Source organism: Kitasatospora sp. NPDC018619 (genome assembly GCF_044391605.1).
Classification (GTDB): domain Bacteria; phylum Actinomycetota; class Actinomycetes; order Streptomycetales; family Streptomycetaceae; genus Kitasatospora.
In genome coordinates this window covers 357,587-407,102 of record NZ_JBISAI010000005.1, presented here as the reverse complement: position 1 = coordinate 407,102, position 49,516 = coordinate 357,587, and the positions used below count along the sequence as shown (strand labels likewise).

The following is a 49,516-nucleotide window of genomic DNA, read 5'->3' as shown; positions in this document are numbered from 1 at the left end:
ACACCCGACAGGTCGTCGGTGAAGGACGCACCCCGGTAGTCGGCCTGACCGGTGTTGGTGACGGTCACGGTGTAGGTGACCGTGTCGCCCGGCTTTGCCGCCGCCTGCGAGGCGGTCTTCCTGACGGCCAGGTTGCCGACCGGAGTCCTGGTGTCGCACCCTTCGGTGCAGTCCGTCCCCGGTGGCCCCGTGACGGCGTTGACGAGCACACCGTCCCCGGTGGGCGGCGTGTTGACCGTCACCGAGTAGGTGACGGTCACCGTGGCACCCTTGGCGACGTCACCGGTCCAGGTCAGCCGCTTGGCCGCGGGGTCGTACACGGCCCCGTTGCTGGCGTCGTTGTTGTACGTCGCGTCGTCCACCACACCCGACAGGTCGTCGGTGAAGGACGCACCCCGGTAGTCGGCCTGACCGGTGTTGGTGACGGTCACGGTGTAGGTGACCGTGTCGCCCGGCTTCGCCGCCGCAGGCGAGGACGTCTTCTTCAGGGCCAGAGCCGCGACCGGCACCCGCGTCGAGCACTCGGGAGCCGAGCCGTCCTCACAGTTGGTACCCGCCGACACGACCTTGTTCCTGAGGACCTTGTCCCCGGTGGGCGGCCTGTTGACCGTCACCGAGTAGGTGATCACGACGCTCGCGCCCGGGGCGATGCTCCCCGTCCAGGTGAGCTTCTTGCTCGCGGGGTCGTAGACGGCGCCGCTGCTCGCGTCGTTGTTGTACGTCGCGTCGTCCACCACACCCGTCAGGTCGTCGGTGACCGTCACCGAGCTCGCGGTGCCCGCGCCGCTGTTCCTCGCGGTGATGGTGTAGGTGACCTTGTCGCCCGGCTTGGCGCTGGTCCTGTCGACGGTCTTGGTGACCCCGACCTGCTTGAGCAGGTTCGGCGCGACCGAGCAGCTGGCCAGGTCGGTGATCGGCCAGCTGCCGCCGCTCTCGGACTTCAGGGTGCCGACCTGGTTGTCCTGGACGTTGCCGCCTGGCAGCTGGGTCGAGGCCCCGCTCCTGGGATCCACCCGGTAGAGGGCGCCGCCGTAGTAGCCCAGGTAGATGGACCCCTTGACGTACGCCATGCCGTAGTTGTCGAAGCCGTTGCCGCTGCCGGCGCCGACCACCTCGACGGCCCGCTGGGCGGTGCCGGTGGCCGGGTCCAGGCGGTAGATGTAGGTCCGGCCGCCGTAGACCAGCCCGTAGTAGGCGCCGCCGTCGCTGTCGACGAACATGTCGGGGACCATCGTCCCGCCGGCGAACACCGCGTCGTTCGCCGGTACCGAGGTGAGGTTGACCCCGCGGGTCCAGACCTGTGTCGCGCCGGTGGCGAGGTTCATCCGGAACAGCTTCGACGTACCGCCGTTGGCCGCCCCGTAGAGCATGCCGTTGTTCGGGTCCGCCGCCAGGCCGCCCCAGTTCTGGCCCGCGGGCAGGCTGCGGCCCTGGCCCCCGGCGATCGCGTCGGTGACGGTGGTGGTGCCGGTGACCTGCTTGTAGAGCGTCAGGTTCGAGCTGGTGTAGTTGGAGTAGAACGCCGCTGTCCTGCCGGTGTCCGGGTCCCTGCCGACGGCCATGTTGGTCGACCAGTAGTCGGGCAGCCCGGTCCCGTTCCGCCGGGCGACCACGGTGTTCGACACGGTCGGATTCCCCGAGGCGTCGTTCACCAACTGCATGCTGGAACGGAAATTGCTGTAATACAAATGATCGCAGTCGATCGACGACGGCCTCGGTTCGGACAGAACGTCAAAGGTTGCCGCCGCTGCGGGAGAAGCCCCGCCCAACAGCACTCCGGGAACCATCAGGGACACCGTCAGTACGTGCGCCAGGCAGGCCGTGAGTCTCCTCGCCAGCCGACGGCCACATCGGTGAGCCGTCATCTCACCTTCCGATCACACAGGGCCCGGCCGGGCCCGCTGCCCAACCGGTGATCAGGCCAGAAGTACAGGAACCGGGTGGCCGTGCGTGGCGCGAGCAGAGCAGGGACCTCGTGTCGCAGCGTCAATCCATCAAAAGGCGCACTCCGCCTCCGAGGCGTTCCCCCCGGGTGCCGTCTCGGCGGTCACGAAACGGGCGAGCGGGAGCCCGGACTTCCCACCTTGACCGACTATGACCGGAACTGCTCGACAGCAGAACGCCAACCACCGCTGACCCAACGCCAGGTCAAGTCCTGCTCTCCGGCGTTGAAAGCCGCCGCCGGGGTCCACCGTGCGTGCCGGGCGGGCCCCCGGGCCTGGTTCCGGGTCTTTCGGAGCCTCGAAATCGGACCGAAAGGGGGTTGAAAACCGGCCCTCGTAGCGTACGGGACGTCCTCACCGAGAACGTCCACCGCCCGAGTAGCGACCGAAAGGCCCACGCCATGCTCTCCACCGCCCACCGCCCCGTGAAGTTCCTCGCCGCCGCCGCCCTGGGCGTGCTGCTGGCGACGGGCGCGGCGCAGGCCGGCACCGCGGCCACGGCGAAGGCCTCGCTGGCCGACAGCACCTGGACGCTGGTCGGCCCGGCCACCGTGGCCGCCACGGCCACCGGCGGCGACGACAGCACCTGGACCTGATCGGGCCGGGCACCGACGGACGGCCCCGCCGACAGACGCCGGACGCCGCACCGCCCCAGCCGCACCGCCCAGGCGCACCGCCCCAGCCGCACCACCCCCGACGACGACCCAGCCACCCCCAGACGACATCGAGGAACCACGGTGGACTTCAGCCTCTTCTACTTCGCCAACGACAGCGCCGACAGCGGCGACGCCGGCCGGTACGAGCTGCTGACCGAGGGCGCCCGTTTCGCCGACGCCAACGACTTCACCGCCGTGTGGACCCCGGAGCGCCACTTCCACCAGTTCGGCGGCCTCTACCCGAACCCGGCCGTCACCGGCGCGGCCCTCGCCACCATCACCGAGCGGGTCGCCATCCGGGCCGGCAGCGTGGTGGCGCCGCTGCACCACCCGCTGCGGATCGCCGAGGACTGGTCGGTGATCGACAACCTCTCCGGCGGCCGGGTCGGCCTCTCCTTCGCCTCGGGCTGGCACCCGACCGACTTCGTGCTGCGCCCCGAGGCGCACGCCGACCGCCGGGAGCTGCTCACCGAGACCCTGCAGACGGTCCGCGGGCTGTGGCGCGGCGAGTCGATGACGCTCAGGGACGGCAAGGGCCAGGACGTCACCGTCAAGGTCTTCCCGCCGGCCGTGCAGTCCGAGGTGCCGTGCTGGATCACCAGCGCCGGGAGCATCGAGACCTTCCGCGCCGCGGGCGAGCTGGGCACCGGTGTGCTGACGCACCTGCTGGGCCAGGACGTCGACGACCTCGCCGTGAAGATCGCCGCGTACCGCGAGTCGCTGCGCGAGCACCACGGCGACGCCTGGCCGGGCCACGTCGTGCTGATGCTGCACACCTTCGTCGGTGAGGACACCGAGCAGGTGCGCGAGCTGGTCCGGGAGCCGCTCTGCGCCTACCTCAAGACCTCGTTCCACCTGATCTCGCACACCATCGCGGGCAAGGGCGTCCGCTTCGACCCGGCGACGATGGCCGACTCCGACGTGGACTACCTGGTCGAGCGCGGCTTCGAGCGCTTCTTCGACGCCCAGGGCATGTTCGGCACCGTCGAGCGGGGCCTGCGGGTGGTCGAGCGCCTGGAGGAGCTGGGGATCGACGAGGTGGGCTGCCTGATCGACTTCGGGGTGCACCCGAAGAAGGTCCTGGAGAGCCTGGAGCACCTCAACCAGGTCCGCATCCGCTCCGCCGAGCGGTCTGCCGAGCCGTCCTCGGAGCGGTCCGCCGCGGCCTGAGCCCCCGGTCGGCGAGGAGTACGGGCGGCCGCCAGCAGGCGGCCGCCGATCCGTGTCAGGTGCGCCCGGAGGCGCACCAGGAAGGTCGGGAGCCGTCGTGGCCACCTATGAAGGTTTTCTCGGGACGTTTCTGGGCCATGTGGCCCGCACGCCCGAACAGCCCGCAGTGATCCACAGCCGCCACTCGCTGGCCGGCGACGTCGAGGAGGTCGGCATGTACGCCGAACTCGACGCCTCCGCCCGCCGGTTGGCCGTCTGGTTGCAGCAGCGCTGCGCACCGGGCGACCGCGCGCTGCTGCTCTACCCGCAGGGCCTGTCGTTCGTCCGCGCCTTCCTCGGCTGCCTGTACGCCGGCGTCGCCCCGGTGGTCGCCCCGCCGGCCGGCGGTGACCGCCGCCAGCAGGAGCGCACCGCCGCGGTGGCCCGGGACGCCGGGACGAGGGTCGCGCTCACCGAGGCCGCCGAGCTGGAGACGCTGGCCGGCTGGCTGGCCGAGTCCGGCCTCGGCGAGGTGGCCGCGGCCGCCACCGACGACGACGCCACCTTCGCGGGCGTCGACCCGCGGGAGTGGGCCCGGCCGGTCCTGGACGCCTCCAGCACGGCCTTCCTCCAGTACACCTCCGGCTCCACCAGCACCCCGCGCGGCGTGATCGTCTCGCACGGCAACCTGGAGCACAACGCCCGGGTGCTGACCGACTCCTTCGGGTTCACGCCCGCGATGCCGACGTGCAGCTGGCTGCCGATGTTCCACGACATGGGCCTGATCCTGACCCTGCTGACCCCGCTCTACCTGGGCTCCACCACGGTGCTGCTCGCGCCGGCCGACTTCCTGCGCCGCCCGCAGCGCTGGCTGGAGCTGATCAGCCGGCACCGGGCCGCGATCACCGCCGCGCCCAACTTCGCCTTCGACCTCTGCGTCCGCCGGGTCACCGACGAGCAGATCGCCGAACTCGACCTCTCCGGCTGGTTGGTGGCCGTCAGCGGTGCCGAGCCGATCGACCCGGCCACGCTGGCCCGCTTCACCGAGCGCTTCGCCCCGGCCGGCTTCCGCGCCGAGACCTTCGCCCCCGGGTACGGCCTGGCCGAGACCACGCTGGGCGTCTCCGGCACCCCGCTCGACGAGGCCCCGGTGGTCCGCACCGTGGACGCCGAGGCGCTCTCCCGCCACCTGCTCCTCCCGGCCCGGGGCGACGGCCCGTCGGTCGACGTGGTCTCCAGTGGCCTGGTCAACGACTTCGACGTCCGGATCGTCGACCCGCAGACCCTGCGGCAGCTGCCGGACGGCGAGATCGGCGAGGTCTGGGTCAGCGGCACCAGCGTCACCCAGGGGTACTGGCGCAAGCCCGAGGAGACCGACCGGATCTTCCAGGCCGTCACCGCCGACGGAGAGGGCCCGTTCCTGCGCACCGGCGACCTGGGCGCGCTCGACGGCCGCCGGATCTACGTCACCGGCCGGCTCAAGGAGATGCTGATCATCCACGGCCGCAACCTCTACCCCCACGACATCGAGCGCGAACTGCGCGCCGTGGACGAGCTGTTCGCCTTCCGGCAGACCACCGCCTTCTCGGTGCGGGCCCGCCAGGAGGAGGTCGTGGTGGTGCAGGAGCTGCGCGCCCCCGACCTCGACGAGCCCGCCCTGCGGGACCTCGCGGACCGGGTGAAGGCGGCCCTGGGCGAGGCGCTCGGGGTCCGGGTCGGCAACGTGGTCTTCGTCCGGACCGGCCAGATCTGCCGCACCACCAGCGGCAAGCTCCAGCGCAACCGCACCCGCGCGCTGTTCGAGGCGAACGCCCTCGACGTGCTGTACGAGTCGCTGCTGCCCGACGTCCGCGCCCGGTTCCGCGCCGCCGACGCCGTGCCCGCCACCGCCGCCGTGCCCGCCACCACCACGGGCGCCGGCGTGGACGCGTCCCCCACCGTGCCCGCCGCGGCCGCGGCCGTCGGGACCTGGTGAGGTGCCGACCGTGCTGCGCTACGCCCCCCACCTGGTCACCGAGCGGTTCGAGGAGCTGCTCGGCGACCCCAACGACACCGCCCGCACCTTCTCGCTGGCCCGCTGCGTCGAGCTCGACGAGCGGGAGGAGTTCCCCGCCGAGATCTGCCGCGAGCTGGACGCCGCCGGGGTTCCCGGCTACTACGTGCCCGCCCGCCACGGCGGTGAACTCCGGTCCTTCGAGGAGCTGTTCCAGGTCTTCCGGGTGGTCGCCCGCCGCGACCTGACCGCCGCGATCGCCCACCACAAGACCTTCCTCGGCGCCGTCTCGGCCTGGGTGGCCGGCGAGCCCGGGCAGGCCGACCGGCTCGCGGCCGACGTCCTGGCCGGCGGGGTGGTCTCCTGGGCCCTCACCGAAGCCGCGCACGGCAGCGACCTGCTGGCCGGCGAGGTGAGGGCCGAGCCCACCCCCGGCGGCTACCGGCTCACCGGTGAGAAGTGGCTGATCAACAACGCCACCCGGGCGGACCAGGTCTGCGTCCTGGCCGCGACCGACCCGCAGGGCGGGGCCCGCGGCTTCACCCTGCTGCTGGCCGACAAGCGGACCCTCGCCGAGGGCGACTACCACTGCCTGCCCGCCGTCCGCACCCACGGCGTGCGCGGCGCGGACATCAGCGGCATCGGCTTCGACGGCGCCGAACTGCCCGCCTCCGCGGTGGTCGGCACCCCGGGCGCCGGGCTGGAGATCGTCCTCAAGGGCTTCCAGCTCACCCGCACGCTCTGCGCCGCGCTGACCCTCGGCGCCGTCGACCGCGGCCTGCGGACCGCCCTGGGCTTCGCCCTGGAGCACCGGCTGTACGGCCGCCCGGTGGCCGAACTCCCGCAGAGCCGACGGATGCTGACCGAGTCCTACGCCGACCAGCTGGTCGGCGAGGCGGTCGGGCTCTTCGCCTCCCGGTCCATCCACGCCCTGCCGGGCGAGCTCGGCACCACCTCCGCCGTCGCCAAGTACCTGGTGCCGACGATCGGCGACGAGGTGCTCACCCGGCTCGGCCAGCTCCTCGGCGCCCGCGCCTACCTGCGGAACAGCTTCGCCCACGGGGTGTACCAGAAGGTCGAGCGGGACCACCGGATCGTCGGGATCTTCGACGGCAGCACGGTGGTCAACCTCAACGCGCTGGTCACCCAGTTCGCCTTCCTCGCCCGGGGCTACCGGGACCGCGCGGTGGACGCCGAGGGCCTGCGGACCGCGGCCGATCTCACCGCCGCCGTCCCGGAGTTCGACCCGCAGCGGCTCCAGCTCGTGCCGCGTTCCGGGGCGAGCGCGGTCAACGCGCTGCCCGGCGCGGCCGACCGGATCGCGGAGCTCGCCGCCGCCGGCCGGGTGGGCGAGCGGCTCGCCGCACTGGTGGCCGAGGTGCGCGCGTTCGCGGACGAGGTGCACCGGCGGATGGAGCTCCACCGGCCGTCCGCCCGCGCCACCCCGGCCGACGCCTTCGACCTGGCCGAGCGCTACACGGTGCTCCACGCCGCCGCGGCCTGCCTGCACCTCTGGCTGGCCAACCGTGAGACGGCCGCCGCGGCGACCGCCCCGGACGCCGGCCCGGACACCGCCGCAGGTACCGCCGCGGCGACCCGTACGGACACCACCGCGGCCCCCGACCCCGCCGCCGGACTGTGGCGCGGCGCCCTGTGGTTGGAGGCCTGCCTGACCCGATTGCTCGACCGGCTGCGCCCCGCCGGCGCGACGGACCGCGGCGCCGTGCTGGACGAGCTGTTCCCCGCCCTGCACGCGCAGTACCGCGGCGGCCTGCTCTTCTCCCCCCTGTCCTGCCGGCTCGCCGAGGAGACCGCCGTATGACCGCCACCCAGGACCACGCGGCCGCCCCCGGTCCGACCGCCGCCCAGGACCACGCGGCCGCCCCCGGCAGCCCGGCGCCCGCCCCCGGCAGCCCGGTCGACGTGGACGCGCTGGAGCTCCGCCTCGGCGACCCGCTCGACCCGCGCAACCCGGTCGGCCACGCCGCCGTGCTCGCCGCCGACGAGGCGGGCCACCCGCTGCGCGCGGGCGAGGCCCTGCTCGACGACTACGGGTTCAACGCCGAGTTCGTGCCGCGCCGCCTCGGCGGCCGGTTCACCACCGTCGACCGCCTCGCCCAGCAGGCCCGCGCGCTCGCCCGCCGCGACTGCACCATGGGCCTGGCCTACGGCATCACCAACTACATCTCCGGCGCGCCGATCTGGACGGACGGCAGCCCGGAGCAGCAGCGCTGGGCGGCGGACACCCTGCTCGACGGCCGCCGCATCTCGGCCGGCTACACCGAGCTGCCGCACGGCAACGACTTCACCCGCAACGAGCTCACCGCCCGCCGGGTCGGCGACCACTACCTGGTCAGCGGCCGCAAGGAGCTGATCAACAACATCTCCCGGGCCGACGGCCTGCTGCTCTTCGCCCGGACGGACGAGGCCCCCGGCAGCCGCAGCCACACCCACCTGCTGATCGACCTCGCGGCCATCCCGCAGGACCGCTTCCGCTACCTGCCGCGGTTCACCACCGCGGGCGTCCGGGGCTGCCGGCTCGCCGGCATCGAGTTCCGGGACTGCCCGGTGCCCGCCTCCGCCGTCGTCGGCGAGGCCGGCGGCGCGATGGAGGCCGTGCTGCGGGCCTTCCAGACCACCCGGGGGATGCTCCCCGGGATGGCCGTCGGCATCCTCGACAGCCAGCTCCGGACGGTCGCCGGCTTCGCCCGCGGGCGGGTCCTGTACGGCCGGGAGGTCGCCGAACTGCCGCACGCCCGCTCGGTGCTGACCGGCGCCTTCACCGACCTGCTGATCGGCGACGCACTCGCCACCATCGCGGCCAGGTCGCTGCACCTGCTCCCGGACGAGACCAGCGTCTCCACCGCCGCCGCCAAGTACCTGGTGCCCAAGCTGCTCCGCGAGGCCGACTACCGGCTCTCCGTCCTGCTGGGGGCCCGCTCGTACCTGCGCGAGGGCCCGCACGCCGTCTTCCAGAAGAACAGCCGCGACCTCCAACTGCTCACCTTCGGGCACGCCAACGCCACCGTCTGCCAGGCGACGCTCGTCCCGCAGCTGCCCAGGCTCGCCCAGCGCAGCTGGGCGGCCGAGACCGCGGTGCCGGCGCCGGCCCGGCTGTTCCGCTTCACCGAAGCCCTGCCCGAGCTGGACTACCACCGCCTCCAGCTCACCTCCCGCGGCGCCGACAGCCTCAGCGCCGTGCTCGGCACCCCGGTGGACGCCCCCGGCCCGGCCCGCCTGGCCGCCCTCTTCCTGGACGAACTGCGGGAGCTGAAGGAGCGGGTGGGCGCGCTCGGCGCGCTGGACCGCACCGTGGTGGCGGGCCGTCGCGGCTTCCTGCTCGCCGACCGCTACGCCGTCGTCCTGGCCGCCGCGTCCTGCCTGGGCATCTGGCAGCAGGCGGACGCGGCCGCCGACCCGTTCCTCGCCGACCCGGCCTGGCTCACCGCCGCGCTTCACCGGCTGGCGGTGCGGCTCGGCCGCACCGGGCAGGCCCCCGACGAGGGCGCCCACGACCGGCTGCTCGCCGAGCTCCTGGCCCGGGTCGACACCTCCCGGAGCCTGGACCTGGCGGGCCGGACCCTGCACGGGCACCGCCCCGACCGCGCCCGCTGAGCCCGGTCCGCCACACCCCCTTCCGACAGCCGCCCCCGAACCACCCCACCCCTCGGACCACCAAGGAGCACCCCATGGCCACCACCGAGACCGCCCTCTCCCCGCAGGAGCTCGGCGACTGGCTCACCGAGCGCGTCGCCTTCTACCTGGAGTGCCCGGCGGAGGACGTCGACCGCACCCGCCGCCTGGTCGAGATGGGCCTGGACTCGATCTACGCCCTGACCCTCTGCGGCGACATCGAGGACCACTTCGGCATCGCCGTCGAGCCGACCCTCGCCTGGGACCACCCGACCGTCGAGGCGCTGACCGCCTTCCTCGGCGCGGAGCTGGGATCCGTCTGATGGCCGCCGCCCAGCCGCTCTCCGTCGGACAGGAGGCCCTGTGGTTCCTGTACCGGCTGGCCCCGGACAGCGCGGCCTACTCGATCCTCTCCGCCGTCCGGGTCCGCACCCCGCTGGACGACGCGCTGCTCGACCGGGCGGTCCGCGCGGTCGCCGGGCGGCACGCCGTCCTCCGCTCCCGCTACCGGGAGGTGGACGGCAGGCCGCACCGGGCCGACCTCGGCGCGGACGCCGTCCGGCTGGAGGTGCGCGAGGTCGGCCCGGTCTCCGACGAGCGGCTGTACGCGCTGGTCCGCGAGGTGTACGAGGCCCCCTTCCGGCTCTCCTCGGAGCCACCGCTGCGGGTCGCCCTGCTGCGGCTCGGACCGGCCGACGCCGTCCTCGTCCTGGTCGTCCACCACATCGCCGGCGACGCCACCTCGCAGTGGCTGGTCCTGCGCGAACTCCTGGACGCCCACCAGTCGGCCGCGCTGACCGGCGAGACCGGCCTGGCCCCGCTCCCGCTCGGCTACGAGGACCACGTCGCGGCCGAGCGGGCCCTGATCGCCTCGCCGCGCGGCGCGCGGATGGCCGCGTACTGGCGCGCGGTCCGCGCCGGGGCCACCGCCGCCGAGCTGCCCACCGACCGGCCCCGGCCGCCGGTGCAGTCCTTCCGCGGGTCGGCCTGCGCCGTCCCGCTGCCGGATGGCGCCGGGGCGCGGGTCCGGGCCGCGGCGGAGGAGCTGGGCGTCACCCCGTTCGCCTTCCTGCTGGGCGTCTTCCAGGTCCTGGTGCACCGCTACGCCGGGTACGGCGAGGCGCTGATCGGCTGCGCGGCCAGCAACCGCACCCCGCGCACCCTGGGGCTGGTCGGCTACCTGGTCAACCCGCTGCCGCTGCGCTCCTCGATCCACCGGAGCACCACGTTCCGGCAGGCCGTGCTGGCCGCCCAGAGCCAGGTGCTGCACGGCATGGCCAACGTCGGCTACCCGACCGTCCTGGCCGGCCGGGGCGAGGGCGCGCAGGAGGCCCCGGAGGCCAAGGGGCCGCCGGCGCACCTGGCCTTCACCCTGATCGCCGCCGACCGGCTCGAACCCCGGCTGCCCTACCCGGCGGCCGGCCGCACCGAGGGGCCGGAGTACGAGTACCGGGGCCTGCGGCTCGCCGTGCTCGACCTCCCGCACATGGAGGGGCAGTTCGACCTCAACGCGGACGTCCGGCTGACCGGGGACGCCCTCACCGCGTTCTTCCGCTACGACACCGCGCTCTTCGAGCGCGGAACCGTCGAGCGGATCGCCGCCGGCTACGCCCGGCTGCTCGCGGCCGCCCTCGCCGACGTCGACGCGCCCGTCGCCCGGGCTTCGCTGGCCGACCAGGACGAGCTGCTCCGGATGCTCGCCATGGGCGCCGGAACGCCGGCCTGACGGACCGCCGGACATCCCCGGAGGTCCATATAGAAGAGATATAGCGGGCGCGCCCAGGATCAGGGAGCCAGCTGTGAACAAGCGCACTTCCGCGAAGGGGAGACCGTGGCAGAGAAGGTGTTCAAGGGAATTCTCTCCACTATCGGCGATTCGCCACTGGTGGAGCTGGAGAACCTGATCCCTGGTTACCACTCGCGGATTTTCGCGAAGATGGAGCGGTTCAACCCGGGCGGCAGCATCAAGGACCGCTCGGCGGCGAGCATGCTGCTCGGCCGGATCCGCAGCGGCGAACTCGAGCCGGGCCGCTCGGTGGTGGTCGAGTCCAGCTCGGGCAACCTGGCGATCGGGATCGCGCAGATCTGCCGGTACTACGGGCTGCACTTCATCTGCGTGGTGGACGCCAAGACCACCGAGCACAACCTCGCCATCCTGCGGGCGTACGGAGCCACCGTCGAGGTCGTCCGGGATCCCGACCCGGCCACCGGCGAGTACCTGCCGGAGCGCATCCGGCTGGTCCGCCGGCTGGTGGACTCCATCCCCCACGCGTACTCGCCCGACCAGTACGCCAACCCGCTCAACCCCCGCGCGCACGAGCGCACCATGCGGGAGATCGCCGAGGCGCTGGACGGCCGGGTGGACTACCTCTTCGCCGCCACCAGCACCACCGGCACCCTGAGCGGCTGCGCCGCCTACGCCCGGGACAACGGCCTCGGCACCACGACCGTCGCCGTGGACGCGGTCGGCAGCGTGCTCTTCGGCCACGAGCCGGCCCGCCGGCTGATCCCGGGCCACGGCGCCTCGATCCGCCCCGAGCTGCTGGACCCGGGCGCGGCGGACCGCGTCGTCCACGTCACCGACCTGGACTGCGTGGTCGGCTGCCGCCGCCTGACCCTGCGCGAGGCGATCCTGGCCGGCGGCTCCTCCGGGGCCACCGCCAGCGCCCTGGAGAAGGTCTCGGGCGACATCCGGCCCGGGTCCAACGTCGTACTCATCTTCGCGGACGGCGGTGACCGCTACACGGACACCATCTATTCCGACGCCTGGGTGAGCAAGAACTTCGGAGAGGTCTCCCACCTGTGGAAGGCCGACGCTGACAGAGAGCTCATTCCGTGCTGATCATTCGCCACAGCGACGTCCGGGACATCCTGGACGGCCGCGAGCAGGACGTGCTGGACGCGGTCGCGAACGCCTACCGCCTGCACGACGAGGGGAGTTCGGCCCTGCCGCACTCCGTCTTCCTGCGCTTCCCCGACGCCCCCCGCGACCGGATCATCGGCCTGCCCGCCTACCTGGGCGGGCCGGACGAGATCGCCGGGATGAAGTGGATCTCCTCCTTCCCCGGCAACCTGGAGCGCGGCCTGGACCGCGCCAGCGCCGTCATCGTGCTCAACGAGATGGCCACCGGCCGTCCGGACGCGCTGGTCGAGGCCTCGCTGGTCTCCGCCAAGCGCACCGCGGCCGGCGCCGCCCTGGCCGCCCGGCTGCTGGTCACCGAGCCGGCGCCCACCGGCGTCACGCTGGTCGGCACCGGCGTGATCAACCTGGAGGTGCTGCGCTACCTGCGCACCACCCTGCCCTCGATCACCGACGTCACGCTGTACGACCGCAGCGCCGAGCGGGCGGCCGGCTGCGCCGAGCGCTGCGCCGCGCTGGTGCCCGGCACCGTCACGGTGGCCCCGGCCCTGGACGAGGCGCTCGCCGCCCACCGCCTGGTGGCCTTCGCCACCACCGCGGCCGAGCCGCACACCGACCTGGCCGCCTGCGCCCCCGGCACCACGGTGCTGAACGTCTCGCTGCGCGACATCACCGCCGGGGCGATCCTCGCCGCCCGCAACGTGGTGGACGACGTCGACCACGTGCTGCGCGAGCAGACCTCCCCGCACCTCGCCGAACAGGCCTGCGGCCACCGGGAGTTCATCGGCGCCACGCTCGGCGGCCTGCTCAACGGCACGGCCGTGCACCGGCCCGACCCGGACCGGGTCACCGTCTTCTCCCCGTTCGGCCTCGGCGTCCTCGACCTCGCGGTGGCCGGCCTGGTGCGCGAGCACGCGGCCGCCGCGGGCCTGGGCGTGGAGGTCGACGGCTTCCTCCCCGAGGCGCGGCCGGTCCCGGCCGGGGTGTGAACCCCGCCTCGCTGTCCCACCCCTCCGTAGCACGCACCGAGACAAGGAGTCCGTACAGATGAGCGACATCCAGGCTGACGAGCCCGGCTACCGCGTGGTCCGCAACGACGAGGAGCAGTACTCGGTCTGGTGGGCCGACCGCGACCTCCCGGCCGGCTGGCACGCCGAGGGCACCGAGGGCACCAAGGACGAGTGCCTCGCCCGGATCACCGAGGTGTGGACCGACATGCGCCCGCTGAGCCTGCGCCGGCGGATGGAGGCGGCCGCCGCGGCCGTCTGACCCGCCCGCCGGGCCCCCCGACCGCGCCGGCCCGCCTCCCCCGACGGGCCGGCGCGCCCACCCCGCACGCCCGGCGCCCCACCGCCGGCGCCCGATCCGCACCACCGGGGCGCGTCCCGCCCTCCCGCCACCGACAGTTGCCGCTCACCAGAGGACATTGAGAGATGACCACGCACCAGCGCCCGGGTGACCCGGCCGACGACCGGACCGCGACCCTGGCCGGGCTGGTTGCCCGGCAGGCGGCGCTGACCCCGGACGCGCCGGCCGTCAGCACCGCCGACCGCACCTGGACCTACGCCGAGCTGAACGCCCGCGCCAACCGGCTCGCGCACCACCTGGCCGGCCTCGGCATCGGCCCCGAGGCGCTGGTCGGCGTCCGGCTGGAGCGCGGCCTCGACCTGGTGGCGGCGCTGCTGGCGGTCTGGAAGACCGGTGCCGGCTACCTGCCGCTCGACCCCTCCCACCCGGCCGACCGGGTGCGCTGGATCCTCTCCGACACCTCGGCCGCCCTCGTCCTGACCACCTCCGCGCTGGCCGACCGGGCCGGAGACACCCCCGAACTCCTGCTGGACGGGCAGGACTTCGGGCACCACCCGGCCACCGACCCGAAGACCCCCGCCGACCCGGCCGGCACCGCCTACGCGATCTACACCTCCGGCTCCACCGGCCGCCCCAAGGGCGTCCTGGTCACCCACGAGGGCATCGCCAACCGCGTCCTGTGGACCGTCCGCCGGCACGGGCTCGGCCCGGCCGACCGCGTCCTGCAGAAGACCACCATCGGCTTCGACGCGGCCGGCTGGGAGCTGTTCGCCCCGCTGGTGAGCGGCGGCACCGTGGCCCTCGCGCCGGTCGGCGCCGAGCAGGACCCGGCCGCCCTGGTGCGCTCCGCCGCCGAGCAGCGGATCACCGTGCTCCAGGTCGTGCCGTCCGTGCTGCGCCTGCTGGTCGAGGAGCCCGGCTGGGCCCGGCTGGCCGACCTGCGGCTGCTCTTCTCGGCCGGCGAGCCGCTGCACGCCGAGCTGTGCCGCCGCGCCCTGGAGCGGGCCGGCCGCGACGGCATCGAGATCTGGAACACCTACGGCCCCACCGAGTGCTCGATCGACGTCACCGCCCAGCCGTACGACCCCGCCCAGACGACCGGCCCCGTCCCGATCGGCCGCCCGCTCGACGGCCTGCGCGTCCTCGTCCTGAGCGAGGACGGCGACCTGGTGCCCGTCGGCGTGCCCGGCGAGCTGTACGCGGGCGGCGTCGGCGTGGCCCGCGGCTACCTCGGCCGCCCCGACCTCACCGCCGAGCGCTTCGTGCCGGACCCGTACGGCCCGGCCGGCAGCCGCCTCTACCGCACCGGGGACCTGGTGCGCTGGCGCAGCGACGGCACCCTGGAGTACCGGGGCCGGATCGACCACCAGATCAAGGTCAACGGCGTGCGGATCGAGCCCGGCGAGGTCGAGGCCGCGCTGGTCGCCCACCCCGACGTGGACGGCGCGATGGTCACCGCCGTCACCGCCGAGGACGGCGGGCACCGCCTGGTCGGCCACGTCGTCACCCGCAGCGGCCGGACCCCGGACGAGCTGCGCTCCTTCCTGCGCGGCCGGCTGCCCGAGCCGCTGGTGCCCACCGTGCTGGTGCCGCTGGACGCCTTCCCGCTCACCGCCAACGGCAAGGTCGACCGCGCCGCGCTGCCCGCCCCCGACCTCTCCGGCACCGCCGGCCGGCCCCCGTACCTGGCCCCGCGCACCGAGGCCGAGCGGACCGTCGCCGGGGTCTGGTCCGCCCTGCTCGGCGTCGCCGAGGTCGGCGCGCACGACGACTTCTTCCAGCTCGGCGGCTCCTCGCTGCTGCTCACCCGGCTCGCCGCCCGGCTGCGCGCGGCCTCCGGCGGCGAGGTCCAGCTGCGCGGCCTGTTCACCGCCTCGACCGTCGAGGCCCAGGCCCGGCTGCTGTCCACCGCCCCCGCCGACCGCCCGGTGCTGCCCGTCGACCGGGGCGGTGAACTCCCGCTCTCCTTCGGCCAGGAGCGGCTGCGCTTCCTCGACCGGATGAACCCCGGCGGCCCCGAGTGGGTCTCGCCCGTCTTCCTCAGGCTGCCCGTCGACGCCGACACCCCGGCCGTCCGCCGCGCCCTGGACACCCTGGAGGCCCGGCACGAGGCGCTGCGCACCCGCTACCCGAACGACGACCGGGCGGTCCAGCTGATCGCCGAGCCCGGGCCGGTGGAGCTGAGCGAGCACGGCACCGACCGCGCGGGCCTGGCCGCGGTCGTCGCCGGGCAGTTCGCCCGCGGCTTCGACCTGACGGCCGGGCCGCTGTGGCGCGCCGCGCTGATCCGGGTCGCCGACGGCGGCACCGTCCTGCTGCTGACCATCCACCACATCGCGTGCGACGGCTGGTCCGCCACCGTCCTGGAGCGCGAGTTCGCCGCGCTGTACGCGGGCTTCACCCGGGGCGAGCAGCCCCAGCTGCCCGAACCCGCCCTCGGCTACGCCGACTTCGCCGCCTGGCAGCGCACCTGGCTGACCGCCCGGGAGCTGGCCGACGACCTCGCGTTCTGGTCCGCCGAGCTGGCCGGCCTCAAGCCGCTGCCGCTGCCCACCGACCACCCCCGGCCCGCCGAGCGCGACCACCGCGGCGCCGTCGTCCCGTTCACCGTCGAGGCCGAGGTCGCCGAGGCGCTCGCCGAGCTCGGCCGCCGGCACGGCGCGACCCCGTTCATGACCCTGCTCACCGGGTTCGCCACGCTGCTCGCCCGCTACAGCGGCGAGTGGGACGTCACCGTCGGCACGCCCGTCGCCGGGCGGGTCCGCCCCGAGACGGAGAACCTGGTCGGCTTCTTCCTCAACTCGCTCGCCCTGCGCAGCGGCCTGACCGGAGACCTGACCTTCGAGCAGGCCCTGGAGCGCGTCCGCGCCACCTGCCTGGCCGCCTTCAGCCACCAGAACCTGCCGTTCGAGCAGCTGGTCGAGCAGGTCCAGGGCGACCGCGACCTCTCCCGGACCCCGATCTACCAGGTCGCCTTCGACCTCCACGACGAGACGATGACCTCCGGCGGCGCCGACTTCGACGACCTGGAGACCTTCCGCCAGGCCTGGCGGATCGCCAAGACCGACCTGACCCTCTTCTTCCGCCGCCGCCCGGACGGCACCCTCCTCGGCGTCCTCGAGTACGCCACCTCGCTCTTCGAGGAGCGGACGGTGGCCCGCCTGGCCGGCTACCTGACCCGGGTGCTGCGCACCGCCGCCGAGCGCCCCGGCACCCGGCTCGACGAGATCGAGCTGCTCTCGCCCGAGGAGCGCCACCGCCAGCTGGTCGGCTGGAACGAGACCGAGGGCGCCCACACCGGCGCCACCGTCCTGGAGCTGATCGAGGCCCGGGCCGAGGCCGCCCCGGCCGCGACCGCCGTCCGCTCCGCGGAGGGCACCGCCAGCTTCGCCGAACTCGACGCCAGGGCCAACCAGTTCGGCCACCACCTGCGCGCCCTCGGGGTCCGCTCCGAGTCCGTGGTCGGCGTCCTGCTGGACCGCGGCCGGGACCTGCTGCCCGCCTTCCTGGGCACCTGGAAGGCCGGCGGCGCCTACCTGCCGCTCGACCCCGCCAACCCGCCGGCCCGGCTGGCCGCCGTGCTCGCCGACGCGGGCGCCGGCGTGCTGGTCACCAGCTCCGCCTACGCCGGCGGCATGGTGGAGGCCTTCGACGGCGAGCTCGTCGTCGTCGACCTCGACCGCGCCGAGCTCGACGCCCGGCCGCGGACCCGCCCCGAGCGGTTCCTCGACCCGCGGAGCACCGCGTACACCATCTTCACCTCCGGCTCCACCGGCCGCCCCAAGGGCGTCCAGGTCGAGCACCGCGGGCTCGCCAACCACGTCGCCTGGGCCGCCCGCGAGCTGGCCGGGCGGGGCACCGGCGGCGCCCCGGTCTTCTCCTCGACCGCCTTCGACCTGGTGGTGCCGAACCTCTACGCGCCGCTCGTCGCCGGGCAGCCCGTCCACCTGCTCCCCGCCGACCTCGACCTCGCGCGGCTCGGCGCCACCCTGGCCGCCTCCGGCCCGTACAGCTTCCTCAAGCTGACCCCGGGCCACCTGGAGATCATCGGGCAGCAGCTCGACGACGAGCGGGCCCGCGGGCTCGCCGAGCTGGTCCTGGTGGCCGGCGAGGCCTTCCCCGGCGAGCAGGCCGCCCGCTGGCTCGGCCTGCTCGGCCCCGACCGGCTGGTCAACGAGTACGGGCCCACCGAGTGCTCGGTCGGGACCTGCACCCACCCGGTGGATGGCCCGCAGCCCGCCGTCGTCCCGATCGGCCGCCCGCTGCCGGGCATGACCATGTACGTGCTCGACGACGCCCTGCGCCCCGTGCCGCCCGGCGCGAGCGGCGAGCTGTACGTCGGCGGCACCGGCGTGGCCCGCGGCTACCTCGGCCGGCCCGAGCTGACCGCCGAACGCTTCCTGCCCGACCCGTACGGCCCGCCCGGCGCCCGGCTCTACCGCACCGGCGACCTCGTCCGCCAAGGCCCCGACGGCGCCGTGGAGTTCATCGGCCGGCTGGACCACCAGGTGAAGATCCGGGGCTACCGGATCGAGCTCGGCGAGATCCAGGCCGTCCTCGCCGCCCACCCGGCCGTCCGGGAGGCCGTGGTGCTCGCCGACGGCGGCGGCCAGGGCGAGGCCCGGCTGACGGCCTACCTGGTGCCCGCCGGGCAGGGCCTGCCCGAGCACGCCGAACTCGCCGCCCACTGCGCCGAGTCGCTCCCCGACTACATGGTGCCGACCGCCTTCCTCGCGCTGGCGGCCGTCCCGCTCACCGCCAACGGCAAGGTGGACCGGGCCGCGCTGCCCGACCCCCTGGCCGGCTCCCCGCTCACCGGCCGCACCGGCCCGCGCGACGTCGTCGAGGAGCGGGTCGCCGAGATCTGGGCCGACCTGCTGGGCACCGAGCCCGACGTCCACGACGACTTCTTCCGCAACGGCGGCAACTCCATCCTCGGCATCCGCCTGGTCTCGCGGATCCAGGCCGAGTTCGAGGTCGACCTGCCGCTGCGCGCCATCTTCGAGGGCCCCACCGTGGCCCGGCTCGCCCGCGCCGTCGAGGACCTCGTCCGGGCCGAGATCGACAACCTGTCCGACTCCGAGGTTCTCGCGGACTCGATGCTGCTGAAGGAGCACGACGCATGACCACTGGCAACGTCGAGAAGACCCTGGCCGCCGACCCGCTGCGGGCCGAGCTGCTCCGCCGCCGGCTCGCCGGCGGCCGGGGCGGCCGGCGCCGGGCCATCCCCCGCGCGGACCGCGACCGGCCGCTGCCCCTCTCCTCCGGCCAGGAGCAGATGTGGTTCCTCACCCGGCTCGACCCGGACAGCCACGAGTACCTCGTCCCGCTCGCCCTGCGCCTCGCCGGCGCGCTCGACCCGGCCGCGCTGCGCCGGGCCGCGGACGGCGTGGTCGCCCGGCACGAGATCCTGCGCACCCGCTACGCCTTCACCGGGGCCGACCCCGAGCAGCTCGTCGACGCGCCCGCGCCGGTCGACTTCGCCTGCGTCGACCTCACCGGCCTGCCCGCCGGCGACCGCCTCCCGCAGGCCCTGCGGCTGGTCGAGGAGCAGGCGGCCACCCCGTTCGACCTGGAGCACGAGTGGCCGCTGCGGGTCCGGCTGCTGCGGCTGGCCGAGGACGACCACGTCCTGGTCACCGTCTTCCACCACATCGCGTGCGACGCCTGGTCCACCCAGCTCTTCGCCGAGGAGCTGAGCGCCCGCTACCGCGCGGAGACCACCGGCACCGGCGCCGAGCTGCCCGAGCCCGACCTCCAGTACGCCGACTACGCCGCCTGGCAGCGCGCCCGCACCTCCGACGCCGCCCTGGCGGACCACCTGGGCTTCTGGCGCGAGCGCCTGGACGGCCTCGTCCCGCTGGAGCTGCCCACCGACCGGCCCCGCCCGGCCGTCCGCAGCTGGGAGGGCGCCGCCGTCCCGCTGTCGCTGCCCCGCGCGCTCACCTCCGCCCTGCGCGACCTGGCGCTGGACCACGACACCACCACCTTCACCGTCCTGCTCGGCGCCTTCCAGGCCCTGCTGTCCCGCTACAGCGGCTCCACCGACATCACCGTCGGCACCGTCGCCTCCGGCCGGATCCGCCCCGAGCTCCAGAAGGTCATCGGCTACGGCATCAACAGCCTGGTGCTGCGCGGCCGCTGGGACGGCGACATCCGGTTCGACCGGCTCCTGGAGCGGACCAGGGCGACCGTGCTGGACGCGTACGACCACCAGGAGGTGCCGTTCGGCCGCCTGGTCGACGAGATCCAGCCCGAGCGCGACCTGACCCGCACCCCGCTGTTCCAGGTCGCCTTCACCATGCACGAGTCCCGCACCACCTCCTACGACCTGCCCGGCATCCGGGTCACCCCCTTCGAGGCCACCGGCCGGATCGCCCGCTTCGACCTCACCCTCCAGATCGAGGAGGGCCCGGACGGCTCGCTGCACGGCCAGCTGGAGTACGCCACCGCGCTCTTCGACCGCACCACCGTCGAGCGGATGGTCAACCACTTCCTGCGCCTGCTGCGCGCGGTGACCACCGAGCCGGGCATCCGGCTCTCCGCCGTCGACCTGCTCGACGACCACGAGTACGACGTGCTGGTCGGCGCGCCCCTCGACCCGGCCGCCGGCACCGACGGGCGCTTCGTCCACCAGGCCTTCGAGCAGCAGGCCGCCGCCACCCCCGACGCCGTCGCGGTGGTCGCCGACGGCGTCGAGCTCAGCTACGCCGAGCTCAACGCCCGCGCCAACCGCATCGCCCACCACCTGCGCGCGCTGGGCGTCGGCCCGGAGAGCCTGGTCGGCGTCTGCCTGGAGCGCGGCGGCGAGCTGATGCCCGCCCTGCTCGGCGTGCTCAAATCCGGCGCCGGCTACCTCCCGCTCGACCCGGCGAACCCGGCCGAGCGCCTCGCCTACGTGGTCTCCGACGCCGGCGCCTCGGTCGTCCTCACCGAGAGCGGGCACCTCGACACCGTCGCCGGGTTCCACGACGGCCCGGTGGTCGTGCTGGACCGCGACACCGACCTGCTCGCCGGGCAGCCCGCCACCGACCCGGCCCCGGTCGGCACCCCGGACCAGCTGGTCTACGTCATCTACACCTCGGGCTCCACCGGCCGCCCCAAGGGCGTCTGCCTCTCCCACCGCAACGTGCTGCGCCTGCTCACCTCGGCCCGCCGGCACTACGGCTTCGGCCCGCAGGACGTCTGGCCGCTCTTCCACTCCTACGCCTTCGACGTCTCCGTCTGGGAGATGTGGGGCGCGCTGCTGCACGGCGGCCGGCTGGTCGTCGTCCCCGCGGCCGTCACCCGCTCCCCCGAGGACTTCCTCGACCTGCTGGTCGACCACGGCGTCACCGTCCTCAACCAGACCCCGTCGGCCTTCCGCTCGCTGGTCGCCGCCGCCGCCGACGGCGACCAGCGGATCGACCGGCTGAAGCTGCGCGCGGTGGTCTTCGCGGGCGAGAAGCTGCCCGTCGCCGACCTCCAGCCCTGGGTGGACCGCCTCGGCCTGGACCGGCCCGCACTGCTCAACATGTACGGGATCACCGAGACCACCGTCCACACCACCTACTACCGGGTGGAGGAGGCCGACCTCTCCCCCGAGGCCGGCAACCCGATCGGCCACCCCCTCGACGACCTGCGGGTCTACCTGTTCGACCGGTGGGGCCGCCCGGTGCCGATCGGCGTGCCCGGCGAGATCCACGTGGCCGGCCCCGGGGTCGCCCGCGGCTACCTCGGCCGCCCCGACCTCACCGCCGAGCGCTTCGTGCCGGACCCGTACGGCCCGGCCGGCAGCCGCCTCTACCGCAGCGGCGACCTGGCCCGCCGACTGCCCGACGGCAGCCTGGAGTTCCTCGGCCGGATCGACGCCCAGATCAAGATCCGCGGCTACCGCGTCGAGCTCGGCGAGATCGAGGCCGCGCTCGCGGCCCACCCGCGCGTCCGCGACGCCGTGGTGGTCCTGCGCGAGGACGCCGGCGCGGACAAGGAACTGGTCGCCTACCTCGTCCCGCAGGCCGACGGGGCCCCCGACCTCGCGGAGCTGCGCGCCGAACTCGGCCGCACGCTGCCCTCGTACATGGTCCCGGCCGCGTTCGTCACCCTGGAGCGGCTGCCGCTCACCACCAACGGCAAGCTCGACCGCCGCGCCCTGCCCGCCCCCGGCGGCGAGGCCCGCGGCTCCGGCCGGGCGTACGTCGCCCCGCGCACCGCCACCGAGGAGCGCCTGGCTGCGGCCTGGGCCGAGGTCCTGGGCGTCGAGCGGGTCAGCGTCGAGGACGGCTTCTTCGACCTCGGCGGCGACTCCATCCGGGCCGTCGCCCTGGTCGGCGCGGTCCGCGCGGCGGGCTTCGACCTCGCCGTCCGCGACGTCTTCGAGTACCGCACCGTCGCCCACCTCGCCGAGCTGCTCACCGGCCGCACCGCACCGGCCGAGAACCCCGCGCCCGTCCGGCCCTTCGAGCTGATCGACGCGGCCGACCGCGCCCTGCTGCCGGCCGGCGTGACGGACGCCTACCCGCTCTCCCAGGTCCAGACCGGCATGGTCATGGAGATGGTCGCCGTGGGCGGGCGCAACAACTACCACAACGTCACCACCTTCCGGATCCGAGACGAGCACGGCTACCGCCCCGAGCTGATGGCGCAGGCCGCGCGGATCGTCACCGCCCGGCACGAGGTGCTGCGCACCTCCATCGACCTCACCGGCTACTCCGTGCCGATGCAGCTGGTGCACGCCGAGGCCGCGATGCCCGTCGGCCACCAGTCGCTGCGCGGCCTGGACGACGAGCGGATCCAGCGCGAACTGCGCGCGTACACCGTCCGGGAGCGCGCCGAGGTCTTCGACCTGGCCGTCCCCTCCCTGATGCGCCTCTACGCGCACGACACGGGCGACGGCGGCTGGTGGCTGTCGGTCACCGAGTGCCACCCGGTCCTGGAGGGCTGGAGCCACCACTCGCTGCTGATGGAGCTGCTGGAGCTCTACGGCAGCCTGCGCGACGGCACCCCGGCGCCGGACGCGGCCCGGGACGCGGCCCTGGACGCCGAGGGTTCGGTGCGGTTCGCCGACTTCATCGCCGCCGAGGCCCGGTCGCTGGCCGACGAGGCCGACCGGGACTACTGGCAGGGCGTCGTCGACGGCTACGCCCCCCTCACCGTGCCGAGCGGCTGGGGCGAGCAGCCGCAGGCCCCGCGCGCCACCTACCAGGCCGAGGTGCCCATCCAGCACCTGGAGGGCCGGCTGCGCGCCCTCGCGGCGGGCTCGCGGGTGTCGCTCAAGAGCGTGCTGCTGGCGGCGCACCTCAAGGTGATGAGCCAGCTGACGGAGGAGCCGCTCTTCCACACCGGCCTGGTCTGCGACGCGCGGCCCGAACTGCTGGGCGCCGACCGCGTGTACGGCATGTACCTCAACACCGTGCCGTTCACCCACGACCGTACGGCCGCCACCTGGCGCGAGCTGGTCGCCGGCGTCTTCGCCCGCGAGGTGGAGCTCTGGCCGCACCGGCGCTTCCCGCTGCCGGCGATCCAGCGCCTGGCCGGCGGACGGCAGTTGCTCGACGTCTACTTCAACTACCAGGACTTCCGGCAGGTCGACACCGATCTCGTCGACTACCTGGCCAGCATCGACGACAGCCCGACCGAGTTCCCGCTCACCGTCTCCAGCCGCTCCGGCTTCGTGATCCTCACCGCCGCCTCGCGGGCCCTCACCCAGGCGAACGTGGACCGCATCGCGGCGATGTACCGGCTGGTGCTGGAGGCGATGGCGGCCGACCCGGAGGGCGACGCCAGGGCGGTCCACCTGCCCGAGGGCGAGCGCGAGCGCGTCCTGGAGGCCTGGAACGGTTCGGCCACCGCGACGGCCGCCGGGTGCGTGCCGGAGCTGTTCGCGGCCCGGGTGGCCGCCACGCCGGACGCCCTCGCCGTCGTCAGCGGCAATACGACCCTGACGTATGCCGAACTCGACGCGCGCTCCAACCAGTTGGCACACCACCTGCGAGCCCTGGGCGTGGCCCCGGGCGACGTCGTCGGCGTGCTGCTGGAGCGTTCGGCCGAGCTGCCGGTCGCCCTGCTGGCCGTCCAGAAGACCGGCGCCGCCTACCTGCCGCTCGACCCGTCCCACCCGGTGGAACGCCTGAGCGGCACGCTGTCCGACGCCCGGGTGCGCGTGCTGGTGGCCTCCTCCACCCCCGAGTGGTTCCCCGGCACGGTGGCCCTCGCGGCCGGCGAGGCCGTGAACGCCTGCTCCACCGAGGGCGGTTGGGCGCCGGTCGATCCGGCGGCGGTCGCCTACGTGCTCTACACCTCCGGCTCCACCGGCCGCCCCAAGGGCGTCCAGATCCCCCACGGCGCCCTGGGCAACCTCCTCCTCGGCATGCGCCGCGTCCTCGGCACCTCCCGGACCGGCACCGAGACCTGGCTCGCCTCCACCTCCGTCTCCTTCGACATCTCCGGCCTGGAGCTCTACCTCCCCCTCGTCGACGGCCACCGCCTCGTCCTCGCCGCAGACGAGGAACGCGACGCCGACTCCCTGCTCCACCTCATCCACACCCACGGCATCACCCACGTCCAGGCCACCCCCTCCGGCTGGAAACTCCTCCTCGACGCCGGCTTCACCACCACCGACGTCACCGCCCTCGTCGGCGGCGAGGCCCTGCCCGTCGAACTCGCCCGCGACCTGCGCGCCCGCACCACCCGACTGGTCAACGTCTACGGCCCCACCGAGACCACCATCTGGTCCACCACCTGGGACGTCCCCACGGACACCGAGACCGTCTCCCTCGGCACCCCCCTCGACAACACCCAGCTCTACATCCTCGACAGCCACCTCCAGCCCGTCCCCCTCGGCGTCGTCGGCGAACTCTGCATCGCCGGCGCCGGGGTCGCCCAGGGCTACCTCGACCGCCCCGACCTCACCGCCGACCGCTTCGCCCCCAACCCCTTCGGAACACCCGGCACCCGCCTCTACCGCACCGGCGACCTCGTCCGCCGCCTGCACGACGGCACCATCGAGTTCCTCGGCCGCACCGACCACCAGGTCAAGATCCGCGGCTACCGCATCGAACTCGGCGAGATCGAAACCCGCCTCACCACCCACCCCGGCATCCACGACGCCGCCGTCATCGCCCGCACCGAGGACACCGGCGACACCTGGCTCGTCGCCTACCTCATCCCCACCGGCACCAACGCACCCGACACGGCCGAACTGCGCACATTCCTCCGCGAAACCCTGCCGGACTACATGGTCCCCGGCGCCTTCGTCGCACTCGACGCCTGGCCCCTCAACTCCGCCGGCAAGCTCGACCGCAAGGCCCTCCCCGCCCCGGACCGTTCGGCGGAAAGCGTCTACGTGGCACCCCGCACCGAAACCGAAGCGAGGATCGCCCAGGCCTGGGCCGACGCCCTGGGCGTCGAGCGCGTCAGCATCGAGGACAGCTTCTTCGACCTCGGCGGCGACTCCATCCGCGCCATCGTCCTCGTCGGCGCCGTCCGCGCCGCCGGCTACCAGGTCGCCGTCCGCGACGTCTTCGAACACCGCACCGTCGCCGAACTCGCCACCCACGTCACCGCCCAGGCCCAACCCGTCACCGAAGAGACCTTCACCCAACCCTTCGCCCTCATCACCGACACCGACCGCACCGCCCTGCCCCCCGGCACCACCGACGCCTACCCGATCTCCCAGGTCCAACTCGGCATGCTCGTCGAAATGGCCCTCGACGACGAACAGCTGACCTACCACAACGTCGACGCCTTCCGGATCCGCGACGACCACCCCTTCGACGCCACCGCCCTCCAACACGCCGCCGACACCCTCGTCGAACGCCACGAGATCCTCCGCACCGGCTTCGACCTCACCGGCTACTCCCAACCCCTCCAACTCGTCCACACCACCACCGCCATCCCCGTCACCGTCACCGACCTGCGCCACCTCGACGAGGCGGCGCAGGAGGAGGCGGTCGCCGCGAGCGTGGCCGAGGAGCGCGCGACGCCCTTCGACCTCGCACAGCCCCCGCTGATCCGCTTCGCGGCGCACCTGCGCGGCGAGACGGACTGGCACCTCGTCTTCACCCACTCGCACCCGATCCTGGAGGGCTGGAGCCACCACTCCCTGCTCACCGAGCTGTTGGACGTCTACGGGCAGATCCGCGACACCGGCGCGGCCGCGGCCGTCGAGCCGGTCCCGGGCCGGTACGCGGACTTCGTCGCGGGCGAGTTGGAGGCGTTGGCGGACGCCGACGACCAGGCCTACTGGCGCGGCATCGTCGACGGCTACGCGACCTTCGCCCTGCCCACGGGCTGGGGTGACGGGCCGGACGCGCCGCTCGCGGCCCACCGGGTCTCCGTACCGGTCCACGACCTGGAGGAGCGGCTGCGCACGCTGGCCGGCGACACCCGGGCCTCGCTCAAGAGCGTGCTGGTGGCGGCGCACCTCAAGGTGCTCTCCCAGCTGACCTTCGAGCCGGCCTTCTCCAGCGGCCTGGTCGCCGACGCCCGCCCCGAACTGCGCGGCTCGGCACGGGTCTACGGCATGCACCTCAACACCGTGCCGTTCGCCTTCGACACGCGGACCGCGCGCACCTGGCGCAAGCTGGTGGCCGCCGTCTTCGACCGCGAGCTGGAGTTCTGGCCGCACCGGCGCTTCCCGCTGCCGGCGATCCAGCGCCTGGCCGGCGGACGGCAGTTGCTCGACGTCTACTTCAACTACCAGGACTTCACCCAGGCGGACAGCACGCTGGTCGACTACGTCGGCGAGCTGGACGACAGCCCCACCGAGTTCCCGCTCACCGTCTCGACGCGCGGGGGGCACCTCGTGCTCGCCGCGAGTGGTCGGGTGCTGAGCCGCGCGAACACCGAGCGGATCGCGGCGATGTACCGGCTGGTGCTGGAGGCGATGGCGGCCGACCCGGAGGGCGACGCCAGGGCCGTCCACCTGCCCGAGGGAGAGCGCGAGCGCGTCCTGGAGGCCTGGAACGGTTCGGCCACCGCTTCGGCCGCCGGGTGCGTGCCGGAGCTGTTCGCGGCCCGGGTGGCCGCCACGCCGGACGCCCTCGCCGTCGTCAGCGGCACCACGACCCTGACCTATGCCGAACTCGACGCCCGCTCCAACCAGTTGGCACACCACCTGCGAGCCCTGGGCGTGGCCCCGGGCGACGTGGTGGGCGTGCTGCTGGAGCGCACGGCCGAGCTGCCGGTCGCCCTGCTGGCCGTCCAGAAGACCGGCGCCGCCTACCTGCCGATGGATGCGGCCCACCCGGCGGCCCGACTGGCCTACCTGGTCGAGGACGCCGACCCGAGCGTGCTGGTGACACAGGAGTCACTGAGCGAGGTCGCGGCCGACTGCTACCGCGGCCAGGTGGTATTCGTCACGGACGAAGCCGTCAACTCCGCCTCGATCGAGGGTGGTTGGGCGCCGGTCGATCCGGCGGCGGTCGCCTACGTGCTCTACACCTCCGGCTCCACCGGCCGCCCCAAGGGCGTCCAGATCCCCCACGGCGCCCTGGGCAACCTCCTCGTCGGCATGCGCCGCGTCCTCGGCACCTCCCGGACCGGCACCGAGACCTGGCTCGCCTCCACCTCCGTCTCCTTCGACATCTCCGGCCTGGAGCTCTACCTCCCCCTCGTCGACGGCCACCGCCTCGTCCTCGCAGCAGACGAAGAGCGCGACGCCGAATCCCTGCTCCACCTCATCCACACCCACGGCATCACCCACGTCCAGGCCACCCCCTCCGGCTGGAAACTCCTCCTCGACGCCGGCTTCACCACCACCGACGTCACCGCCCTCGTCGGCGGCGAGGCCCTGCCCGTCGAACTCGCCCGCGACCTGCGCGCCCGCACCACCCGACTGGTCAACGTCTACGGCCCCACCGAGACCACCATCTGGTCCACCACCTGGGACGTCCCCACGGACACCGAGACCGTCTCCCTCGGCACCCCCCTCGACAACACCCAGCTCTACATCCTCGACAGCCACCTCCAGCCCGTCCCCCTCGGCGTCGTCGGCGAACTCTGCATCGCCGGCGCCGGGGTCGCCCAGGGCTACCTGGACCGCCCCGACCTCACCGCCGACCGCTTCGCCCCCAACCCCTTCGGAACACCCGGCACCCGCCTCTACCGCACCGGCGACCTCGTCCGCCGCCTCGACGACGGCACCATCGAGTTCCTCGGCCGCACCGACCACCAGGTCAAGATCCGCGGCTACCGCATCGAACTCGGCGAGATCGAAACCCGCCTCACCACCCACCCCGGCATCCACGACGCCGCCGTCATCGCCCGCACCGAAGGCAACGGCGACACCTGGCTCGTCGCCTACCTCATCCCCACCGGAGATGAACCGGACGCAGCCGAACTACGCGCCCACCTCCGCGAAGTACTCCCCGACTACATGGTCCCCGGCGCCTTCGTCGCACTCGACGCCTGGCCCCTCAACTCCGCCGGCAAGCTCGACCGCAAGGCCCTCCCCACCCCCGACCGCACCGCCGAGGCACCCTTCGTCGCCCCCCGCACCGAAACCGAAGCCCGAATCGCCCAGGCGTGGTCCACCGCGCTCGGCATCCCCCGGGTGAGCGTCGAGGACACCTTCTTCGACCTCGGCGGCGACTCCATCCGCGCGGTCTCCGTCGTGGGCGCGCTCAAGGCCGCGGGCTTCAGCCTCACGGTCCGCACGATCTTCAAGTACCAGACCGTCGCCGAGCTGGCGGACCATCTCGCTCCGGCAGCCACTGCCGCGGCGGCCGATCAGGAGGACAAGGTGTCGAAGGCAGGAGCTGGAACCGGAACCGCGCCGGACGCCGCGGAGGCGCTCGCCGGCGCGCTGCGGGCGGCCGGCTTCGACATCGGCTCGGGTGACCTCCTCCAGCAGGCGTCCGTCGCCGATCTGCTGGCCATGATGAACAGCAGCGCCGCTGCCCAGGCTCAGCCCGCCCCCGCGGAGGCGCCGGCGCCCGTCGCGCCCGCCACGGTGGCCCCGTTCGCGCTCGTCCCGGCCGAGGACCGGGACCGGCTCCCGACCGGTGTGGTGGACGCCTACCCGCTTTCGCAGGTCCAGGTCGGCATGGTCGTGGAGGCCCTGCTGGAGGACGGCGGGGACGACTACCACCGGGTCACGTCCTTCCGGGTCCGGGACGAGCTGCCCTTCGACGCGGCCGCGCTCCAGGAGGCGGCGCGGATCGTGCTCGCCCGGCACGAGGTGCTGCGCACGTCGATCGACCTGACCACCTACTCCGTGCCGATGCAGCTGGTGCGGGCCGCCGCCGACATCCCCGTCGTGGTCCGGGACCTGCGGGCCCTGGACGCGGAGGACCGGCAGCGGGCGATCGGCGCCTTCGTCGCGCAGGAGGAGGGCGCGCCGTTCGACCTGGGCCGGGCACCGCTGCTGCGGGTCGCGGGCCTGGTCGAGAGCGACGACGCGTGGTGGCTCGGGCTGACGCACAGCCACATCGTCCTGGAGGGGTGGAGCCACCACTCGCTCCTGATGGAGCTCACCGCCGTCTACCGCGCCGTCCGGCAGGGCGGGGACCCCGACGACGGCTACGAGCCCGTCGAGGCGCGGTTCGCCGACTTCGTCGCCGGTGAGCTGGAGTCGCTGGCCGACGAGGCCGACCAGGACTTCTGGCGCGGCATCGTGACCGAGCACCCCGCCGTGACGGTTCCGTCCGGTTGGGGCGACGAGGCCGCCGCCGAGGGCGCGCAGCACCGCGTCCCGGTCGGCTACCAGGACATCGAGCCCCGGCTCCGTGCCCTGGCCGGCACGGCGCGGGTCTCGATGAAGAGCGTGCTGCTGGCGGCGCACCTCAAGGTGATGAGCCAGCTGACGGACGAGCGGACGTTCACCGCGGGCCTGGTCTTCGACGCCCGCCCCGAGCTCGATGGCGCCGACCGCGTGTACGGCATGCACCTCAACACCGTGCCGTTCCTGCACGACCGTACGGCCGGCACCTGGCGCGAGTTGGTGGCCGCCGTCTTCGACCGCGAGCTGGACCTCTGGGCGCACCGGCGCTTCCCGCTGCCGGCGATCCAGCGGTTGGCGGAGGGGCAGTCGGTCGTCGACGTGCTCTTCACCTACCAGAACTACCACCAGGTCGACACCGACCTGATCGACGTCGAGGCCGGCCTCGGTGCCGCCGCCTCCCAGTTCCCGCTGGCCGTCTCCACGTTGGCCGGTCATGTCATCCTGACCGCCGACGGCAAGGCGCTGACCCTCGCCAACACCGAGCGGATCGCGGCGATGTACCGGCTGGTGCTGGAGGCGATGGCGGCCGACCCGGAGGGCGACGCCAAGGCGGTCCACCTGCCGGAGGACGAGCGGGTCCTGGTGGTGTCGGGTGGGAACGACACCACGACCGACGTCCCCGCCGGGTGCGTGCCGGAGCTGTTCGCGGCCCGCGTGGCCGCCACGCCGGACGCCCTCGCCGTCGTCAGCGGCACCACGACCCTGACCTATGCCGAACTCGACGCGCGCTCCAACCAGTTGGCACACCACCTGCGAGCCCAGGGCGTTGCCCCGGGCGACGTGGTGGGCGTGCTGCTGGAGCGCACGGCCGAGCTGCCGGTCGCCCTGCTGGCCGTCCAGAAGACCGGCGCCGCCTACCTGCCACTGGACCCGTCCCACCCGGTGGAACGCCTGAGCGGCACGCTGTCCGACGCCCGGGTGCGCGTGCTGGTGGCCGCCTCCACCCCCGAGTGGTTCCCCGGCACGGTGGCCCTCGCGGCCGGCGAGGCCGTGAACGCCTGCTCCACCGAGGGCGGTTGGGCGCCGGTCGATCCGGCGGCGGTCGCCTACGTGCTCTACACCTCCGGCTCCACCGGCCGCCCCAAGGGCGTCCAGATCCCCCACGGCGCCCTGGGCAACCTCCTCGTCGGCATGCGCCGCGTCCTCGGCACCTCCCGGACCGGCACCGAGACCTGGCTCGCCTCCACCTCCGTCTCCTTCGACATCTCCGGCCTGGAGCTCTACCTCCCCCTCGTCGACGGCCACCGCCTCGTCCTCGCCGCAGACGAGGAACGCGACGCCGAATCCCTGCTCCACCTCATCCACACCCACGGCATCACCCACGTCCAGGCCACCCCCTCCGGCTGGAAACTCCTCCTCGACGCCGGCTTCACCACCACCGACGTCACCGCCCTCGTCGGCGGCGAAGCCCTCCCCGTCGAACTCGCCCGCGACCTGCGCGCCCGCACCACCCGACTGGTCAACGTCTACGGCCCCACCGAGACCACCATCTGGTCCACCACCTGGGACGTCCCGGCCGAGGCGAAGGCGGTCTCGATCGGCGGACCGATCGACAACACCCAGCTCTACATCGTCGACGCCCTGCTCCAGCCGGTGCCCGTCGGTGTGGTGGGTGAGCTCTGCATCGCGGGCGCCGGGGTCGCCCAGGGCTACCTCGACCGCCCCGACCTCACCGCCGACCGCTTCGCCCCCAACCCCTTCACCCCCGACGGCACCCGCCTCTACCGCACCGGTGACCTGGTGCGCCGCCTGGACGACGGCACCATCGAGTTCCTCGGCCGCACCGACCACCAGGTCAAGATCCGCGGCTACCGCATCGAACTCGGCGAGATCGAAACCCGCCTCACCACCCACCCCGGCATCCACGACGCCGCCGTCATCGCCCGCACCGAAGACAACGGCGACACCTGGCTCGTCGCCTACCTCATCCCCACCGGAGATGAACCGGACGCAGCCGAACTACGCGCCCACCTCCGCGAAGTACTCCCCGACTACATGGTCCCCGGCGCCTTCGTCGCACTCGACACCTGGCCCCTCAACTCCGCCGGCAAGCTCGACCGCAAAGCCCTCCCCACCCCCGACCGCACCACCGCGGCACCCTTCGTCGCCCCCCGCACCGAAACCGAGGCCCGAATCGCCCAGGCCTGGGCCGACGCCCTGGGCGTCGAGCGCGTCAGCATCGAGGACAGCTTCTTCGACCTCGGCGGCGACTCCATCCGCGCCATCGTCCTCGTCGGCGCCGTCCGCGCCGCCGGCTACCAGGTCGCCGTCCGCGACGTCTTCGAACACCGCACCGTCGCCGAACTCGCCACCCACGTCACCGCCCAGGCCCAACCCGTCACCGAAGAGACCTTCACCCAACCCTTCGCCCTCATCACCGACACCGACCGCACCGCCCTGCCCCCCGGCACCACCGACGCCTACCCGATCTCCCAGGTCCAACTCGGCATGCTCGTCGAAATGGCCCTCGACGACGACCAGCTGACCTACCACAACGTCGACGCCTTCCGGATCCGCGACGACCACCCCTTCGACGCCACCGCCCTCCAACACGCCGCCGACACCCTCCTCCGACGCCACGAGGTCCTCCGCACCGGCTTCGACCTCACCGGCTACTCCCAACCCCTCCAACTCGTCCACACCACCACCGCCATCCCCGTCACCGTCACCGACCTGCGCCACCTCCACGGTGAGGCGTTCGACGCCGCACTGCGCGCGGTGAACGCCGAGGAGAGCGGCACGCCGTTCGACCTGGCACGGCCGCCGCTGTTCCGGGTCCGCGCGGCCGTCGAGGACGGCTCGGCCTGGTGGCTGGTGCTGACCCACGCCCACCCGATCCTGGAGGGCTGGAGCTACCACTCGCTGATGGCCGAACTGCTCGCCCACTACCGGGAGTTCCTGGACGGCGGCGAGCCCGGCGACGGCGCCGGGCAGCACACCGGTGCCCGCTACGCGGACTTCGTCGCCGCCGAGCTGGCCTCCCTGGAGGACGCCGGCGACCAGGCCTACTGGCGCGGCGTCGTGGACGGCCACGAGCCGTTCGCCCTCCCGGCCGGCTGGGGCAGCACCCCGGGTGCGGCCCGCGGCGAGTACGAGGCCTTCCAGGTGCACGTGCCCGTGCACGACCTGGAGGAGCGGCTGCGCGCGCTGGCCGTCTCCGCCGGCGCCTCGCTCAAGAGCGTGCTGCTCGCCGCCCACCTCAAGGTGTCGAGCCAGCTCACCGAGGCCCCGGCCTTCTTCACCGGCCTGGCCTTCGACGCCCGCCCCGAGCTGCGGGGCGCGGACCGGGTCGCGGGGATGCACCTCAACACGGTGCCCTTCGCCCACGACCGCTCGGCCCGCACCTGGCGTGAGCTGGTGGCCGCCGTCTTCGCCCACGAGATGGGCCTGTGGCCGCACCGGCGCTACCCGCTGCCGGCTATCCAGCGCGAGGCGGGCGGCCGGCGGCTGATCGACGTCATCTTCAACTACCTGGACTTCCACCAGGTGGACACCGACCAGGTGGACGTCGGGGCGAGCATCGGCACCGGCTTCACCGAGTTCCCGCTGGCCGTCATCGCCAGGGCCGGCTACCTCGGCCTGCGCACCGACACCCGCCACCTCGGCCGGGCCGAGGCCGAGCGGATCGCCGCGATGTACCGGCTGGTGCTGGAGGCGATGGCATCCGACCCGGAGGGCGACGCCAGGGCCGTCCACCTGCCCGAGGGCGACCGGGCGCTGCTGCTGCCGCCGGCCGCCCCCGTCGCGCCCGTCACCGCGACCGTGCACCGGGCCTTCGAGGCCCGGGCGGCCGCGACGCCCGACGCGGTGGCCGTCGTCGCCGACGGCCGGAGCCTCACCTACGCCGAGCTGAACGCCGAGGCCAACCGGCTCGCGCACCACCTGCGGGCGCTCGGCGTCGGTCCGGAGGACGTGGTCGGCGTCTGCCTGCACCGCGGCCCCGCGCTGGTGCCCGCCCTGCTCGGTGTGCTCAAGTCCGGCGCGGCGTACCTGCCGATGGACCCGGTCCAGCCGGCCGGCCGGCTGGCCTTCATGGCCGAGGACCTCGCCCCGTGCGCGGTGGTCACCGAGACCGCGCTGGCCGACCTGGCCGGCGCCGCCTTCGACGGCCCGCTGGTGGTCGTCGACGACACCGCGGAGCTGGCCGCGCGCCCCGCCACCGACCCGGCGCCCGCCGGGCACCCGGACAACCTCGCGTACGTCATCTACACCTCCGGCTCCACCGGCCGCCCCAAGGGCGTCGGGGTCACCCACGCCAACGTGGGCCGGCTGCTGCGCTCCACGGCGGAGCGGTTCGCGCTGGACGCCGAGCAGGTCTGGGCGCTGCTCCACTCGTACGCCTTCGACGTCTCGGTCTTCGAGCTCTGGGCCGCCCTGCTGCACGGCGGCCGGGTGGTGGTGGTCCCCGCCGACACCGCCCGGGACTCCGACGAGCTGCTCGACCTGCTGGTGGCCGAGCGGGTGACGGCCGTGCTCAGCACGCCGTCCGCCTTCCGCGGCATCGTCGCGGCCGTCGAGCAGGGCGACCCGCGGGTCGACCGCCTCGCCCTGCGCGCGCTGTTCTTCGGCGGCGAGAAGCACACCGGCGCCTGGCTGGCGCCGTGGACCGAGCGGTTCGGCACCGACGCCCCCGAGCTGGTCAACGTGTACGGGCCCACCGAGGCCACCGTGCAGGTGACGCACCACCGGATCACCCCGGCCGACCTGGCGGACCCGGCGGGCATCCCGCTCGGCCTGCCGCTCGGCGACACCCGGGCGCTGGTGCTCGACCAGGACGGCTTCCCCGTCCCGGTCGGCGTGCCCGGCGAGCTGTACCTGGGCGGCCCGGCGGTGGCCCGCGGCTACCTCGCCCGCCCGGCGCTGACCGCCGAGCGCTTCGTGCCGGACCCGTACGGCCCGGCCGGCTCGCGGCTCTACCGCACCGGCGACCTGGTGCGCACCCTGGCCGACGGCGGCCTGGACTTCCTCGGCCGCACCGACGACCAGGTGAAGGTCCGCGGCTACCGGGTCGAGCCGGGCGAGATCCAGGCCGTGCTGGCCGAGCACCCGGCCGTCCGCGAGGCGGTCGTGGTGGCGGACACCTCGGCCCCGGGCGGTGCCCGGATCGTGGCGTACGCCGTGCCCCGCGCCGTCGGCGGGCTGCCGGCCGCCGCCGAGCTGGCCGAGCACTGCCTGGCCCGGCTGCCCGAGTACATGGTCCCGGCGGCCTTCGTCGCGCTGGAGCGCGTCCCGCTGACCGCCAACACCAAGATCGACTACCGGGCGCTGCCCGCCCCCGACTGGGCGGCGCTCGGCGCCGAGCAGCCGTACACGGCGCCGCGCACCGAGGCGGAGGGCCGGATCGCGGCCGTCTGGGCCGAGGTGCTCGGCCTGCCCCGGGTCGGCGTCGAGGACTCCTTCTTCGACATCGGCGGCGACTCGATCCGTGCCGTCTCGCTGATCGGCGCGCTGCGCGCGGCCGGCTTCCCGCTCACCGTCCGCGACGTCTTCGCCCACCGCACGGTCGCCGGCCTGGCCGCCGCTGCCGCCGCCGACCCCGGCGCCCCGGCGGCCGGGCCCGCCCCGGTCGAGCCGTTCGCGCTGCTGACCGACGCGGACCGGGCCGCGCTGCCGGCCGGCCTGGCCGACGCCTACCCGGTGTCGCAGGGCCAGCTCGGCATCCTGGTCGAGATGCTCGCCGACACCGGCGAGAACCGCTACCTCAACGTCAACGCCTTCCGGATCCGCGACGGCAGGCCCCTCGACTCCTCGGCGCTGGCCCGCGCCGCGCAGCTGCTGGCCGCCCGCCACGAGGTCCTGCGCACCGGCTTCGAGCTCACCGGGTACTCGGTGCCGCTCCAGCTCGTCCACGCCGAGAGCGCGATGCCGGTCGAGGTCCGCGAACTGCGCGGGCTGGACGGGCCTGCCGTGGACGAGGCCGTGCGCGCCTTCGTCGCCGAGCAGCGCGCCACGCCGTTCGACCTGGCCACGCCCTCGCTGCTGCGGGTCTCCGCGCTGGTGGAGTCCGACCGGGCCTGGTGGCTGGGCCTGGCCCAGAACCACGCGATCACCGAGGGCTGGAGCCACCACTCCCTGCTGATGGAGCTGCTGGACGTCTACCGGACCCTGCGGGACGGCGGCGAGGCGGTCGAGCCGCCGCGCCCGGCCGTCCGGTACGCGGACTTCGTCGCCGCCGAGCTGGAGTCGCTGGAGTCCGAAGCCGACCAGGCGTACTGGCGCGGCATCACCTCCGCGTACGAGCCGTTCGCGCTGCCGGCCGGCTGGGGCGACGCCGCGGGCGAGCCCGAGCCGTTCCTGGTGCGCGTCCCCTTCGCCGACGTCGAGCCGGGCCTGCGGGCGCTGGCCCGGTCGGCCGGGGCCTCGATGAAGGCCGTGCTGCACGCCGCGCACCTCGCGGTGCTGAGCCGGCTCACCGACGAGCGGGCCTTCGCCACCGGCCTGGCCACCGACGCCCGCCCCGAGGCGCTGGGCGCCGAGCGGGTGCTGGGCATGCACCTCAACACGGTGCCGTTCGCGCTCGACCGGGCCGAGCGGACCTGGCGCGAGCTGGTCGCCGCGGTGTACGCCCGGGAGGCCGAGCTCTGGCCGCACCGCCGCCACCCGCTGCCGGTGATCCAGCGGCAGGCCGGCGGCCAGCGGCTGATCGAGGTCGCCTTCAACTACCAGGACTACAAGCAGGTCGACACCGAGCTGATCGACCTCGGGGCGAGCACCGGCGACGGCTCGACCGAGTTCGCCCTGATCGTCACCACCCTGAACGGCAACCTCAGCCTGGCCACCCACACCGGCGTGCTGAGCCGCGCCGAGGCGGACCGGCTGGCGGGCATGTACCGCTCGGTGGTGCTGGCGATGGCCGCCGACCCGGACGGGCCCGCGCTCGCCGCGCTGCCGGACGGCGAGGAGGAGCTGCTGCGCACCTGGGGCGCCACCCCGGGCGCGCCGGTCACCCGCTCGGTGACCGAGCTCTTCGCCGACCGGGTGGCCGCCGCCCCCGCGGCGGTCGCGGTCGGCGCCGCCGGCGTCGAGCTGGACTACGCCGAGCTGGACGCCCGGTCGAACGCCCTGGCGGCCGAGCTGCGCGGGCTCGGCGCGGGCCCCGGCACCGTGGTCGCCGTCGCCCTGGAGCGCTCGGCCGAGCTGCCCGTCGCGCTGCTCGGCGTGCTGAAGTCCGGCGCCGCCTACATGCCGCTCGACCCGTCCTACCCGGCCGACCGGCAGGCCTTCATGCTGGCCGACTCGGCCGCCGCCGCGCTCGTCACGGCCGCCCACCTGACGGCCGACCTGCCCGCCTGGGACGGCCCCGCCGTGCTGCTGGACGCCACCGCCCCGTACGAGCGCACCGCTCCCCCGGCGGGCCACCCGGCCCCCGAGGAGCTCGCCTACATGATGTACACCTCGGGCTCGACGGGCACGCCGAAGGCGACCGCCGTCCCGCACCGGGCAATCGTCCGGCTGGTCGGCGGCACCGAGTACCTGGGCCTGGCCGCGGACGACGTGGTCGCCCACGCGGCCAGCGTCTCCTTCGACGGCGCCACCGTCGAGGTCTGGGGCGCGCTGCTCAACGGCGCCCGCCTCCAGGTGCTGGACCGGGACACCGTCCTGGACCCGCACGCGCTCACCGCCGAGGTGCGCCGGCGCGGCGTCACCGCACTGGTGCTCACCACCTCGCTCTTCAACCACGTGGTCCGCACCGTGCCGCACGCCCTGGCCGGCCTGCGCACCGTCGTCTTCGGCGGCGAGGCGGCCGACGCCGCCACCGTCCGGGCGGTCCTGCGCGAGGGCGCCCCCGGGCGCCTGCTGCACGGCTACGGCCCTACCGAGAACACCACCTTCTCCTCCGTCCACGTGGTCACCGCCCTCGCCGAGGACGCGGCCACCGTGCCGATCGGCCGCCCGATCGACAACTCCCACCTGTACGTCGTCGACAGCGGGCTGCGGCTGGTGCCGCGCGGCGTGCCCGGCGAGCTGTGCGTGGGCGGCGCGGGCCTGGCCCACGGCTACCGGGGCCGGCCCGGCCTGACCGCCGACCGCTTCGTGCCGGACCCGTTCGGCGCCCCCGGCGCCCGGATGTACCGCACCGGCGACGTGGTCCGCTGGCTGCCGGACGGCACCCTGGACTTCGTCGGCCGCGCCGACCACCAGGTCAAGCTGCGCGGCTACCGGATCGAGCTCGGCGAGATCGAGGCCGCGCTGCTCACCCACCCGGCCGTCGCCAACGCCGCCGTGGTGCTCCGCGAGGACGCCCCGGGCGACCGGCGGCTCGCCGCGTACGTCGTCCCGGCCGGGCAGGAGCGGCCCGAGCCGGCCGCGCTGCGCGAGCACCTGCTCCTGTCGCTGCCCGACTACATGGCCCCGGCGGCCTACGTCGCCCTGGAGCGCGTCCCGCTCACCGCCAACGGCAAGCTGGACGTGCGCGCGCTGCCCGCGCCGGACGCCGGGGCGTTCGCCTCGGCCGGCCCGGGCCTCGCCCCGCGCACCCCGGACGAGGCCCGGATCGCCGCGGTCTGGGCCGAGGTGCTCGGCCTGGCGGCGGTCGGCGTCGAGGACTCCTTCTTCGACCTCGGCGGCGACTCGATCCGCGCCGTCACCCTGGTGGGCGCGCTGAAGGCGGCCGGCTACGACCTGACGGTCAGCGAGGTCTTCGCGCTGCGGACGGTCGCCGGGCTGGCCGAGGCGGTCGCCGACCGGGCCGCCGTCGAACTGCGCTACGTCGAGCCGTTCGAGCTGATCGGCCCGGAGGACCGCGCGGCCGTCCCGGCGGGCGTCACCGACGCCTACCCGCTCTCGCAGATCCAGACCGGCATGCTGGTCGAGCTGCTGGCCGACTCGGGGGCGAACAACTACCACAACACCACCTCCTTCGAGATCCACGACGGGCGGCCGTTCGACCTCGCCGCGATGCGCGAGGCGGCCCGCCTGGTGGTCGCCCGGCACGAGGCGCTGCGCACCTCGATCGACCTGGACGGCTACTCGGTGCCGATGCAGCTGGTGCACGCCACCGCCGAGATCCCGGTGGCGCTGCACGACCTCACCGGGCTGGACGAGGCCGAGGTGCACCGCCGGGTGCTGGAGCTGAGCAACCGGGAGCAGCACACGCTGTTCGACGTCAGCCGGGCGCCGCTGGTGCGCATCGCCGTCACCCGAAGCGACTTCGGCTGGCGGATGTTCCTCAGCCTGAACCACACCATCCTGGAGGGCTGGGGCCACTACACGCTCTGGATGGAGCTGCTCACCACCTACGCGACCGTCCGCGACGGCGGGGTGCCCGTCGAGCCCGAGCGCCCGCAGGTGCGGTTCGCGGACTTCGTCGCGGGCGAGCGCGAGTCGCTGGCCTCCCCGGCCGACCGCGCCTACTGGCACCACGTGGTCAACGACTACCCGCAGTTCTCGCTGCCCTCCGCCTGGGGCGACCACGAGGCCCCGGCCCGGACCTTCTCGGTCGCCGTCTCGCTGCACGACATCCAGGACGAGCTGAAGGCGGTCGCCGCCCGCGCCGACGTCTCGGTGAAGAGCGTGCTGCTCGCCGCGCACCTCAAGGTGATGGGGCAGCTCACCGAGGAGCGGGACTTCTTCACCGGCCTGGTCTGCGACTCCCGCCCGGAGGCGCCCGGCGCCGACAGGGTGTACGGGATGTACCTGAACACGCTGCCGATCGCCCACACCGGCGGCGCCCGGACGTGGCGCGAGCTGGTCGCACGGGTCTTCGCCCGCGAGGTCGAGCTCTGGCCGCACCGCCGGTTCCCGCTGCCCGAGGTCCAGCGCGAGGCGGGCGGGCGCCGGGTGATCGACGTCTTCTTCAACTACCTGGACTTCCGCCAGATCGACACCGAGCTGATGGACATCGGCACCAGCCTGCGCGAGGGCGGCACCGAGTTCAGCCTGTCCGTCACCACGATGGCCGGCGAGCTGGGGCTGCTCACCAACACCCGGGTGATGACCCGGGAGCAGGCGCAGCGGCTCGGGGCGACGTACCGGCTGGTCCTGGAGGCGATGGTCGCCGACCTGGACGGCGACGCGCTCGCCGCCTACCTGCCCGCCGAGGAGCGGGAGACGGTGCTCGGCGAGTGGAGCGGCGGCACCGGTGCCGCGTTCGACGCCCGGCCGGTGCACCGGCGCTTCGCCGCCCAGGCGGCGCTGACGCCCGACGCCGTCGCGGTGCGCACGGACGGGCGGACGGTGAGCTACGCGGAGCTGGACGCCGCGGCCAACCGCCTGGCCCACCACCTGCTGGAACTGGGCGTGCGGCGCGGGGAGTTCGTCGCCGTGCTGGCCGACCGCGACGAGCGGCTGCTCACCGCCGTGCTCGGGGTGCTCAAGGCCGGCGCGGCCTACCTCCCGCTCGACCCGGAGACCCCGGCCGAGCGGCTGGCCCACCAGCTGGCCGACTCGGCGGCCCGGGTGCTGATCACCCGTCAGGACCTGCTCGCCGTCCTGCCGGAGCACTCCGCGCGGACCGTCCTGCTGGACCGGGACGCCGAGGCCGTCGCGGCCCGCCCCGCGCACGACCCGCTGGTCGAGACCACCGCCGACGACCTGGTCTACACCATCTACACCTCGGGCTCGACCGGCCGCCCCAAGGGCGTCCTGGTCACCCACGGCGGCCTGGCCAACTACCTGGACTGGGCTTTGAGTTACTATGGCATGGCCGGTGCCGGCGGGGCGCCGATGTTCGGCTCGATCGCCTTCGACCTGGCGGTTCCCAGCTTCCTGCTCCCGCTGGTCTCCGGCCGGGACGTCACCATGGTCCCGGGGGACCGCGGCCAGGAGGCGCTCCCCGCGCTGCTCCGCGAGGACGGCGACTTCAGCATCGTCAAGATCACGCCGGCCCACCTGGACCTGGTCGCCACCGAGATCGGCACCCCAGGCGGCATCGACTCGGTGCGCACCTTCGTGGTGGGCGGCGAGGAGATGAAGCCCGAGATGGTCGCGGCCTGGCGCCGGGTCGCCCCCAACGCCCGGATCATCAACGAGTACGGCCCCACCGAGACGGTCGTCGGCTGCGTCGTCCACGACGCCACCGGCACCACCGACCAGGCGGCGCCCGTCCCGATCGGCCGGCCGATCACCAACACCGAGGTCTACGTGCTCGACGCCACGATGCAGCCGGTCCCGGCCGGCGTGGTCGGCGAGCTCTACCTCGGCGGCAACGGCGTCGCCCGCGGCTACCACGGCCGCCCGGACCTGACGGCCGAGAAGTTCGTCCCGCACCCCTACGCCACCGCCCCCGGCGCGCGGCTCTACCGCACCGGCGACCTCGCCCGGTTCCGGCCGGACGGCAGCCTGGACTTCCTGGGCCGCCGCGACGACCAGGTGAAGATCCGCGGCTACCGGGTCGAGCCCGGCGAGATCGAGGCGACGCTGCTGCTCGCCCCCGGCGTGCGCGACGCCGTCGTGCTGGCCCGCGAGGACCGGCCCGGCGAGCGCCGGCTGGTCGGGTACGTCGTCCCCGAGCCGGGCGCCGACCCGCGGCCCGCCGAGCTCGCCGAGCACCTGCGGCGCACCCTGCCCGCCTACATGGTCCCGGCCGCCTTCGTCCTGCTCGACCGGCTGCCGCTGGCCGTCTCCGGCAAGGTCGACCGCCGCCGCCTGCCCGCCCCCGACCTCGCCCCGCTCGGCTCCGACGTCCCGTACGTCGCGCCGGCCACCGAGACCGAGCGGCTGCTCGCCGACATCTGGGCGACGGCGCTGGGCGTGGAGCGGGTCGGCCGCGACGACAGCTTCTTCGCCCTCGGCGGGGACTCGATCATGGTGCTGCCGGTCATCTCCGCGGCCCGCAGGGCCGGCCTCGCGGTCTCGCTGCGCACCCTGTACGAGAGCGAGACGCTCGGCGAGCTGGCCGCGGCGGTGGCCCCGGCCGCCCCCGCGCCCGCCGCCGACGCGGACGCGCTGGCCGCCGCCCTGGAGCTGGTGCTGGCCAACCAGGACGCGCTCGGTCTGCGGCTGGTCCCGGAGCGGGCGCCCGAACTCCCCTCGCCGGAGCAGGTGATGGCCGAGCACGGCGTGCCCGGGGCGAGCATCGCGGTGATCCGCGACGGCGAGCTCGCCGAGGTGTACGGCTACGGCGTCCTGCGCTCCGGCGAGGACGCGCCCGTCACGCCCCGCACGCGCTTCCCGGCCGGCTCGATCAGCAAGCACGTCTCGGCGCTGGGCGTGCTGCGCCTCGCCGAGCTGGGGCTGGTCGACCCGGACGCCGACGTCAACACCTACCTGACGTCCTGGCGGGTCCCGGCGGCGGGCGTGACGGTCGACCACCTGCTGCGGTTCACCTCCGGGGTGACCACCCCGCCGACCGACCTGGCCAACCACTACTACCGGCGCGGCGACGCGCTGCCGACGGCCGCCGAGATCCTGCACGGCCGGGCCCCGGCGAAGACCCCGCCGGTGACGGTGGACGGCGCGCCCGGCACGGTGTTCCTGAAGAACAACGTCGCCTACACCGTCCTCCAGCAGCTGATGGAGGACGTCACCGGCGGGCACTTCCCGGACTTGATGCGGGAGTTGGTGCTCGACCCGCTGGGCATGGCGGACAGCGCCTACGTCGTCGACCCGACGGCCGTCCCCGGGCCGCCCGTCGCCGTCGGCCACGACGAGCACGGCGTGCCCCGCCCCGACGGCTGGGCCGCCCACCCGGACACCGCCGCCGCCGGGCTGTGGACCACCGCCGCCGACCTCGCCCGGGTCGCCGTGGAGATCCGCCGGGCCCACCGCGGCGAGCCCTCCCGGGTGCTCGGCCGCCGCCTCGCCGAGCGGATGCTCACCCTCGTCGAGCCCGCCCGCTTCTACGGGACGGGCAGCCTGGTGGACGAGTCCGGCGGCGACCTGGACTACGGCCACACCGGACAGACCGACGGCTACCGCGCCATGACGATCAGCCAACTGCGCGCCGGGAGCGGGGTCGTGGTCCTGACCAACGCCGACTCCGGCCGCGAGGTCCTCAAGTACGTGATGGCCGCCGCCCGCGCCCAGGGCCGCTGGTCCGGCGCCGGCGAGATGACCCGACTGTGGGAGGCCGGCCGGGTCAACCCCGCCGCCCAGGACTGACCCCCCGACCAAGGAAGGAACCCGAGACCGACCATGTCACGCAACGCCGCCCGATCCACCGAGCCCGTCCGCCGGCTCGTCTCCATCGACGACCTCACCGACGAGGACCTGCGCTCCATCGTCGCCCGGGGCGTCCACTTCGCCACCGGCGCGGGCGCCGGGGAACAGCCGCTGGACGGCTGGATCGCCGGGATCTACTTCAAGAAGACCTCCACCCGCACCCGCACCGCCTTCTCCGCCGGGGCGCTGCGGCTCGGCGCCCGGATCGTCAGCTACGGCCCCGACGACCTCCAGCTCAACACCGGCGAGACGGTCGAGGACACCGGCCGGGTGATGGCCGGCATGCTCGACCTGCTGGTCGCCCGGACGGCGGGCCCCACCGAGGAGCTGGACGGCCTGTCCGGCGGCGGCCGGCTCCCGGTGGTCAACGCGATGAGCGCGCTGGAGCACCCCACCCAGGGCCTCACCGACCTGACCACCCTCCAGCTGCACTTCGGCCGGATCGAGGGCCTGCGGGTGCTCTACGTGGGAGAGGGCAACAACACCGCCACCGCGCTGGCGCTCGCCCTCTCCCGCTTCCCCGGCACCCACCTGGAGCTGCGCACCCCGCCCGGCTACGGCGTCGACCGGGACCTGCTGGCCAGGGCCGCCGCCCAGGCCGCCCGCACCGGCTCGGTGGTCACCGAGCGCCACGACATGGCGGACCTGCCGGCCGGCGTGGACGCCGTCTACACCACCCGCTGGCAGACCACCGGCACCACCAAGCCCGACCCTGACTGGCGGACGGTCTTCGCCCCCTTCCAGGTCACCCGGGCGCTGTGGGAGCACAGCCCGAAGGCCGCCTTCCTGCACGACCTGCCCGCCCACCGGGGCGAGGAGGTCACCGCGGAGGTGCTCGACGGGCCGGCCAGCATCGCCTTCGACCAGGCCGAGAACAAGATGCACAGCGCGATGGCCGTCCTTGAGTGGATCCGCCGCGGCCCGGTGGCCGGAGCGGCCCGGTGAGCGCTCCCCGCCCCGCGGCCGCGGGCACCGCCCACCCGCCGCTGCGCCGCAACCGCGACTTCGTCCTGCTCTGGACGAGCGCCGCCGCCACCGTGCTGGCCTCCCGGGCCGGCGGCATCGCCTACCCGCTGCTGGTGCTCTGGCACAGCGGCTCGGCCACCCAGGCCGGGCTGGTCGGCTTCGCCGCGCTGCTGCCCAACCTGGTCGTGCAGCTGCACGCCGGGGCGATGGTGGACCGCTGGGACCGCCGCCGCCTGATGATCGCCTGCGACCTCGGCTGCCTGCTGTCCGTCGGCAGCGTCGCCACCGCCACGCTGCTCGGCCACGTCTGGGTGGCGCAGGTCATGGTGGCCGCCTTCGTCCAGGGCAGCCTGGCGATCTTCTACCGGCTGGCCGAGCGCGCCGGCGTGCGGCACCTGGTGCCCGCGGAGCAGCTGCCCGCCGCGCTCAGCGGCAACGAGGCCCGCGGCCAGGCGGCCGGCCTGCTCGGCCTGCCGGCCGGCAGCGTGCTGTTCACCCTCGCCCGCTGGTCGCCGTTCCTCTTCGCGGCCGTCGCCCACGTGGTCTCGCTCCTCTCGCTGCTGCTGATCCGCCGGGACTTCCAGGAGGAGCGCGGCAACTACCCGAAGGGCGTCAACGCGCAGGTGGCGGAGGGCCTGCGGTGGACCTGGCGGCAGCCCTTCCTGCGGACCGTGATGGCCCTGGTGAGCGGCAGCAACCTGCTCTTCCAGGGGCTGTCGCTGGCGCTGATGGTGATCGTCCGGGAGTCCGGCGGATCGGCCGCGAGCCTGGGCGTCATCACGGCCGTCAGCGGGATCGGCGGCATGCTGGGCGCGCTCAGCGGCGGGTGGTGGATGCGCCGGCTCAGCCTGCGCGGCCTGATGATCACCGGCCTGGCCGGCTGGGCCGTGCTGACCCCGGTGGTCGGCCTGACCGGCAGCCCGGTGCTGCTGGGGCTGGTCTTCGCGCTGGCCGCGCACATCGGCAGCATCTCCAACGTGGCTGGCGGCGTCTACCAGGTGCAGATCACCCCGGACGCCCTCCAGGGCCGGGTCAGCGCCGTGATGGGCCTGCTCGGCCAGGGCGCCAACTCGCTGGGCATGCTGGCCGGCGGCGCCGCGCTGGACGCCTTCGGCGCCACCCCGACGGTCTTCGCGATCGCCGCGGCGATGACGCTGCTGGCCCTGCTCTCCCTGCTGCTGCCCCCGGCCTCCCGCACCGCCCCGGAGCCCGCCCCGGAGTCCGACCCCGCCCCCGCACTCGCCGCCAACGCCGGCTGAACGACCCGCAGAAAGAGGCCACGATGCCCACCACCGTCACCTGGCAGCCGCTGGAGATCACCCCGTCCCTGGTCGGCGCCGACCCGACGCCCGAGGGCCTGGTCCGCTACCTGGCCGACACCGAGCGGATCGACGAGCTGCTGATCGACGAGAAGGCGATCGTCTTCCGCGGCTTCCACGTCACCCCCGGCACGCTCGGCGCCGTAATGGACCTGGTGCTGCCCCGGCGCCTCGCCTACGTGCACGGCAACTCCCCGCGCACCAAGGTCGGCGACAACGTCTACACCTCGACGGAGTACCCGGCCGAGTACACCATCTCGATGCACAACGAGCTGTCCTACGCCGACAGCTGGCCCGCCCGCCTGCTCTTCTTCTGCGAGACGGCCCCGGGCAGCGGCGGCGCCACCCCCGTCGTGGACGGCACCCGCTGGCTGGCCGCGCTCGACCCCGAGGTCCGCGAGGCCTTCGCCCCCGGCCTGCGCTACACCCAGAACCTGCACGGCGGCCGCGGCCTGGGCAAGAGCTGGCAGGACACCTTCGAGACGGCGGACCGGGCGGTGGCCGAGGCCCACCTTGCCGCCGCCGGCGCGGACTGGCAGTGGCGGCCGGACGGCACCCTGCGGGTCAGCCAGCTGCGCCCGAGCCTGCTGCGCCACCCCGTCACCGGCGCGGAGGTCTGGTTCAACCAGGCCGACCAGTGGCACCCGGCCTCGCTCGGCGACGAGACGGCGGCCGCGCTCACCAGGCTCCTCCCCCAGGACGAGCTGCCGCAGCACGTCACCTTCGCGGACGGCAGCGCGATCCCGGCCGAGTACGTCCTCCAGGTCCGGGACCGCGGCCTGGCGGCGGCGGTGGACGTGGACTGGAACCGCGGCGACCTGCTGCTCATCGACAACGTCGCGGTGGGCCACGGCCGCCGCCCGTACACCGGCGAACGCCGGGTCCTGGTCGCGATGACCGACTGACCGGCCCGCCGCGCACCCGACCCCCGCCACGACCCGAAGGGCACACCCCGCCATGACCACAGTCGCCACCGTCCCGACCCTGCCCGTCCCGCTCTTCGACCGTGCCGAGCGGGCGGCCGCGGACGCCTCCGTCCAGGACTTCGTCGCGGCGAACCGCACCGAGCTGCGGCGGACCCTGCGCACCCGGGGCGCCGTCCTGCTCCGGGGCTTCGAGGTCGGCGGCGCCGACGGCTTCGACGGCGCCGTCCAGGCGCTGACCGGCCGGCCGCCGCTCACCTACGCCGAGCGCTCCTCGCCGCGCAGCGTCATCAAGGGGCAGGTCTACACCTCCACCGACTACCCGGCGGACGAGGAGATCTTCCTGCACAACGAGAACTCCTACCAGGCGGTCTGGCCCCGCACCCTGGGGTTCTACTGCCTCCAGCCGCCGACCACCCTCGGGGCGACCCCGCTCGCCGACGTGCGCCGGGTCCACGAGGCGATCGACCCGGCGGTGCGCGAGGAGTTCGCCCGCCGGCGCTGGATGGTGGTGCGCAACCTGCACCCCGACTTCGGCACCCCCTGGCAGCAGATCTTCAACACCGAGGACCGCGAGGCGGTCACCGCCTACTGCGCCCGCAGCGGCATCCGCACCGAGTGGCAGCCGGGCGGCGGCCTGCGCACGGTGGCCGTCCGCGACGCGGTCCACACCCACCCGGAGACCGGGGCGACGGTCTGGTTCAACCACGCGACGTTCTTCAACGTCGGCACCCTGGGCCCGGACGTCCGGGAGGGGCTGCTGGAGCTGTTCGGCGAGGAGGGCCTGCCCACCCACACCTACTACGGGGACGGCGGGCGGATCCCCCAGGACGTGATGGACCACCTGCGGGCGTGCTACCGCGCGGCCACGGTGCGGTTCGACTGGGAGCGCGAGGACGTCCTGTTCATCGACAACATGCTCACCGCCCACGCCCGCGAGCCGTTCACCGGCCCGCGCCGGATCGCGGTGGCGATGGCCGAGCCCTCCGACGCCGGCCCGTACCCGCACTGACCGCCGCCCCGGCGGGAGTGCCCCGGCCGGTGCCCGGGGCACTCCCGCAGCCCCGGACACCGGCCCGTTCCGCCATGATCTTTTTTCACGGGGCTGGCCTATACTCCCCTGGTTGCCCACCTGCCATGGGCGACGGCCCGGCAACGGGGCGACGGGGGACTCGGGGGAGGCTGCGTGGAGAACGGGCTGCAATTTCGGGTGCTGGGCCCGCTGGAAGTGCTGTACGACAGCAGACCGGTGGCGATCGGAGGCCCCAGGCACCGGACGGTCCTGGCGATGCTGCTGCTCGCCCCCGACCGGATCGTCCCGGTCGACAGCCTCATCGAGGCGCTCTGGAACGGCTCGCCGCCGACCACCGGGCAGAACCAGGTGGCGATCTGCATCAGCGGCCTGCGCAAGGCCTTCAAGACGGCCGGCTGCACGGCCGAGGTGATCTCCACCGTGCACCCGGGCTACCGGCTGGTGACCACGGGCCACGAGATCGACGCCCAGCGGTTCACCGCCCTGATGCTGAACGCCTGCGAGGCCGTCCGGGACGGCCGGCGGGCCGAGGCCGACCGGCTCTACGGGCAGGCCCACGGCCTGTGGCGGGGCGACGCCTACGCCGGCGTGGACAGCCCGCTGGTCCAGTCCGGCGCGCTGCACCTGGCCGACCGGCGGCTCGCCCTCCAGGAGGAGCACCTGGCGCTGCGGCTGGAGTCCGGGCAGCACCGCGAGCTGATCGGCGAGCTCACCGCCCTGCTGAACGCCGCGCCGCTGCGCGAGCAGGCCCGGGTCTCGCTGATGCTCGCGCAGTACCGCTGCGGCCGCCGGGCCGAGGCGCTGGACACCTTCCGCGAGGGCCGGCGCCTGTTCATCGAGGAGATCGGCCTGGAGCCGGGCCCCGTCCTGCGGGAGCTGCACGACGCGATCCTGCGGGACGACGCGGCCCTGCTGGCGCCGATCCCCGCCGTCGAGGAGCCGGCCCCGGCCGCCGCCCCGCTGGCCCTCGTCCCGCCGGCCCAGCTGCCGCCGGACGTGACCGCGTTCATCGGGCGCGGCGCGGAGCTGGCGGTCCTGGACGGGGTCGCGGCCGGCGGCGACCTGCCCCGCCCCCCGGTGGCGCTGATCACCGGCGTGCCCGGCGTCGGCAAGACCGGCCTGGCCGTGCACTGGGCCCACCGGGCCGTCGCCGGCTTCCCGGACGGCCAGCTCTTCGCCGACCTCCAGGGCTTCGACGAGCACCACCGGCCGAGCGCGCCCACCGAGACCCTCGACCGCTTCCTACGCGCCCTGGGCGTGCCGAGCGAGCGGATGCCGGCCGAGCTGAGCGAGCGGGTCGCCCTCTACCGCAGCATCCTGAACAACCGCCGGGTGCTGATCGTGCTGGACAACGTCCGGACCTTCTCGCAGATCCGGCCGCTGCTGCCCGGCACCGGCAGCTGCACCGTGCTGGTCACCAGCCGTGAGCAGCTGCCCGAACTCACCGGCGACTACGGCGCGGTGCGGGTCCACCTCACGGTGCTCAGCGCCGCCGAGGCGACCACCCTGCTGTGCCGGATCGCCGGCCCCGACCGGGTCGGCGCCGAGCCGGACTCCGCCGTCAAGCTCAGCGAGCGCTGCGACCGCCTCCCGCTCGCGCTGCGGATCGCCGGCGCCCGGCTCGCCTCCAAGCCGCACTGGACGGTGCTGCACCTCGTCACCAGGCTCGACGACGAGCGCCGCAGGCTCGACGAGCTCAGCCGGGGCGAGCGGGAGATCCGGGCCAGCTTCGCGCTGAGCTACGGCTACCTGCACCCCGGGGCGGCCGCCATGTACCGGCGGCTCGGCCTGCTGGGCGTCAACTCCTTCACCGCGTGGATCGGCGCCGCCCTGCTCGACACCGACCCGGCCCGGGCCGAGGACCTGATGGAGCGGCTGGTCGACTGCCAGCTGCTGGAGGTCGTCGGGGTCGACGCCACCGGCTGGACCAGGTACAAGTTCCAGGACCTGCTCAGGCTGTACGCCCTGGAGCGCGCCCAGGCCGAGGAGAGCCCCGCCGAGCGCGACGCGGCCTGCGGCCGGGCCTTCGGCGCCGTGCTCGGCCTCGCCGAGCAGGCGCACCGCCGCCACTACGGCGGCGACTACACCGTCATCCACGGCGGCGCCCCGCGCTGGCCGGTGGCCGAGGAGTACGCCGGCGCCCTGCTGCGGGACCCGCTCGCCTGGCTGGAGACGGAGCGGCCGACCATCCTGGCCACGATCGAGCAGGCCGCCCGGCTCGGGTGGCACGCCCTGGCCTGGGACCTGGCGATGACGGTCGTCACCCTCTTCGAGTCCCGCAACTACCTGGACGACTGGCGCCGCTCCTGCGGCCTCGCCCTGGACGCGGCCCGCCGCGGCGGGGACGCCACCGGCGAGGCGGCGATGCTCTACTCGCTCGGCGTGCTGGAGGCCTTCCAGCAGCGCTACCCGCAGGCCGGCGAGCTCTACGCCCGCGCCCTGCACCTCTTCGGCGGGGCCGCCGAGACCCACGGCTACGCCCTGGCGCTGCGCAACCTCGCGCTGCTCGACCGGATGGCCGGCGACGTCGAGCGCGCCATGGAGCGCTACACCACCTCGCTGGCCGGGCTGCAGCAGGTCGGCGACCGGTACGCCGAGGCCCACGTGCTCGGGAACATGGCCCAACTCGCCCTGGAGAGGCGCAGCTTCGACGACAGCGTGCGCCACTCCCAGGCCGCGCTCGCCATCTCCCGGGAGATCGGTACCTCGCGCGGCGAGGCGCAGAGCCTCTACCGGCTGGCCGAGGCCTACGCGGGCCTCGAACGGCTGGCGGAGGCCGGGGAGATCTTCCAGCGGGTGCTGGCGCTGGTCCGCCAGGACGACGACGGGGTGGGGCAGGCGTACGCGCTGTGCGGCCTCGGCGAGGTCCAGCTGCGGGCCGGGGACCTGTTCGACGCCGAGGCGACGCTGCTCGCGGCGGTCGCCCTGG

Annotated in this window: 17 protein-coding genes and 1 pseudogene (1 of these 18 only partly in view); 17 read left to right on the top strand and 1 reads right to left on the bottom strand. The window is 74.4% G+C overall.

Annotated elements, in window-relative coordinates:
- Nucleotides 1–1,625 (bottom strand): annotated as a pseudogene (locus tag ACH5AR_RS10775) (internalin); the annotation flags it as partial.
- A 719-nt stretch (nt 1,626–2,344) separates the two neighbouring features.
- On the opposite strand from ACH5AR_RS10775, the gene ACH5AR_RS10770 reads away from it, so the two are divergent.
- The 17 genes from ACH5AR_RS10770 to ACH5AR_RS10690 all read left to right on the top strand — a co-directional run.
- Nucleotides 2,345–2,539, top strand: coding sequence for a hypothetical protein (locus ACH5AR_RS10770; RefSeq protein ID WP_396301021.1), 195 nt, complete (start codon nt 2,345–2,347; stop codon nt 2,537–2,539).
- A 141-nt stretch (nt 2,540–2,680) separates the two neighbouring features.
- Nucleotides 2,681–3,769 (top strand): LLM class flavin-dependent oxidoreductase, encoded by a 1,089-nt coding sequence (locus ACH5AR_RS10765; protein WP_396301020.1) that lies wholly within the window; start codon nt 2,681–2,683, stop codon nt 3,767–3,769.
- A 97-nt stretch (nt 3,770–3,866) separates the two neighbouring features.
- Nucleotides 3,867–5,723 carry a fatty acyl-AMP ligase gene (locus ACH5AR_RS10760; protein WP_396301019.1) on the top strand — a complete coding sequence of 619 codons (1,857 nt, stop codon included), beginning with the start codon at nt 3,867–3,869 and terminating at the stop codon, nt 5,721–5,723.
- 10 nt (nt 5,724–5,733) lie between these two features.
- On the top strand, nt 5,734–7,563 hold the full coding sequence (locus ACH5AR_RS10755) for an acyl-CoA dehydrogenase family protein (protein ID WP_396301018.1): 1,830 nt from the start codon (nt 5,734–5,736) through the stop codon (nt 7,561–7,563).
- Nucleotides 7,560–9,356 carry an acyl-CoA dehydrogenase gene (locus ACH5AR_RS10750; protein WP_396301017.1) on the top strand — a complete coding sequence of 599 codons (1,797 nt, stop codon included), beginning with the start codon at nt 7,560–7,562 and terminating at the stop codon, nt 9,354–9,356. Before ACH5AR_RS10755 ends, ACH5AR_RS10750 begins: the two co-directional genes overlap by 4 nt.
- 74 nt (nt 9,357–9,430) lie before the next feature.
- A complete protein-coding gene (locus ACH5AR_RS10745; RefSeq protein ID WP_396301016.1) occupies nt 9,431–9,697 on the top strand; it encodes an acyl carrier protein in 267 nt (88 codons plus the stop codon).
- Nucleotides 9,697–11,100, top strand: a complete 1,404-nt coding sequence (locus ACH5AR_RS10740) for a condensation domain-containing protein (protein ID WP_396301015.1) — start codon at nt 9,697–9,699, stop codon at nt 11,098–11,100. The genes ACH5AR_RS10745 and ACH5AR_RS10740 overlap by 1 nt, the downstream gene beginning before the upstream one ends.
- Before the next feature lie 105 nt (nt 11,101–11,205).
- Nucleotides 11,206–12,216, top strand: a complete 1,011-nt coding sequence (sbnA, locus tag ACH5AR_RS10735) for a 2,3-diaminopropionate biosynthesis protein SbnA (RefSeq protein WP_396301014.1) — start codon at nt 11,206–11,208, stop codon at nt 12,214–12,216.
- Nucleotides 12,210–13,223 carry a 2,3-diaminopropionate biosynthesis protein SbnB gene (gene sbnB / locus ACH5AR_RS10730; protein ID WP_396301013.1) on the top strand — a complete coding sequence of 338 codons (1,014 nt, stop codon included), beginning with the start codon at nt 12,210–12,212 and terminating at the stop codon, nt 13,221–13,223. The genes sbnA and sbnB overlap by 7 nt, the downstream gene beginning before the upstream one ends.
- 58 nt (nt 13,224–13,281) lie before the next feature.
- Nucleotides 13,282–13,503 carry an MbtH family protein gene (locus ACH5AR_RS10725; protein WP_396301012.1) on the top strand — a complete coding sequence of 74 codons (222 nt, stop codon included), beginning with the start codon at nt 13,282–13,284 and terminating at the stop codon, nt 13,501–13,503.
- A gap of 164 nt (nt 13,504–13,667) precedes the next feature.
- A complete protein-coding gene (locus tag ACH5AR_RS10720) occupies nt 13,668–18,668 on the top strand; it encodes an amino acid adenylation domain-containing protein (RefSeq protein ID WP_396301011.1) in 5,001 nt (1,666 codons plus the stop codon).
- Nucleotides 18,665–42,286: a non-ribosomal peptide synthase/polyketide synthase gene (locus ACH5AR_RS10715; RefSeq protein WP_396301010.1), complete on the top strand. Its 23,622-nt coding sequence runs from the start codon at nt 18,665–18,667 to the stop codon at nt 42,284–42,286. Before ACH5AR_RS10720 ends, ACH5AR_RS10715 begins: the two co-directional genes overlap by 4 nt.
- 33 nt (nt 42,287–42,319) lie before the next feature.
- Nucleotides 42,320–43,291 (top strand): ornithine carbamoyltransferase, encoded by a 972-nt coding sequence (locus ACH5AR_RS10710; protein ID WP_396301009.1) that lies wholly within the window; start codon nt 42,320–42,322, stop codon nt 43,289–43,291.
- Nucleotides 43,288–44,571, top strand: coding sequence for an MFS transporter (locus tag ACH5AR_RS10705; RefSeq protein ID WP_396301008.1), 1,284 nt, complete (start codon nt 43,288–43,290; stop codon nt 44,569–44,571). Before ACH5AR_RS10710 ends, ACH5AR_RS10705 begins: the two co-directional genes overlap by 4 nt.
- A 23-nt stretch (nt 44,572–44,594) precedes the next feature.
- Nucleotides 44,595–45,536: a TauD/TfdA family dioxygenase gene (locus ACH5AR_RS10700; protein WP_396301007.1), complete on the top strand. Its 942-nt coding sequence runs from the start codon at nt 44,595–44,597 to the stop codon at nt 45,534–45,536.
- 52 nt (nt 45,537–45,588) lie between these two features.
- Nucleotides 45,589–46,566: a TauD/TfdA family dioxygenase gene (locus tag ACH5AR_RS10695; protein ID WP_396301006.1), complete on the top strand. Its 978-nt coding sequence runs from the start codon at nt 45,589–45,591 to the stop codon at nt 46,564–46,566.
- A gap of 174 nt (nt 46,567–46,740) precedes the next feature.
- Nucleotides 46,741–49,516: the 5' portion of a BTAD domain-containing putative transcriptional regulator gene (locus ACH5AR_RS10690; RefSeq protein ID WP_396301005.1), read on the top strand. 200 nt of this gene lie beyond the right edge of the window; 2,776 of the gene's 2,976 nt are visible here — the first part of the coding sequence; it begins with the start codon at nt 46,741–46,743; its stop codon lies off the right edge, out of view.

Bases quoted from the DNA above. Each gene is read 5' to 3' on its own strand.
- ACH5AR_RS10770 (WP_396301021.1), top strand. From the start codon at position 2,345: ATGCTCTCCACCGCCCACCGCCCCGTGAAGTTCCTCGCCGCCGCCGCC.
- ACH5AR_RS10750 (WP_396301017.1), top strand. From the start codon at position 7,560: ATGACCGCCACCCAGGACCACGCGGCCGCCCCCGGTCCGACCGCCGCC.
- ACH5AR_RS10745 (WP_396301016.1), top strand. From the start codon at position 9,431: ATGGCCACCACCGAGACCGCCCTCTCCCCGCAGGAGCTCGGCGACTGG.
- ACH5AR_RS10740 (WP_396301015.1), top strand. From the start codon at position 9,697: ATGGCCGCCGCCCAGCCGCTCTCCGTCGGACAGGAGGCCCTGTGGTTC.
- ACH5AR_RS10725 (WP_396301012.1), top strand. From the start codon at position 13,282: ATGAGCGACATCCAGGCTGACGAGCCCGGCTACCGCGTGGTCCGCAAC.
- ACH5AR_RS10720 (WP_396301011.1), top strand. From the start codon at position 13,668: ATGACCACGCACCAGCGCCCGGGTGACCCGGCCGACGACCGGACCGCG.
- ACH5AR_RS10715 (WP_396301010.1), top strand. From the start codon at position 18,665: ATGACCACTGGCAACGTCGAGAAGACCCTGGCCGCCGACCCGCTGCGG.
- ACH5AR_RS10710 (WP_396301009.1), top strand. From the start codon at position 42,320: ATGTCACGCAACGCCGCCCGATCCACCGAGCCCGTCCGCCGGCTCGTC.
- ACH5AR_RS10700 (WP_396301007.1), top strand. From the start codon at position 44,595: ATGCCCACCACCGTCACCTGGCAGCCGCTGGAGATCACCCCGTCCCTG.
- ACH5AR_RS10695 (WP_396301006.1), top strand. From the start codon at position 45,589: ATGACCACAGTCGCCACCGTCCCGACCCTGCCCGTCCCGCTCTTCGAC.